The following is a 47,411-nucleotide window of genomic DNA, read 5'->3' on the forward strand; positions in this document are numbered from 1 at the left end:
CACGAACCCCGCCACTCGATCCCGAAGGTCAGAAGAGTAAGGACGCGCCATGCAAGCTGGCCTCCTGCCCAGCCCACATCTTGAATCATGATCCGCAGACAACCGGAATCCCGATTCAATCAGCAGCGGTCAGGCTCTAGACCACCGCCACCGGGGTCTTACCCAGCTGCGATGCGGCCTTGGCCAGCGCGGTGATGCGGGCCCAGTCGCCGGCCTGGACAGCGTCCCGGGGCGCCACCCAGCTGCCGCCGACGCAGATCACGTTGGGCTGGGCCAGATAGTCGGGGGCGTTCTGCAGGTCGACCCCGCCGGTCGGGCAGAAGGTCGCCTGCGGGAAGGGGCTGGCGAAGGCCTTGAGCGCGCCCACGCCGCCGACGATGTTGGCCGGGAAGAGCTTGAAATAGGTGAAACCGGCCCTCAGGCCCCACATCAGCTCGGTGGCCGTGGCGATGCCCGGCAGCAGCGGCAGGGGACCGTCGGAGCCCTCGCCCTCGATCAAGCCGGGGCTGACCCCGAACCGGGCGCCGTTGTCGGCGGCCGCCTGGCGGGCCGCGGCCGTGGTGACCGTGCCGACGCCGACCACCGCGCCCTCGACCTCGCCGGAGATGCGCCGCACGCAGTCCAGCGCCACGGGCGTGCGCAGGGTGACTTCCAGGGCGTAGAGGCCGCCGGCCACCAGGGCCTTGGCGAGGGGCACGGCGTGCGCCTCCTCCTCGATGATCAGGACCGGCACCACGGGCGCCAACTTCAGGATCTCGGCGAAGGTCAAAGGCGGCTTCCTTCCAGTTGTTCCAGCACGCGGGCGGCCCCGACCAGGGCGGCATAGGGATGCACGATCAGCGAGGTCGGGATGTCGCGGGTATAGTCCGAAAGCCGGCCCTTGTCCTCGAACCGGCGGCGGAAACCGCCCGAGGCCAGGCGGTCGGCCATGCGCGGCGCGATGCCGCCGGAGACATAGACCCCGCCACGCGCGCCGCAGGTGAGCGCCAGGTCGCCGGCCACCGAGCCCATGATCTCGCAGAAGCGGTCCAGGGTCTCCTCCGCCAGCAGGTCGCCGCCGGCCTGGCCGGAGGCCAGCACGGCCTTTTCGTCCGTGAGGTCGGCGGCCACGCCGCGCACGTCGGCCAGGCCCCGATAGAGCGAATAGAGCCCCGGCCCCGACAGGATGCGCTCGATGGACACCCGTCCGTGGGTGCGGCGCAGGCTGGCCCAGATGGCGGCCTCCACCCCGTCGGAGGGCGCGAAGGCGGCATGGCCGCCCTCGCTGGGGATGGCGATGTCGCCGCGCTCGGTGCGCACCACCATGGAGACCCCGAAGCCGGTGCCAGCCCCCAGCACCACCACGGGCGCGCCTTCGGCGCCTTTCAGGGCCGGCCCGATGACCCGCAGGTCGTCGGCGTCCATCACCGGGGCGGCCAGGGCCTGGGCGGCGAAGTCGTTGATCAGCCTGGCGGCGTGGAACTCGAAGGTGCCGATCAGCTCTCCCTCGGAGATCCGCCAATCGAGATTGGTGAACTCGATCTCGCCCTCGACCACGGGGCCGGCCACGGCCAGCACCGCCTTGTCGGGCCGCTGGCGCCCGGCGGTGGCGTCCAGGTACTCGCCGATCACCTCGGTGAGCGAGCCGTATTCCGAGGCGGGATAGGTCTTGGGACTGCGGATCTTGCCGGTGTTGTCGACCAGGGCGAGGCGGGCGTTGGTGCCGCCGACATCGCCGACCAGGCCGGTATAGACAGTCTTCACGCGGCGTCTCCGAACAGGGCGCAGGCGCCGGCCTCGGCGGGTCCCGCGGACCTGCGCATCCAGCCGAACAGTTCGCGGCCATAGCCGAACCCGGCGGGCGGGGTCGGGGCCGCGGTCCGGCCCGCAAGCTCGGCGGGGTCGACCAGGATGTCGAGGACGCCGGTGTGGCCGTTCAGGCGGATGATGTCGCCGTCGCGGACATTGGCCAGCGAACCGCCCATGGCGGCCTCCGGCGTCACGTGGATGGCGGCCGGCACCTTGCCTGAGGCGCCCGACATCCGCCCGTCGGTGACCAGGGCCACCTTGAAGCCCTTGTCCTGCAGCACGCCCAGGACCGGGGTCAGGCTGTGCAGCTCTGGCATGCCGTTGGCGCGCGGCCCCTGGAACCGAACCACGGCGATGAAGTCGCGGTTGAGCTCGCCGCGCTTGTGGGCCGCCAGCAGATCGTCCTGGTCGTCGAACACCAGGGCCGGCGCCTCGACCACCAGGTTCTCGGGCTTGACCGCCGAGGTCTTGATGACGGCTCGCCCAAGCTGGCCTTTCAGCAGCCGCAGGCCGCCCTCGGGCAGGAAGGGATCGGAGACCGGGCGCAGGATGTCGGGGTTCAGGCTCTGGGCGGTCCCGTCGCGCCAGACCAGTTCGCCATGCTCCAGGAACGGCTCCTGCTGGTAGCGGCGCAGGCCGGGGCCGGCGACCGTAACCACGTCCTCGTGGGCGAGGCCGGCGTCCAGCAGCTCGCGCACTACGAAAGCCATGCCGCCGGCGGCGTGGAAGGCGTTCACGTCCTCCGACCCGTTCGGATAGACCCGCGCCAGCAGGGGGGTCACGGCCGAGAGCTCGTCGAAGTCCGACCAGTCGATCAGCACGCCGGCGGCCCGGGCCATGGCCACCAGGTGCAGGGTGTGGTTGGTCGAACCGCCGGTGGCCAGCAGGCCCGCCAGGGCGTTGACGATGGCCTTGGCGTCCACCACGGCGGCCATCGGGGTGTAGTCGTTGGTCGCCTGGGTGATCTCGACGGCCCGCTTGGGGGCGTAGGCCACGAGGGCGTCGCGCAGCGGCGTGTTGGGGTGGATGAAGGCCGAGCCCGGCAGGTGCAGGCCCATCATCTCCATCATCATCTGGTTGGAGTTGGCGGTGCCGTAGAAGGTGCAGGTGCCCGGCCCGTGGTAGGACTTCATCTCGACTTCGAGCAGCTCATCGCGGGTGGCCTTGCCCTCGGCGAACAGGCCGCGCACCCGGGCCTTCTCGGCGTTGGAGAGGCCGCTGCTCATCGGGCCGGCGGGGACGAAGATCACCGGGAGATGGCCGAAGGCCAGGGCCCCGATGGTCAGGCCGGGCACGATCTTGTCGCAGATGCCCAGCAGCAGGGCCGCGTCGAAGGCGTCATGGGTGAGCGCCACGGCCGTCGACATGGCGATCACGTCGCGGGAAAACAGCGACAGCTCCATGCCCGGGCGGCCTTGGGTCACGCCATCACACATGGCCGGCACGCCGCCGGCGAACTGGGCGGTGGCGCCGACCTCCTCGGCCCCAGCCTTGATGAGTTCGGGATAGCGCTCCATCGGCTGGTGGGCCGAGAGCATATCGTTATAGGCCGAGACGATGGCGACGTTGGGGGCGTTGGGATTGCGCATCCGCTGCTTGTCCTCGTCGGGCGAGGCGGCGAAGGCGTGGGCCCAGTTGGCGCAGGAGAGCTTGGCGCGGCCGGGGCCCTGATGGCCGGCGGCCTCCATGCGGGCCAGATAGTCGGCGCGCGCGTCGCGGCTGCGTTCGACGATGCGCTCGGTGACGGCGGCGGTGACGGAATGTAGCGGGGCAGGCATGAAGCGGGCTCTCTAACTCACATGGTCCAGAGGATGCGCACCGGCGCTTTAGCCTGTTCCAGCAGGGCGTGCACGGGAAGACCGGCGGCGTCCTCGACGATCGCCCGCTTCGCCGCGCCGGAGATCAGGATCAGGGTGGCGCGCGCCCTCAGCAGGGCGGGCAGGGTCATGGTTATCCGCGCGACGGGCGGCGATCCGACCCCTTCCGGAACGCCCAGCAGCAGCCGGTCGCCGCCTGGGTCCATGCCGGCCTCGAGCACCGGACTGCCGGGGATCAGCGAGGCCACATGGCCGTCCTCGCCCATGCCCAGCAGCAGCATGTCGAATGAGCCCAGGGCCGCCACGTCGGCCTCGGCCAGGTCGGCCGCGGCCTGCGGACTGTCGGCGGGCCGCCAGAGGGGCACGAAGCGCGCCGCCGCCGCCGCCGCCGCGCCGGTCAGCAGGTGTTCGCGGACCAGGCGCTCATTGGAGTCCGCCGAGGTGGCGGGGGTGAACCGGTCGTCGGACAGGGTGACGGCGACCCGGCCCCAATCCAGCCGCGAACGGGCCAGCCGATCATAGATCGGCGCCGGCGATCGGCCGCCCGTGGCCACCAGGCTGGCGCCCCCGCGATGGTCGATGGCTGAGATCAGGGCGCCGTGAACGGCGGTCGTCGCGGCCTCGGCGAGAGCGGCGGGAGTCGGGAAGGTCTCGATCATGCTTCGCCCATAACGCCTGGAGGCGGCAAACGCCGCCGCAATTCGCCTGTCGGGCGAGAATTCGGCGCCGCAGCGCGGAACAATCGCCGCGGTTGGCGAGCTATGGCTACGGCCCGTCCCGCGTAACGGCGCCATTCGAGGGGGCTTGCCCGCATCGTCAGGAGTACCGCCATGAGGATCGCTCAGGTTCCCCCGCTCTATGAGGCCGTCCCCCCGCGTCTGTACGGCGGGACGGAGCGGGTCGTGGCGCACCTGACCGACGCCCTGGTGGAGCTGGGACACGACGTCACCCTGTTCGCCAGCGCCGAGGCCGAGACCAAGGCCCGGCTGGTCGCCGTCCGCGACCAGGCGATCCGCCTGGATCCCGCGGAGCTGAAGTCCGACCTGGCGGCCCACATCACGCAGCTCACTGAGGTCCGGCGCCGGGCCCATGAGTTCGACGTCATCCACTTCCACACCGACATGCTGCACTTCCCGTTCTTCGAGGCCATGCCGGACAAGACGCTGACCACGCTGCACGGGCGGCTGGACGTGAAGGACCTGCCCGACGTCTACCGGCGCTGGCGGCAGTTCCCGCTGGTGTCGATCTCGGACGACCAGAGGCGGCCCATCCCCTTCGCCAACTGGGCGGGCACGGTGCACCACGGCATGAGCGCCGAGCTCTACCAGCCGAGCTACGAGCCCGGGGCCTATCTGGCCTTCCTGGGACGCATCTCGCCAGAGAAGCGGCCGGATCGCGCCATCGCCATCGCCCAACGCCTGGGGATGCGCCTGAAGATCGCCGCCAAGGTGGACGCTGCCGACCTGCGCTACTTCCAGGACAAGATCGAACCGCTGATCCTGGCCGAGCCCCTCGTGGAGTACGTGGGCGAGATCGGCGACGCGGCGAAGTCGGCCTTCCTCGGCGGGGCCAGCGCCCTGCTGTTCCCCATCGACTGGCCCGAACCCTTCGGCCTGGTGATGATCGAGGCCATGGCCTGCGGAACGCCCGTGGTGGCCTACGCCAACGGCTCGGTCCCCGAGGTGGTCGAGGACGGGGTCACCGGCTACATCGTCCATGACGAGGATCAGGCCGTGGCCGCCGTGCGCCGCGCCGTGGGCTTGAACCGCCAGGAGGTCCGGCGCAGATTCGAGCTTCGGTTCTCGGCGACGGCCATGGCCCGGCGATATCTCGACCTCTATGCGGAGGCCCTGAGTCCGGGCCGACCGGGCGTCGCCCCGGAGCGAAATTCGATCCGACTGGATCGAATTTCGCTCCGTCTTTGAAATTGACCATTTTCTTCGACGAACCGGTGGCCACTTCGTCGGAAAATGGTCGGAACGCGAACGGCTGAGGACAGAGGCTTATGGACGACCTCGCGCCGGCCCCGGACGCGCCCGTCGAGCACGGCGAAACCGGCGAGCCCCGCGTTCCCCATCGGCTGTTCGCCCTGAAGGACAAGGACACCTTCGTGGTGTGCGACGCGTTCGGGGACATCCTGGGCGCCGCGGACGGCCTGTTCCACAACGACACCCGCATCCTGTCGCGGTTCCGGGTGTTGCTGGGCGGCCAGCCGCCGTCGCTGCTGTCGGCGGCGATCGCCCAGGACAACGTGTTCTTCACGTCGAACGGCGCCAACCAGGCCCTGCCCTATCCGGGCGGGCCTGTGGGTCCCCCCGGCGTCCTGCACATCGAGCGCAAGCGGTTCCTGTGGCAGGAGCGGCTCTATGAGCGCATCGCCTGCGTCAACTACAGCCGCGACGTGGTGCTGCTGCCCCTCTCGCTGGAGTTCGGCGCGGACTTCCACGACATGTTCGAAGTGCGCGGCATGAAGCGCGAGCGGCGCGGCTACCACCACCTTCCCGAGGTGGACGGCCGTTCGGTGCGCTACCGCTACGAGGGCCTGGACGGCGTCGAGCGCACCAGCGTCATCGCCTTTTCCGATCCGCCCGGCCGGATCGGGGCGCACCGGGCCGACTACATGTACTCGCTGCAGCCCGAGGGCCGGCTGGAGCTCTATCTCGAGATCGGTGCCGAGGGCGGCTACACCCCCAGCAAGGAGCGGTTCCGCGACGCCGCGGCCCGCGCCCGCTGGGACATGCGCGCGCGGCGCCGACACGGCGCGCGCCTGCGCACCTCCGGGCGGCTGTTCAACGAATGGCTTGAGAAATCCAAGGCCGACCTCGCCCTGCTCACCACCCAGATGGAGACCGGCCCCTATCCCTATGCCGGCATTCCCTGGTTCTCGACCGCCTTCGGGCGCGACGCGATCATCACCGCCTGGCAGATCCTGTGGTTCGAGCCTGGCCTGGCCAAGGGCGTGCTGACCTACCTGGCCGCCAACCAGGCCCAGGAGATCTCGGCCTTCCGCGACTCCGCCCCCGGCAAGATCATGCACGAGACCCGCAAGGGCGAGATGCCGGCCTTGGGCGAGGTGCCGTTCGGACGCTATTACGGCGGGGTCGACACCACGCCGCTGTTCATCGCCCTGGCCGGCGCCTATGCCGAGCGCACCGGCGACTTCGAGCTGATCGAGGCCCTGTGGCCGGCGCTCAAGGCCGCCACCGCCTGGATGGAGCACTATGGCGACACCAACGCCGACGGCCTGATCGACTACAAGCGCGGCCAGGACTCCGGCCTCTCCAACCAGGGCTGGAAGGATTCCGAGGACAGCGTCTTCCACAAGGACGGCCGGTTCCCCAACGGCCCCGTGGCGCTGGTGGAGGTGCAGGGCTACGCCTTCTGCGCCTATCGGGCCATGGCCGCCTTCGCACGGCGCCAGGGCGACGAGCCGCACGCCGAGCGCTGGGCGGGCCGGGCCGAGCAGATCCGGGAGTCGGTCGAGCGGATGTTCTGGATGGAGGACGAGGGCTATTACGGCATCGCCATCGACGGCGAGGGCGCGCTCTGCCGGGTGATGTCGTCCAACCCCGGGCACCTGCTGTTCTCGGGCCTGCCGTCGCCGGAGCGCGCGCACCGGGTCACCAAGCGAATCCTGTCGGCGGGCTTCGATTCCGGCTGGGGCGTGCGGACGCTCGCCACCGGCCAGGCGCGCTTCAATCCGATGAGTTACCACAACGGCTCGGTCTGGCCGCACGACACGGCGCTCTGCGCCATGGGGCTGTCGCGCTATGGCGAACGCGCCGGCGTGGTGTCGCTGACCTCGGGCCTGTTCGAGACAGCGGCCAGTTACGAGATGCGCCTGCCCGAGCTGTTCTGCGGCTTCCCGCGCATGGCCGGCGAGCCGCCGGTGGCCTATCCGGTCGCCTGCCTGCCCCAAGCCTGGGCGGCGGGGTCGGTGTTCATGATGGTGCAGGCCTGCCTGGGGATCAGTGTCGACGGCGACAAGGGCGAGGTGGAGGTGCGCGACCCCCACCTGCCGATCGGCATCGACCGGTTCTGGATCGAGGGCCTGCGGGTCGGCGACGCCAGGATCGACCTGGGCTTCGAGCGCGAGGGCGGGCGCGTCCGCGTCCACGCCCGCGGCGCCTCGGGCGTGCCCGTCAGGGTGCGCTAGCCGCCAGCCGGATGCGCCTCGAAAGCCAGAACCCTTTAGATCCTCACCCAGCGCGTCGCCCTCTTCGGCGACGTGACGGAGGGTCCCCAAACAAGAGTCAAAGTCCCCCTCACCCGGCCATTCGGCCGGGAGCTCCCCCAGAGGGGGAGCATCTGTTCGGCGGCTAGCGGCGCGGGGTATGGGCCAGCCGCAGGATATTGGCCGCGCCGGGCGAGCCCATGGGCAGGCCCGCCAGGATCAGCACCCGCTGGCCGGGGCCGGCCAGACCCATCTCCATGGCCCGTTCGACCGCCATCCGGGTGAGGTTCTCCGGATCGGTGATCTGCGGCGCCACGTGGGGTTCGACGCCCCAGGCCAGGGCGAGCTTGCGCGCCGCCCAGAGGTTGGGGGTGAGCGCCAGGATCGGCTGCAGCGGCCGTTCGCGGGCCAGCCGAAGGGCCGTCTGGCCCGTGGTCGTGAACGCCACCAGGCAGGCGGTGGAGGCGGCCTCGGCGGCGCGGCGGGCGGCGGCCACCAGGGCGTCGGCGTCGGCGTCCTCCACCGGATACTCCGCGCGCATCAGCTCGGGCCAGCGCGGGTCCTGCTCCACCCGGGTGATGATGCGGTCCATGATGGAGACCGCCTCCAGGGGATAGTCGCCGACGGCGCTCTCGGCCGAGAGCATGACCGCGTCGGCGCCCTCATAGACCGCGCCGGCCACGTCGGAGGCCTCGGCGCGGGTGGGGGTGGGCGAGTGGATCATCGATTCCAGCATCTGGGTGGCCACGATCACCGGAATGCCCCGGGTGCGCGCCGCCCGGATCAGGGCCTTCTGCACCACTGGCACGTCCTCGGGATTGAGCTCCACCCCCAGGTCGCCGCGGGCCACCATCACCGCCTGGCAGAGGTCGAGGATCTCGTCGAGGGCCTCGAGGGCGGCGGGCTTCTCGATCTTGGCCAGCACGCTGGCGCGGCCCTGGACGATCTGGCGCAGCTCGGCCATGTCCGAGGCCCGCTGCACGAAGGACAGCGCCACCCAGTCGACGCCCTGCGTGAGGGCGAAGGCCAGGTCCTCGCGGTCCTTTGGCGTGAGCGCCGGGATCGGGATGGCCAGGCCCGGCAGGTTCAGGCCCTTGTGGTCCGACAGGCTGTCGCCGGAGACCACCACGGTGTCGGCGAAATCGGGGCCGCAGCGGCGGACCTTCAGGCGCACCTTGCCATCGTCCAGCAGGATGTCGGCGTCGGGCCTCAAGGCGGCGAACACCTCGACCAGCGGCACGCCCACGCGGCTGGCGTCGCCGGGAACGTCGGAGAGGTCGAGGCGGAAATCCTGTCCGGGCTTCAGCCGCACGGTGCGGTCGGCGAACTCCCCCAGCCGGATCTTCGGGCCCTGCAGGTCGGCCAGCACCGCCAGCGGCCGGCCCACCTTGGCCTCGGCGGCGCGGACGTCGGCAATGGTCTTGGCGTGGTCCTCGTGGGCGCCGTGGCTGAAATTGACCCGGAAGACGTCAGCGCCGGCGCGGGCGAGTTCGGTGATCTTCACCACCCCACGGCTGGCGGGGCCGAGGGTCGCGACAATGCGGGCTCGGCGATCGCGGATCATCCTAGGCTCCTTGGGGACGGTAACCGGTGTCATAGCGCACAGGTAGCACGTGGCGATTCGGATCGCAGACTATCAAACCGCGCGCGCATGGTGTCTCCCTTGAACCGATCATGCCGCTCGCGGATTCCAGACGAATGACCCAGACCCTCGACCTGTTCCCTATCGGCAACTGCGCGGCAAGCGCCATGATCGACCGCGCCGGCCGGTTCGTCTGGGCCTGCGCGCCGCGGGTTGACGGCGATCCGGTTTTCTCGGCCCTGCTGGGCGGACGCGATCCGAACGAGGACGACACGGCCCAAGGCCTCTGGGTGGTGGAGCTGGAGAACCAGGCCAGCGTCAGCCAGACCTACCTGCGCAACACCCCGATCCTCTCCACGGAGATCACCGACACGTCGGGCGCGGTGGTCCAGGTGATCGACTTCTGCCCCCGCTACCGCCAGTTCGGCCGGGTCTACCGCCCGCTGGCCTTCATCCGCATCGTCCGCCCGCTGTCGGGGACGGCCAATATCCGCGTGCGCCTGCGGCCCACCGTGAACTGGGGCGAGCGGGCCGCGGCCAAGACCTCCGGCTCCAATCACATCCGCTATGTGGGCGGGGAGATGACCCTGCGGATGACCACCGACGCGCCGGTGGGCCATATCGAGCACGAACGGCTGTTCCGGCTGGAGGAGCCCATCGCCATGTTCCTCGGCCCCGACGAGGGGTTCGACTCCGACCTCGCCACCACCGCCGAGCGGATGCTGAAGGAGACCACCGACTACTGGCGCGGCTGGGTGCGCACGCTCTCGGTGCCGCTGGAGTGGCAGGAGGCGGTGATCCGCGCGGCGATCACGCTGAAGCTCTGCGCCCACGAGGAGACCGGCGCCATCGTCGCGGCCCTGACCACCTCGATCCCCGAGCACCCGCCCCACGACGGCCAGCAGGGCCGCAACTGGGACTACCGCTACTGCTGGCTGCGCGACGCCTATTACGTGGTCCAGGCGCTCAACCGGCTGGGCGCGGCCGACATGCTGGAGAACTATCTCGGCTATCTGCGCAACATCGTCGACCGTTCCAAGGGCGGCCATGTCCAGCCGCTCTACGGCGTGGGACTGGAGCCCTCGCTGACCGAACGCTTCGCCGAGCACCTGCCGGGCTATCGCGGCATGGGCCCGGTGCGGCTGGGCAACCAGGCCCACGAACACCTGCAGCATGACGTCTACGGACAGATCGTGCTGTCGACCGTCCAGGCCTTCTTCGACGAGCGGCTGTTCCGTCCGGCCACGGTCGACGACTTCCGCAGCCTGGAGCCGGTGGGCGACCGGGCCTTCGAACTGCACGACAAGCCCGACGCCAGCCTCTGGGAGTTCCGCGGCCGTGAGGCGGTCCACACCTATTCGGCGGTGATGTGCTGGGCCGCCTGCGACCGGCTGGGCAACGCCGCGGCCAAGCTCGGCCTGCTGGAACGCGCCGATTTCTGGAACGACCGGGCCCATAAGGTGCGCCTGACCATCGAGACCCACGCCTGGAACGCCGAGCTCGGCCGGTTCGCCGCGACCTTCGGCGGCGACGAGCTGGACGCCAGCCTGCTGCAACTGGTCGACGTGCGCTTCGTCAGCCCCGACGATCCGCGCATGGCCGCGACCATCGCGGCGGTGGAGACGGGCCTGCGGCGCGGATCCTTCATGCTGCGCTACGCCCGGCCCGACGACTTCGGCGAACCCAAGACGGCGTTCAACATCTGCACCTTCTGGCTGATCGAGGTGCTGCACCTGTCGGGCCGCACGGCCGAGGCGCGCGAGCTGTTCACCGAGATGTTGGACCGCCGCACCGCCGCGGGCCTGCTGTCGGAGGACATCGCCTTCGACGGCGGCGAGTTGTGGGGCAACTATCCCCAGACCTATTCGCTGGTGGGGCTGATCAACTGCGCGACCATGCTGTCCAAGCCCTGGGCCTCGGTGCGGTGAATCCTTTTCGCGCCCTGCGAGTTGTCTAGCAGACAACGCCATAAAGAGGCGCCTGATGCCCAGCCAAACGGAGTCCTCCCCGGCGCGTCGGTTCTCCGCCCACGGAGCCCATGAACACCGCAATCAGACCCATGACGTGTTCGGGGTCAGCTTCGAGGACGCGGCCTTCGACTTCATCGACCGCTGGCGCCCGGTTCCCGACGAGGACGGGGAAATCCAGGTCCAGCTCACCGACTGCGAGACCGGCGAACGGCAATGCTTCCGGGTCGACCTGGAGAGCGGCGAGAGCGGGTTCTGCGAAACCCGCTAATCGCCAGCTCTAGTCGTACCAAGCCCGCTCGGAGCGTTCGATCAGGGCGAAGGCGCCCGACGGGCCCCAGGACCCGGCCGCGTAGGGCTTGGGCGTCATGCCGGCCTCGCGCCAGGCCTCTGACACGCCGTCGATCCATTCCCAGGCCCGCTCCACCTCGTCGCGGCGGACGAACAGGGTGCGGTTGCCGGCGATGACGTCGAGGATCAGCCGCTCATAGGCGATGCGCCGCCGCGCATTGGGGCCGGAATAGGCCTTGGCCAGCGACAGCGACAGCGGCAGGGACTGCAGGCGCATGCCGCCCTCCGACAGGCCCGGCGCCTTGTTCATCATCAGCAGCTCGATGTCCTCGTCCGGCTGCAGGTCGATCACCAGGCGGTTGGCCTGCAGGTCGGCCTTGGCCGCGGCGTCGAAGATCGAGTGCGGCACCGGCTTGAACTGGATGGCGATCTGGGTGCGCCGTTCGGGCAGGCGCTTGCCGGTGCGCAGGAAGAACGGCACCCCGGCCCACCGCCAGTTGTCGATGTCGGCGCGCAGGGCGACGAAGGTGTCGGTTTCCGAGGCCTGGCCCCGTTCGGTCTCATAGGCCTCCGCGCGCTCGCCGCCGACCACGCCGGCCGTGTACTGGCCGCGCACGCTGACCGACTGGACGTCGGCGCGGGTCACCGGGCGCAGGGAGCGCAGCACCTTGACCTTCTCGTCGCGGACGCTGTCGGGCTCCATGTCCGACGGCGGCTCCATGGCCACCAGGCACAGGAGCTGCAGCATGTGGTTCTGCACCATGTCGCGCAGGGCGCCGTACTCGTCGTAATAGGGCCAGCGGTCGCCGACCCCCTCGGTCTCGCCCACCGTGATCTGCACGTGGTCGATGGTCAGGTTGTTCCACAACGGCTCGAACAGCACGTTGGCGAAGCGCAGGGCGATCAGGTTCTGCACCGTCTCCTTGCCCAGATAGTGGTCGATCCGGAAGATGCTCTCCTCGGCGAACACCTCCGCCACCGCGCCGTTGATGACCTTGGAGCTCGCCAGGTCGCGGCCGATAGGCTTTTCCAGCACGATCCGGGTCTGGGGCGTGGCCAGCCCCGCCGCGGCCAGGGCGGCGCAGACGCGGCCATAGATGCTGGGCGACAGGGCCAGGTAGAAGATCGGGGTCTTGGCCGCGCCGATGGCCGCCTTGAGCGCCGCGGCGCCATCCGGCGAGGTGGCGTCGCCGCCCACATAGTCCAGCCGCGCCTCGAAGCGCGCCCAGACCTTGTCGTCGAGCCCGGAGGGTCCGGCGCGGCCGCCGACCGCGTCCTTGATCTGCGCCTTGAAGGCCTGCGGCGTCATGTCGGACCGCGCCGTGGCGATAATCCGGAAACCCTCGGCGAGGAAACCGTCGGCGTCGAGGAAGTAGAGCGAGGGAAACAGCATCTTCTGGGCGAGATCGCCCGTGCCGCCGAACAGAACGATCACGTCGGCGAGAGGCTGCTCGGCCATCGAAGTCACCTTTTCGAGAGAATACGCTCGAAATGCGCATAGCCGCGTTCGGGGCTGCAACGTCAAGCCCCGCTGCGTAGTTCACCACCACAGCGGGAGAAAATGGATCGTTCCTGGCCGGCGGGCGTTTTCCTGCTGGTGGGGCGCGTCAAAGGACTTCATGAGCATCGCGGAACTGCATATCGGGCTCGAGGCCCCACCCGCGCGTCTGACGCTGGCGGGGACGGCCTTGTTTCTCGATCTCGACGGGACGCTCGCGCCGATCGCCGAGCGCCCACAGGACGTACGCCCCGATCCGCGCCGGACCAGCCTGATCGAACGCCTGCTGGCGGGCCTGGACGGCCGCCTGGCCGTGGTCAGCGGCCGCTCGCTGGAAGATATCGACCATATACTTGAGGGCACGGTGACGACGGTCGCGGCCATACACGGCCTGATCCGCCGCGACGCCGGCGGGGTGGTGGGTCAGGCCGCGCCGCATCCAGGCCTGGCGCAGGCCGCGGCGCGGCTGAAGGCCTTCGCCGCGCGCGAAGACGACCTGCTGATCGAGGACAAGGGCCTGAGCCTGGCCCTGCACTACCGCCAGGCGCGCCACCTCGCCCAGGACGCCCGCGACCTGGCCGCGGCGATCGCCACGGAGACCGGGCTTACCTTCCAGCCCGGCGACATGGTCGTCGAACTGCGCACGCCTGGCGCCAGCAAGGGCGACTCGATCCGCGCCTTCATGACCGAACAGCCCTTCGCCGGCGCCGTGCCGGTGTTCCTCGGCGACGACTTCACCGACGAGCACGGCTTCTTCGCCGTCAACACCCTGGGCGGCTATGGCGTGCTGGTGGGCCCGGATCGCCGCACCGTGGCGCGCTACCGCCTGGACGATGTCGAGGCGGCGCTGGCCTGGCTGGAGGCGGCGCGATGAGCCGCCTGATCGTGGTGTCCAATCGGGTCAACCCGCCCACCGGCAAGGGCGACGAGAGCGTCGGCGGCCTGGCCATGGCCCTGGCCGCGGCCCTGCGCGAGTATTCCGGCCTCTGGTTCGGCTGGAGCGGCAAGACCACGCCCGAGTTCACCGGCCAGCTCGCCATGCAGATCGCCGACGGCGTGACCGTGGCCACCGTCGACCTCGAGGAGGCCGACCTCAACGAGTACTACAACGGCTACGCCAACAAGACGCTCTGGCCGCTGTTCCACTATCGCCAGGACCTGACCGCCTACGACCGTTCGTTCGACGAGGGCTATCAGCGGGTGAACCGCCGGTTCGCCGAGACCCTGCGTCCGCTGATCGAGGACGACGACCTGATCTGGATCCACGACTATCACCTGATCCCGCTGGCTCGGGAGCTGCGGGCGCTAGGGGTGGACAACCGGATCGGCTTCTTCCTGCACATCCCCTGGCCGGCCCACCAGCTGGTGGCGACCCTGCCGCGCCACAAGCAACTGGTGGAGGCGCTGTTCGACTACGACCTGGTCGGCTTCCAGACCCCGGCCTATCGCCAGGCCTTCGAGGAATACGTGCTGAGCGAGGCCGACGGCGCCGTGGTCGACGAGGCGCGGCTGCGCGCCTTCGGCAAGACGGTCCAGGTCGGTGACTTCCCCATCGGCATCGACGCGGCGGCGTTCGGCGAGCTGGTGCTGAGCGAGCGGGCCGAGCGCACCTTCGGCATCATGGCGGCGCACACCGCCTTCCGGAAGATGATCGTCGGCGTCGACCGGCTGGACTATTCCAAGGGCCTGGAGGAGCGGTTCCTGGGCTTCGAACGCCTGCTGGCCGACAACCCGCACCTGCGCCGCGAGGTGCTGATGCTGCAGATCGCCCCGGTCAGCCGCGAGGCCGTGGATTCCTATCAGGAGATTCGGGCGCGGCTGGACGCGCTGTCGGGCCGGATCAACGGTGAATACGCCGACATCGACTGGAACCCGGTCCGCTACGTGAACCGCAACTACCGCCGCGACGAGCTGGCGGGGGTCTATCGCGCCGCCAAGGTGGGACTGGTCACGCCCATGCGCGACGGCATGAACCTGGTCGCCAAGGAGTTCGTCGCCGCCCAGGATCCGGAGGATCCGGGCGTGCTGGTGCTGTCGAAGTTCGCCGGCGCGGCCAACCAGATGGGCGAGGCCCTGATCGTCAATCCCAACAGCCCCGAGGAGATCGCCGAGGCCTTGAAACGCGCCCTGACCATGGACCTGAAGGAGCGAATCCGCCGCTGGAGCGCTCTCAACGACGGCGTCCAGCGCGACGACGTCACCGCCTGGCGGGACGTCTTCGTCGCGGCGCTCGCCGCCAGTCATGAACCGCGCAAGCCAGCCGAAGGCCCCTACTATGGCGAACAAGCTCGCCCGCTATCAGTCGATGAGAGACTTCTCCACGACCTCGGAGCCCAGCGGGAAGCAGACGGCTCCGCGTTCGGACCGCCTGAGATACGTGATCCAGAAGCACGCGGCGACCCGCCTGCACTACGACTTTCGACTGGAACTGGACGGGGTCTTCAAGTCCTGGGCCGTGACCAGGGGACCCTCGCTCGACCCACGCGACCGTAGGCTGGCGGTCGAGGTCGAGGACCATCCGCTCGACTACGGCGACTTCGAAGGCACGATCCCCAAGGGCCAGTACGGCGGCGGCGCGGTCATGCTGTGGGACCGCGGCTATTGGGCGCCCGAGCCGGGGACCGACGCCCACGAGGGCCTGAGGAAGGGCGACCTGAAGTTCGTGCTGGAGGGCGAGCGCCTGCACGGCGGGTTCGTCCTGGTGCGGATGAAGAGCGACCGCGACGGCGGCAAGCGCAACAACTGGCTGCTGATCAAGCACCGCGACGACTTCGCCCACGAGGGCGACGCCGACGCGTTGCTGAAGAACAACGCCAGCTCCGTGGCCTCGGGTCGCGAGATGGAGACCATCGCCGCCGGCAAGGGCAAGGCGCCCCAGCCGTTCATGAACCGGCGCAAGGCCAAGGCGGCGGCCGACGATGTCTGGCAAAGCAAGCCCAAGGCCGCCGCCCGGCCGCTGAAGGCGCGCGCCGCGCCCAAGCTGGAGGCCGCGGCGCTCCCCCGGTTCGTCGAGCCGCAGTTCTGCAAGTCGGTGGACCGCCCGTCCCCGGGGCCGGGCTGGGGTCACGAGGTGAAGTTCGACGGCTACCGCCTGCAGATCCGCGTGGAAGGCGGCAAGGCGGTGATCCGCACCCGCAAGGGCCTGGACTGGACGGCGAAGTTCAAGGCGATCGCCACGGCCGCGGCGGACCTGCCCGACTGCATCCTGGACGGCGAGGCCGTGGCGCTCGACCACGACGGCGCGCCCAGCTTCCACGGCCTGCAGGCGGCACTGTCGGACGGCGACACCGACGACCTGATCTACTTCGCCTTCGACCTGCTGTTCGCGGACGGGAAGGACCTGCGCCCGCTGACCCTGCGCGACCGCAAGGCGGCGCTGAAGAGCCTGCTGTCCGGCGGCGACCCGCGCCTTCGCTATGTCGATCACTTCGAGGCCTCGGGCGACGCAGTGCTGCAGTCGGCCTGCCGGATGGACCTGGAGGGGATCGTCTCCAAGCGGCTGGACGCCCCCTATCGGTCGGGCCGCGGCGAGACGTGGACCAAGGCCAAGTGCCGGGCGGGCCATGAGGTGGTGATCGGCGGCTGGACCGGAGAGAAGGGTCAGCTCCGCTCTTTGCTGGTGGGGGTCCACCGCGACGGCGAGCTCGTCCACGTGGGTCGCGTCGGCACGGGCTTTGGCCGCGACACCGTCGCCCGCGTCCTGCCGGAGCTGGAGAAGGTCGCCAGCGCGAAGAGCCCCTTCGCCGGGCCTAACGCCCCGCGCAAGGAAGCCAATGTCCATTGGGCCCGGCCCGAACTGGTCGCCGAGATCGAATTCGCAGGCTTCACCGGCGACGGCAATGTCCGCCAGGCGGCCTTCAAGGGCCTGCGCGCCGACAAGCCCGCGCAGGAGGTGGAGGCCGAGGTTCCCGTCCCTGTCGAAGAGGCCGAACTGGCGCAGCCGAAGCCCGGGAAGGCCGCACCCAAGTCCACGACCTCCGAGCCGGTGGTGCTGGGGGTGCGCATCTCCAGCCCCGACAAGCCGTTGTGGCCCAACTCCGCCGACGACCCCGCCCCGGTGACCAAGCTGGACCTGGCCCGCTACCTGGAAGCGGTCGGTCCCTGGATGCTGCCGCACATCGCCGGCCGCCCCTGCTCGGTGATCCGCACGCCCGACGGGATCGGCGGCGAGCAGTTCTTCCAGCGCCACGTGGGCAAGGGCGCCTCCAACCTGATCGAGCAGGTCAAGGTGATCGGCGACCACAAGGCCTACCAGCAGATCGACCGCCTCGAGGGCCTGATCGCCTTCGCCCAGTCCGGGGCGACGGAGTACCACCCCTGGAACTGCCGCCCCCACGAGCCGGAGGTTCCGGGGCGGCTGATCTTCGACCTGGACCCCGGCCCCGACGTCACCTTCGACGACGTGGTGGCGGCGGCCCGCGACGTGCGCGACCGCCTGGAGGAGCTGGGCCTGGTCGCCTTCTGCAAGACCACCGGCGGCAAGGGGCTGCACGTGGTCACGCCGTTGGCCAAGCCGAAGGGTGAACTGGACTGGCCGACCGCCAAGGCCTTCGCCCGGACCCTGTGCGAGCGCATGGCCGCCGACGAGCCCGACAAGTACGTGGTCAACATGTCCAAGAAGCTGCGCGGCGGCCGCATCTTCCTCGACTACCTGCGCAACGACCGGCTCTCCACCGCCGTGGCTCCACTCTCGCCCCGGGCGCGGGACGGCGCGACCGTGTCCTTCCCCCTGACCTGGAGCCAGGTGAAGGCCGGGCTGAACCCCAAACGCTACACGATGCGCACGGCGCCGGGCCTGCTGAAGAAGACCACCGCCTGGACCGATTACGCCGACAGCGAGCGGCCGCTGGCGACGGCGATCAAGCGTCTGGGCTGAAACCGTCGCGGCGGAAAGGAGCCGCAATGACGGGGGGCGTTCGCGTCAGGCCCGCTTCCGGGCCGCCGGCTTGCGGGCGGGAGCCTTCTTGGCGGGCGCGCGCGCCAACGTCTTGCGCCGCGGTCCGCCGCCCTCGCCCAGGCTGCGCCGCAGGGCCTCCATGAGGTCGATGACCTCGGCCTCCTTGGGCTCCTCGACCTTGGCGATCGCGCCGCCGTGCTTTTCCTTCTCCTGGATCAACTTGCGTAGAGCGTCCTCGTAGCGGTCGTTGAACTCGGCCGGGTCGAAGGGCCCCTCGAGCTGCTCGATGATCTTCTCGGCGATGGCCACCATCTTGGGGTCGGCCTTGGCCTTGGGGATATGGCCGAACACCTCCGACGGATCGCGCACCTCCTTGTTGGAGCGGATCGTGTAGGCGAGGATCCCGCGGTCGCGGGCCTCCAGGGCCAGCACCCGCTCGCGCTGGTGCATCACCACCCGGGCCAGGGCCACCTTGCCCGCCCCCTCCATGGCCTGGCGGATCACGCTGAAGGCCTCGACGGCCATGTCGCCGTCGGGCGCCAGGAAATAGGGGTCGTTCCAGTACAGCCGGTCGATATCGGCCTCGTCGACGAAACGCTCGATGTCGATGGTGCGGGTGGTCTCGAGCCGGACGTTCTTGATCTCCTCGTCGGTGACCACGACGTAGCGGCCCTTCTCGATCTCGTAGCCCTTGACGATATCGCTGCGCTCCACCGGCCCGGTCTCCGGATCGGTGGGGATCATGCGGATGCGGTTGTGCGTCTCCTTGTGCAGCATGTTGAAGGAGACGTCGTGGCTGCGCGAGGTGGCGGTGTGCAGGGCCACGGGGCAGCTCACCAGGGACAGGCGCAGATAGCCCTGCCAGGTCGGTCGGGTGGCCATGACGCGGACTCCGAAGCTTCAGAAGTCCGTGGAACGCCGCGCGGGCCGATTCAGTTCGCCGAGAGCGCCAGGGTCGGCAGGGCCACGGCCTCCTGAGCGTCCAGCCGGCTCTTGCGGAAGGCCGGACGGACCCCGTTCCCCGCGCCGAACTCCATGAGCTGGTCGCTCTTGGGGCTGTAGGCCGGCCAGGCCTGCGGTCCGCACTTGGGGACCCCAGCCTTGGCGAACGACACCCAGCAGGCGTGCATCAGGCTCGCCATGGCCTTGTCCTCGTCGCTGACCGCGCTCATCGGCGTGCGCCGGCCCCAGTATTCGAAGACGTACTGGATCTCCGCGGCGTGGAAGGCCCGCTTCACCGCCGGCCGGAACCGGCTGCCCACATAGGAGAAGTGGTAGAGCCAGGCGGGCTTACCGCCCGAGGCCCTGGCCGCCACCCAGCGGGCCGGCCCCACCATGATCCGGTCGGTGAAGACGGCGCGGGCCAGGGTTTCGTCGCCGGCCGCGGCCTCCTCGACATAAACCGTCCGCGCCGGCGCCGGGATCATGGCCGCCATCTCCGGCTTCCAGCCGCCCAGCAGCGAATCCTCGCCCGAATTGGCCCCGATGATCAGCGGGACGTCGGCCGCGCGGCCGGCGGCGAAGGCCTGGGTGGGGGTCTCGGTCATCAGCTTGCCGTCGACGAAGGGGCCGAAGTCGCCGCCGATCTTGGCGATCAGGGTGGCGGCCGGCAGCTTGCGCAGGTCGCCGACCGGGGCGTTGGCGCCGGCCAGGCGCAGGGTCTCGGCGGCCTTGGCGCCCTCGGCCTCCTGGGCCGCCAGGGTCGAGGGCGGAAACCAACCGCCGCCCGACTGGACGATGGCCTTCTTGAAGAGCGGCTTGGCCCGGGGCGTGGCGAGCAGGGCCAGCGTGCTCATGCCCCCGGCGCTCTCGCCGAAGACGGTGACGTTCTTGGGGTCGCCCCCGAAGGCGGCGATATTGCGCTGGACCCATTCCAGGGCGGCGATCTGGTCCATCAAGCCATAGTTGCCGGTGGCGTCGCCGCCGGCTTCGCGGGTCAGGGACGGATGGGCGAAGTAGCCCAGCGGGCCCAGGCGGTAGTTGATCGAGACCAGCACCACCCCGTCGCGCGCGAAGTTCGCGCCGTCATAGACCCAGCCGGCGCCGGTGCGGTGGCCGCCGCCATGGATCCAGACCATGACCGGCGCCTTCTTGGCCCCCTTTGGCGCGAAGACGTTGAGCTGCAAGCAGTCCTCGGTGACCGGCCCGTTGGCGCCCCCGGAATTGGGCGTGCCGTCGGCGTTCATCGGCTGCATGCAGGACGGGCCGTTGGCGGTGGCGTCGCGCTCCCCGGCCCAGGCGGCGGGCGGCTGCGGCGGCGCCCAGCGCAGCCGGCCGGTGGGCGGGGCGGCGAAGGGGATGTTGCGGAAGACGTCTGCGGTCTCGCCGGAGCTCCCGGCCAGGGCCCCGCTCTCGACCGTGGCCTTCACCTGGGCTTGAGCCGGCCCCGCCAGCATCAACGCGCCCAGAGCCATCGCATAGAACCGAAGCATGGCGTTTTCCCCCCGCCTGTTGGTTGTGCGGGAGGATTTGCTCACTTGGGCGCGCGGTCAAGCAAACTGACTCCACCGTAAGGTGCTTGACTCTTTTGAGTCCAAAACTAGAACAAAATAAGAACAAGGAGTCAGAAAGCCATGTCCGGTTTTCGCGAGGGGCGGTTGGCCGCCCTCAAGGCGAAGATCGCCGCCCTCGCGGCGGGCGGACGGGCGGACTCTGAGTCCCTGCCGTTCGGCGATCCTCGGCTGGACGGCTGCTTTCTGGGCGAGGGCCTGCCGCTCGGCCAATGGCACGAATTCACCGGGGCGGGGATGGAGATCGAGACCGGCGCCTCGCCGGCCGCCTTCGCCGCCCTGGTCGCCGCGCCCCTGGCCCGGCGGGGAGAGGCGGTCTGGGTCCTGCGCCGCGACGACCTGTTCGCCCCGGGCCTGTCGGGGCTGGGCTTCCCCGCCCAGCGGCTGATCCAGGTCTGCGCCCGCGACGAGGCCGAGGCCTTGGCGGTGACCGAGGACGCGCTCGCCACCGCCGGCGTCGCCGCGGTCTTCGCCGAGGTCGAGGCCGTGGACCTCACCGCCGGGCGGCGGCTGCAACTGGCCTGCGAGAAGCACGGCGCCACCGGGTTCGTGATCCGGCGGCGGCCCTATGGCGGAACGGCCCGGCCCAGCGCCAGCGGCACGGCGGCGGCCACCCGCTGGAAGATCGCGCCGGCGGCCAGCGAACCCGCGCCCGGCGCGTTCGGCCTGGGCCAGCCGCGCTGGCGGGTCGAGCTGGAACGGTGCCGGGGCGGACGGCCCGGCGCCTGGCTGATGGAGGCGCAAGCCGCGTTTACCTGGGAGGCCCAAGATGGCCCGCATCCTCTGCGCCTGGTCGCCGAACTGGGCGATCGCCAACTGGCGCCGGCGCAACCCCTCCGCGGAGCCGCCGCCTAGCCCCTTCGCCCTCATCGAGACGGTGAAGGCCGTGCGCCGGCTGTCGGCGGTGGACAAGGCCGCCCGTTCCGCGGGCCTGTTCCCGGGCCAGAAGGCCACGGACGCCGCGGCCCTGGTCCCCGGCCTCGTCACCGCCGAGGCCGAACCGCAGGCCGACGCCGGCGCCCTGACCGCCTTGGTCGACTGGTCGGTGCGGTTCTCCCACGCGGTGGCGGCCGACGGGCCGGACGGCCTGTTCCTGGATATCACCGGGGTCGATCACCTGTGGGGCGGCGAGGCCCAGCTCGCCTCCGACTTCCGCGCGCGGCTGGCCCGCAACGGCCTCTTCTTCCGTTGCGCCGTGGCCGACACCCCGGGCGCGGCCTGGGCCCTGGCCCATTACGGTCAGGGCGCGGAGATCATCGCGCCCCCGAACGGCCAGGCCGACCTGCTGGCCTACCTGCCGCCCGCGGCCCTGCGCCTGGAGCCCGAGGCCGCCGCCCAGATCGAGCGGCTGGGCCTGCGCTATCTGTTCCAGATCATCGGCCTGCCGCGCGCGCCCTTCGCTCGCCGGTTCGGCAAGCAGGCCCTGCTGCGGCTGGACCAGGCCATGGGCCGCGCCGAGGAGGCGCTCACCTTCCGTCGCCCGCCCAATCCCTGGTTCGCAAGGCTGGCCTTCTTCGAGCCGATCAGCGTGCTGGAGGACCTGCAGCGGGTGAGCCGCGACGTGGCGGACAAGCTGTGCGCCCGGCTGGAGCTGGAGGGCCGGGGGGCCAAGCGCTTCGAGCTCACCTTCCACCGGCTGGACGGCAAGGCCTATCCGCTCACCGTCGGCCTCTCCATGGCCGGGCGCGATCCGGCCCGCATCGCCAAGCTGTTCGCGCCCAAGCTGGAGACCGTCGATCCCGGCTTCGGGATCGAGGTGGTGACACTGACCGCCGAGGAGGTGGAGACCGTGGCCGGCCGCCAGGTGCGTCTCGACACGGCCCGCGAGGCCGCCCTGGAGGAGGGCCTGGCGCCGCTCGTCGACCGGCTCGCCAACCGCCTGGGCGAGGACCGGGTCTGGAAGAGCGCTCCGGTGGAGAGCCATATCCCCGAGCAGAGCGCCCGGCCCGCCTCCCCGCTCAAGCCCAGCCAGGGCTGGGACCCGGAGACCCCGCGCCCCCTGCGCCTGTTCCGCCGGCCCGAACCGCTGGACCTGGTGCTGGCGCTCACCCCCGACGACCCGCCCCGCCAGTTCCAGTGGCGCAAGCAGACCCACCGGGTGCGCCACGCCGAGGGGCCCGAACGCATCGGCGTCGAATGGTGGCGCGGCGAGATCGACGCGGTGCGGGTCGGCCAGGTGCGGGACTATTACCGGGTGGAGGACCAGGAGGGCGCGCGCTTCTGGGTCTATCGCGAGGGGCTCTACGAGGACGGTGTCGCCGCCCGGTGGTTCCTGCACGGACTGTTCGGATGAGTTGAGGAGACACCCATGAAACCCAAGATCAGCCTGATCACCCTAGCCGTCACCGACATGCCCCGTTCGATCGCCTTCTACCGAGATGGCCTGGGCTTCCCGATTCACAACTTCAAGGAAGGCGAGGACTTCGCCATGTTCCGGCTGGAGGGGACTTGGCTCGCCCTGTTCCCCTGGCGGGAGATGGCCAAGGAGGTGGACGTGCCCGCCGCGCCGCCCAGCTTCGGCGGCGTCATGCTGTCCCACAACGCCCCCAGCAAAGCAGCGGTTGACCAAGTCTACGCCCAGGCTCTGACGGCCGGCGTCGTCGCCACCGTGCCTCCGAAGGACGTCTTCTGGGGCGGCTATTCCGGCTATTTCGCCGATCCGGACGGCCACTATTGGGAAGTGGCCTGGAACCCTTTCACCGACCTTACCTGACCGCCATGACCCGCTACGCCGAGCTCCAGACCACCACCAACTTCTCGTTCCTGCGCGGGGCGTCGCATCCGGACGAGCTGGTTTTCACAGCCGCCGGCCTGGGCATGGACGCCATCGGGATCGTCGACCGCAACTCCCTGGCCGGGGTCGTCCGGGCCTGGTCGGAGATGAAGCGGTTGGGCCAGGGTGGGACCAAGATCCGCGCCCTCACCGGCTGCCGCCTGGACTTCGCCGACGGGACGCCGTCCCTGCTCTGCTATCCCTCCGACCGAGAGGCCTATGGCCGCCTGACCCGCCTGCTCACGGTCGGCCAGCGGCGGTCGGAGAAGGGCGAATGCGAGCTGCACTGGGAGGACTTCGCCCAGCACGCGGCGGGCCAGCTCGTCCTGGTGGTCCCGCCCGCCCGCCTGGACGAGGCCTTCGAGCGCGACCTGAAGCGGATCGCGGGCGAGCTGCGCGGCGATGTCTGGCTGGCCGCCTCGCGACCCTACGGCGCTCGCGACCTGCACCGGCTCTCACACCTGGCGGCCCTGGCCCAGGCCAGCGGCGCGCCGATGATCGCCACCAACGACGTGCTCTACCACGTCCCCGAACGCCGGCCCCTGCAGGACGTGGTCACCTGCATCCGCGAGACCTGCACCATCCATGACGCCGGCCTGCGGCTAGAGGCCAACGCCGAGCGGCACCTGAAATCGCCGGCCGAGATGGCCCGGCTGTTCGCGCGTTTTCCGGGCGCGGTGGAACACAGCCTGGAGGTCGCGGGACGGGTCGAGTTCGACCTCTCCCAGCTCAGCTACGAATATCCCGACGAGCCGGTGCCGCCGGGCAAGACCGCCATCCAGCACCTGCGCGACCTGACCTGGGAAGGCGCCAAGACCCGCTTCGACAAGGGGATGGGCGAGAAGGAGCGCGCGACGATCCAGCACGAGCTCGACCTCATCGAGAAGCTCGGTTTCGCCAACTACTTCCTCACCGTCCACGACATCGTCGCCTGGGCGCGGGGCGAGGGCATCCTCTGCCAGGGCCGGGGATCGGCGGCCAATTCCTGCGTCTGCTTCTGCCTGGCCGTGACGGCGGTCGATCCGACCAAGGACGACCAGGACCTGCTGTTCTCGCGCTTCATCTCCGAGAAGCGCGGCGAGCCGCCCGACATCGACGTCGACTTCGAGCACGCCCGCCGCGAAGAGGTGATGCAGTACGTCTATCGCCGCTACACGCGCGATCGCGCGGCCATCGTGGCCACGGTCATCCACTACCGGCCGCGCATGGCCATCCGCCAGGTGGGCAAGGCGCTGGGCCTGACCGACGACGTCACCGCCGCGCTCGCCGGCGCCATCTGGGGCAGCTGGGGCGAAGAGGTGCCGGACGGCCATGTCCGCCAGGCGGGGCTCGATCCGGAGAACCCGGAGGTCCGCCGGGCGGTGAGCCTGGCGACCCAGCTGCTGAAATTCCCCCGCCACCTGTCGCAGCACGTGGGGGGCTACGTCCTCACCAAGCGGCGGCTGGACGAGACCGTCCCCATCGGCAACGCCGCCATGCCGGACCGCACCTTCATCGAGTGGGACAAGGACGACATCGACGCGCTCGGCCTGATGAAGGTCGACATCCTGGCGCTGGGCATGCTGACGGCCCTGAAGAAGAGCTTCGAGATGATCCCCGCCGACGACGAGACCGTGGGACGAAAGATCACCGACATCTCCCACATCCCCCAGGAGGTCCCGGCGGTCTACGACATGCTGTGCAAGGCCGACTCCCTGGGCGTCTTCCAGGTGGAGAGCCGGGCCCAGATGTCGATGCTGCCCCGGCTCAAGCCCAGGAAGTTCTACGACCTGGTCGTCGAGGTGGCGATCGTCCGGCCCGGCCCCATCCAGGGCGACATGGTCCATCCCTATCTGAAGCGCCGCAACGATCCGACCCTGATCGACTATCCGCATCCCGCCCCGCCGCATCCCCAGGACGAGCTGAAATCCATCCTGGGCAAGACCTTCGGCGTGCCGCTGTTCCAGGAACAGGCCATGCGCATCGCCATCGAGGCGGCCAAGTTCTCGGACGACGACGCCGACGGCCTGCGCCGCGCCATGGCCACCTTCCGCCACCACGGCAATGTCGGGGAGTACGAGACCAAGTTCATCCACGGCATGGAGTCGCGCGGCTATGACCCGGAGTTCGTCCGGCGCTGCTTCGAGCAGATCAAGGGCTTCGGCTCCTATGGCTTCCCGGAGAGCCACGCGATCAGCTTCGCCCTGCTGGTCTACGCCTCGGCCTGGGTGAAATGGCGCTGGCCGGACGCCTTCTGCGCCTCCCTGCTCAACAGCCAGCCCATGGGCTTCTACCAGCCGGCCCAGCTGGTCCGCGACGCGCGCGAGCATGGGGTGGAGGTGCGCTCCCCCGACGTGCTGGAGAGCGACTGGGACTGCACCCTGGAACCGGCGGCCAAGCCCGGCCGGCTGCGCGCCGTGCGGCTGGGCCTGCGCCAGGTCAAGGGGTTGAACGAGGAGGAGGCCCGGAGCCTGATCGCGGCCCGCGACGCGGGGGTGCGGAGCATCGACGATTTCGCCGTGCGGGCCGGGCTCACGCGGCGGTCGCTGGAGCTGCTGGCCGAGGCCGACGCCTTCGCGGGCCTGGGCCTCTCGCGCCGCCAGGCCCTGTGGGCGGTGAAGGGCCTGGCCGACGAGACCGGCAGCCTGAAGACCGCGCCGCTGCTGGCGGCCATGGGGGTGAAGGAGCACCAGGTCGAACTGCCCCTGATGGCCCTGCCCCAGGAGGTGATGGAGGACTATCGGACCACCAGCCTGTCGCTGAAGGCCCATCCGGTCGGCTTCTTCCGCGAGACCCTGAAGAACTACGGCGCGATTCCCGCCAAGGACCTCGTCCGCACCCCCGACCGGCGGCTGGTCACGGTGGGCGGCCTGGTGCTGGTGCGCCAGCGGCCGGGCACCGCCAAGGGGGTCACCTTCCTCACCCTCGAGGACGAGACCGGGATCGCCAATATCGTGGTCTGGAAGGACGCCTTCGACGCCAACCGCCGGCTGGTGATGAGCGCGTCGTTCCTGATGATCCACGGCCAGGTGCAGTGCGCCGACAACGTGGTCCACATCGTCGCCCGCCGCTTCACCGACCTCTCGCACCGGCTGGCGGAGATGAAGGACGGGGAGGATCAGCCCCCCAGAATCCACAACAAGGTCTCCGGCGCCCTGGTTCGCAGCCGCGACTTCCACTGAGCCGTGCTTGACCGCGCCGCGGCCCCGGCGAATCCTCTGTCATCTCGGAGAAAGGGTAACGCCATGTCCGCCACCCAGCTTCTCGTCGGCACCCGCAAGGGCGCCTGGATCTATCGCAGCGACGGCGCCCGCAAGGCCTGGTCGGTGCAGGGGCCGATCTTCCTGGGCCACATCGTCAACCACCTGGTGCTCGACCCCCGCGACGGCAGGACCTTGCTGATGGCCGCCTCGACCGGCCACCTGGGCCCGACCATCTTCCGCTCGACCGACGACGGGACAACCTGGACCGAGGCCGCACGCCCGCCCGCCTTCCCGAAGGCCCTCGGCGAAGAGGGCCCGGCGCGGTCGGTGGGCCACAGCTTCTGGCTGGAGCCCGGCCACGCCAGCGAGCCCGGCGTCTGGTGGGCCGGAACCTCGCCGCCCGGCCTGTTCCGCAGCGCCGACGGCGGGGTCACCTGGGACGGCGTGGCCGGCTTCAACGACCATCCCATGTACTGGAAATGGTGCCCGGAGGGCGACAGCACGCCGGACGGGGCGCTGCTGAACCAGATCCAGATCGACCCGCGCGACCCGCGCCACATGTACATCGCCACCTCCACCGCCGGGGTGTTCGAGAGCCACGACCAGGGCGGCGACTGGGCGCCGCTGAACCAGGGAGTGGAGGCCAGCTTCCTGCCCGACCCCTATCCGGAATACGGTCAGGACGCCCACTACATCGCGCTCGCTCCCACAATGCCCGACCGTCTCTGGCAGCAGAACCACTGCGGCATCTACCGGCTGGACCGGCCCGCCGAACGCTGGGACCGGATCGGCGAGGCCATGCCCAAGGAGATCGGCGACATCGGCTTCACCATCGTTCCCCACCCTCGCGCGGCCGACACCGCCTGGGTCTTCCCAATGGACGGCACCAAGGTCTGGCCGCGCACCAGCCCGGGCGGCCAGCCGGCCGTCTACCGGACCCGCGACGCCGGCCAGAGCTGGGAACGCCAGGACAGGGGGTTCCCCGCCGAGCAGGGCTGGTTCACCGTCAAGCGCCAGGCCTTCTGCGCCGACGCCGCCGACGCGGTGGGCCTCTATCTGGGCACCACCGGCGGCGAGCTCTGGATGAGCGACGACGAGGGCGGGAGCTGGCGGGCCATCGCCGCCCACCTGCCGGAGATCTATTCGGTGTCGGCGGCGCCCTTGCGATGACCGCGGTCTTCATCCCCTCGCAGCTCACCTCCTACACCGACGGCGTCAGCCGGCTGACCGCGGCGGGGGACAGTATCGCCGAGGTTTTGGACGACCTCGACCGGCGCTTTCCGGGGCTGAAGTTCCGCGTGGTGGACGAACAGGACCGCATCCGCCGCCACATGCGGATCTTCAGGAACGGCGACCGCGCGCCCAACATCGCCCTGCCCGTGGCCCCGACCGACGAGGTGCTGATCTTCGGAGCCCTCTCGGGCGGCTAGGCGGGCAGGATCTCGTCCGGCTCGGGGGTGACGGGAAGGCGGACGGCCGTGATCGCCTCACGGCCCGCGATCCAAGCCTTGGCCAGCCCGCGGCCGCCGGGGATGAGTCGGGTGTATTTCTCGGGCATGGGGCGGTCTTTCGGCGATGGATGACCAGGCGTTGAGACGGGGGTAACCCTATCGCCTCTATAAGTTGAGCTTGAGCATATCGCACGGGTTGCGTTTAACTTTTGTGCGCGGTAGCGTCCCGCCGTTGCAGTTGTTTCCGACAACCTCACGGTCCGGGAGCAAGCTGCCGACCATCTCGCCACTCCCGTCGTGACCTCTTGGCCGGGCCCAGCTGCGCTCGCGAGACCCTCACATGAACGTCGCCGCCTGCGCTCCGGCCGGATCGCGGACTTGCGACTGTTCCCAGAAGGGAAGACGCCATGGCTACGCGTGGATCGAACGGTCACCCCAAGGAACGGGACGAGGACCGCCCCCTCAGCATCGCGGTGAAATTCCGCGCGATAGGAGACAAGCCGCCGAGCGCTCTGAGGGGCGTCGAGGGCCTGCTCGAACGCACGCGCCACGGCGCCGAGCCGCTGAAGATCAAGCCGCTGTTCGAGTCCAGTTCGCGCGGCCGGCTGGACGATCTGGTCGAGCGCGCGCGCCGCAACGACCCCACCTACGAGCCGACGGACTTCAACTTCTGGACGCAGATCACCTGCCCCGAGGACGTCGAGGCCGAGGGCCTGGCCCTGGCGATCCGCCAGTTGAAGGAGGTCGAGACGGCCTATGTGATCCGGCCGCTGCCGCCGCCGCTGGTCAACCCGCTGGACGATCCGCGCTCGACCAACCAGGGCTATCTGGACGCCGCGCCTAATGGCATCGACGCGCGCCATGCCTGGGCGTTCGCAGGCGGCGATGGGGCCGGCATCGGCTTCGTCGACCTGGAGCAGGGCTGGAACCTCAACCATGAGGACCTCGCCGCCGCTGGGGTCACCCTGATCTCGGGGACCAACACAGCCTACTATTCCCACGGCACCTCGGTGCTGGGCGAAGTGCTGATGGTCGACAACATGCTGGGCGGGGTCGGCATCGCGCCGGCGGCGACCGGCCGGGTGATCTCCCAGCATCGCCCGAGCGGCTACAACACCGCCGACGCCATCGTCGACGCGGTGGCCAACATGGCCTTCGGCGACGTCCTGCTGCTGGAGGCCCAGGAGACCGATCCGGTCGGCGGCCAGTACTATTGGCCGGTGGAGATCGCCGACGCCAATTACGACGCCATCCGCCTGGGCTCGGCCCTGGGGATCGTGATCGTCGAGGCTGGATGCAACGGCGGCTACGACCTGGACGCCTACACCAACCTGGCGGGAGACCGGATCTTCGACCGCACCTCGGCGGACTTCCGCGACTCCGGCGCGATCATGGTCGGCGCGGCCTCCTCGGCCAGCCCGCACGTGCGGCTGGGCTTCTCGAACTTCGGCGCCCGGGTCGACTGCTACGCCTGGGGCGAGAACATCGACACCACGGCCACCAACGGCGCCGGCACGGCCAACACCCTCTACACGACCGGCTTCAACGGCACCTCCGGCGCCTCGCCGATCGTCGTCGGGGCCGCCTTGATCGTCCAGGGCATGGCCGAGGCCTCGCTCGGCTACCGGTTCAGTCCGCGGGAGCTGCGCGAGATCCTGCGGATGGACGGCACGCCGTCGGCGACGCCGGCGACCGACCTGATCGGGGTGATGCCGAATCTGAACGCGATCATCACCAACGGTCACCTGAACCTCGCCCCGGACTCCTATCTGCGCGACTATGTGGGCGACACCGGGGACCCGACCTCGGGCATGGTCTCGTCGAGCCCCGACATCATCGTCCGCCACGCGCCGGTGGCCGATCCGCAGGCGGCCTTCGGCGAGGGCAGCGGGACCGAGAACGACGTCAACCTGTCCCAGGTGGTCGAGACCGGTCACGACCACACCCTCTATGTGCGCCTGCAGAACCGCGGCGGCTCGGCGGCGTCGCCCGTCGACGTCGATCTCTACTGGTCGCCGCCGGCCACGCTGGTGACGCCCAACCTGTGGAACTTCATCGGCTCGATCAGCCTGCCCAGCCTGGCCACCGGCAACGTCCTGACGGTGTCGGGCGCGGTCACCTGGCCCGAAGCCGCCATCCCCGGCCCGGGGCACTACTGCTTCGTCGCCGTGGCCGGCTCGCCGCTCGACCCGAAGCCCGATCCGGCGGCCTTCGGGACCTTCGACAACTTCGTCACCTATGTGGAGAACAACAACAACGTCGCCTGGCGGAACTTCAATGTCGTCGCCGGGCCGCCGTCGTCCGAGGGACCTCCAGGCTTCCACGCCCTGCCCTTCCTGGCCCCCGGCGCCTTCGACACCAGCCGCCGGTTCGCCCTGGAGACCATCGGACGGCTGCCCAAGGGCTCCCGGGCCATCCTGGAAGCGCCGGAATGGCTGGCCGAGGCCCTGCGTCCGCACCCGGTGCGCGTCCAGCATGACGAAAAGCGCCGGGTGGCGCGCATTCCGCTCAACCCGCACGGCGTGCAGCCGATCGGCCAGGCGATCCTGCACGCCAAGTCGATGGCCGAGTGCCGTCTGCTGGTCTCGATACCCGAGGAGGCCCGCGGGCACGGCTACGAGATCGCGGTCCGCCAGCTCTACAAGAACCGCGAGGTCGGCCGCGTGACCTGGCGCTTCCCCGGAAAGTCGGAGCGCTATGACGGGAAGGACCGCGGCAAGGCCTGACCGCAGCGACCAGTCCGGCGACGCCGTGCGAACGGCGTCGCCGGGATGAGTCTAGAACCGCAGGGTGCGGGCTTCCTTGACGTGGGGCAGAGCCCGGATCTTGGCGATCAGGCTGTCGGTGGGGTTCTGGTCGACGCCGACCAGGGCGATGGCGTCCTCGCCGGCCGACACCCGGCCCAGGTTGAAGGTGGCGATATTGACGCCGCTGTCGGCCAGCAGGGCCCCCAGCGCGCCGATGAAGCCCGGCTTATCGAGGTTGTTCACATAGAGCATGGTCGTGCCGAACGGCGCGTCCAGGTCCATGCCCTTGACCTCGATCACCCGCGGCGTCCCGGCCATGACCGATCCCGCGAAGGAGCGCTTGCCGAGCGAGGTGGTGACGGTGATCCGCACCAGGCTCTCATAGATCGGGCTGTCGTCCTGCTTGCTCTCCGAGACCGTGATGCCGCGATCCTTGGCCACGGCCGGGGCCGAGACCATGTTCACGTCTTCCAGCATCGGCCGCAGCACGCCGGCCAGGGCCGCTGCGGTGAGCGGCCGGGTGTTGAGGTTGGCGACCTCGCCCTCATAGGCGATGTCCACGGCCTTGACCTCGACATCGACCATCTGGCCGGCGAAGGCGCCCAGGCGTTCGGCCAGCGCGATGAAGGGCTTCAGCTTGGGGGCCTCGTCGGCGGTGACCGAGGGGCTGTTCAGCGCATTGGAGACCGCGCCGGTCAGCAGGTAGTCGCTCATCTGCTCGGCGACCTGCAGGGCCACGTTCTCCTGGGCCTCCATGGTCGAGGCGCCCAGGTGCGGGGTGGCGATGAAGTTCACCGCCCCGAACAGCACATTGTCCTTGGCCGGTTCCTCGACAAAGACGTCGAAGGCCGCGCCGCCGATGTGGCCGTCGTCCAGGCCCTTGCGCAGGGCCGCTTCGTCCACCAGGCCGCCGCGGGCGCAGTTGACGATCAGCACGCCCTTCTTGGCCTTGGCCAGGTTCTCGGCCGACAGGATGTTGCGGGTCTTGTCGGTGAGCGGGGTGTGCAGGGTGATGACGTCTGCGCGGGCCAGCAGCTCCTCCAGCTCGACCTTCTCCACGCCCATCTCCACGGCGCGCTCGGCCGAGAGGAACGGGTCATAGGCCACGACCTTCATCTTCAGGCCGTTGGCGCGGTCGGCGACGATGCCGCCGATATTGCCGGCGCCGATCAGGCCGAGGGTCTTGGCGTAGAGTTCCACGCCCATGAAGCGGTTCTTCTCCCACTTGCCGGCCTGAGTGGAGACGTCGGCGGCCGGGAGCTGCCGGGCCAGCGCGAACATCATGGCGATGGCGTGCTCGGCGGTGGTGATCGAGTTGCCGAAGGGGGTGTTCATCACCACGATCCCCTTCGACGTCGCCGCGGGGATGTCGACATTGTCCACGCCGATGCCGGCGCGACCGATGACCTTGAGGTTAGCGGCGGCGGCGATGACGTCCTTGTCGGCCTTGGTGGCCGAGCGGACGGCCAGGCCGTCATAGTCGCCGATGATCTTGAGCAGTTCCTCCTTGGAGAGGCCGGTCTTCACATCGGCGTCGACGCCGCGCTGTTTGAAGATCTCGATGGCGGCGGGGCTGAGTTTGTCGGCGATCAGTACGCGGGGCATGGGGCGGTGTCCTTGGCAGGATAAGGAGTAGGCGTCCCCGGCGCGGCCGGAATCCGGGCGCGAGGGGGACGCGGGATCAGCAGGTTCAGGCGGTCTGGAGCGCTTCGAGGGTCGAGGCGAAGGCCCAGTCGAGCCAGGGCGTCAGGGCCTCGAGGTCGGAGGTTTCCACCGTGGCGCCGCACCAGATCCGAAGACCGGCCGGGGCGTCTCGATAGCCGCCGATGTCCAGGGCCGCGCCTTCCTTCTCCAACGCGGCGGCCAGCTTCTTGGCGAAGTCGGCCTGGGCGTCGTCGGAGAGCGCGGTGATCCGGACGTCGACCACCTTGAGGCAGACCGAGGTGTTCGACCGGTTGGCGGGCTCGGCGGCGAGGAACTCCACCCAGTCGGTACGGGCCACCCAGTCGGCCAGGGCGCCGAGGTTGGCGTCGGCCCGGCGCTGCATCTCGGCGAGGCCCCCGATCGAAGCGCCCCACTTGAGCGCGTCGATGGCGTCTTCCACGCAGAGCATGGAGGGCGTGTTGATGGTGGCGCCCTCGAAGATGTCGCGCGACAGCTTGCCGGCCTTGGTCATGCGGAAGAGCTTGGGCATCGGCCAGGCCGGGGTGTGGCTCTCCAGGCGTTCGACCGCCCGGGGCGAGAGGATCAGCACGCCGTGCGCGCCTTCGCCGCCCAGGGCCTTCTGCCAGGAGAAGGTCACCACATCGAGCTTGGCCCAGTCGAGCTCCTGGGCGAAAGCGGCGCTGGTGGCGTCGCAGATCACGATACCTTCACGGTCGGCGGCGATGAAGTCGGCGTTGGGGACCCGGACCCCCGAGGTGGTGCCGTTCCAGGTGAAGACCAGGTCGGCGTCGGGGCGCACCTTGGTCAGGTCCGGCAGTTCGCCATAGGGGGCGTCCAAGACCTCGGCCGGCAGCTTGAGCTGCTTGGTCACGTCGGTGACCCAGTCCTTGCCGAAACTCTCGAAGGCCAGGAGCTGGACCGGGCGCGGGCCCAGCATCGACCACATCGCCATCTCGACGGCGCCGGTGTCGGAACCGGCCACGATGCCGATCAGGTAGTCCTCCGGAACCTCCAGCACCTGGCGGGTGCGGTCGATCGCCTCTTGCAGGCGCGCCTTGCCCGGCTTCGACCGGTGCGAGCGGCCGAGCACGGCGTTCTGGAGATTTTGAGGATTCCACCCGGGGCGCTTGGCGCAGGGCCCGGAAGAAAACTCGGGGCGAGCCGGGCGCATTGCCGGCTTAGCGAGGGTCGTCATAGCGATGTCTCCCATCCTTACAGATGAGCAGCGCCCCGTTGGGGGGGCGTGGCCCGGCGCGGAGAAACCCCGGTTTGACCTCCAGGGCAAGTGAAAGTTTTCGAAACTCGATGTGAGAGAAGCTGACAGCGCGAGCGCTTGGAGCGCGGCGCGACCCGTGATCTCAAGGATGGATGACGAGCCGCCCGCAACCGATCGACTGGCTGGTGATGGCCTTCCTCGTCATCGCCTGGGGCTCGGCCTTCGCCGCGCTGAAGATCGCCGTGGAGTACATCTCGCCGGTCTGGAACGCGGCCCTGCGGCTATGGATCGCGGTGGCGACCCTGGCGGTCGTGCTGGCGATCCAGCGCCAGAAGCTGCCGCCCCTGCGTGACCCGGCCTGGCGGTTCTACGCGGTCGTGGGCCTGGTCGGGATGGCCGCGCCCTTCATCCTGTTCGCCTATGCGGCCCAGAGCCTGCCCTCGGCGGTGAACGCCATGTGCAACGGCGCCTCGCCGATCTTCACGGCCGCCCTGGCCCATGTCTTCGTGGCCGGCGACCGGCTGACCCTGCAGCGCACGGCGGGGGTCGGGCTGGGCTTTGTCGGCCTGGCGGTGCTTCTGGCCCCCAAGCTGATGGGCGGCCTGACGATCGAGGCGGTGGCTATGATGGCGGCCCTGGGCGCCGCGGCGCTCTACGCCGTGGCCAATGTGGTGACCAAACACGCGCCCGCCGTGGCGGCGACCGCCGGCGCCTTGATGATGTCGCTGTGGGGCGCGGCCTACGCCACGGCCGCGGCGGTGTTCACCGCACCCCTGCCGGCCTGGCCGCCGCTGCCCGCCCTGATCGCAGTCATAGCCCAGGGCGTCTTCCCCGCGGGCCTGGCCACCATCGGCTGGGTGTTCCTGATCCAGCGGCGCGGGCCGCTGTTCGTCTCGCTGTCGATCTACCTGGCCCCGCTCTGGGCTACGGCGGTAGGGATGGCGTTCCTGGGCGAGCGGCCGAGCTGGATGGCGTTCGCGGCGCTCGGCCTGATCCTGGCGGGGGTGGCGCTTGCGACCCTGGAACGGCGGCGGGCCGAGATCTAGGCCGCGACGGCTCCGGCCTTGGCCTGCGCCACCACCCGGCGGCGCCAGGCGACGAGCGTGCCGACGGCCAGGCAGGTCAGGATCGCCAGGAAGACGCTGTTGTTGACCACGGCGTGCAGGTTGTCGTGCGGCTTCTTGGTGACGAAATAGAATGAGTGCAGGCTGAACTGTAGCGCCTGAAACAGCAGCACGCCGCCCAGCCAGAGGCTGGCGTAGCGCACGGCGATGGCCAGCAGGCCGAGCGCCGTCAGGAAATCGAAGACGAGCTGAAGGGTCGGACGAATGCCTTCGGGCAGGAAGGCCGTGGCTTCCCAGATCACCGCGAAGGTCAGGATCAGGGCGCCGCCGAAGCGTTCCGCGTCACCGCCCTTCCAGACGGCGAGGCCACAGGCCAAGCCTGTGAGCGTCCAGAATATGATCGTCAGAAACAGCATGTCGCGCCCCTAACTCTAATTAGGGGCGCGACACCAGTTAAACTATTGCAACCAAAGTCGGCCGTTAGCCGACGTCGCGCATGACGGCGGGCTCGGACTTGGCGCCCAGGAAGGTCTTCTGCTCCCAGCCGTTCATCTTGATCCGGACGCCGAGGCGCAGCTTGGCTTCGGCCAGCTCGTGGTGGACCGCGACCATGCCCGAACGGGCTTCGCTGAGCGACTTGATCGCTTCCATCAACTTCACCTGCACGTCGTCGGCGAAGACGAGCGAGGCGTTGACGTCCTTACGGGCCTTCAGAATTTCGGCCATCAGTTCGGTGGCTTCGACCATGGCTTGGTCAACAGCCGCTTCCGTCGAGAACAGTTTGGTCGCGACACGCTGTGCGACAAACGCCTTTTCCATGGGAAACCCCTCCGAGGAAATTAACTTACCGGAAACTAAGGTAAACCAGGGGTTAAGAGCCGTCTAATAGATTCACGATCGGTTAACTATGATTCACCGCGACAAGTGCGCGCACCGGTTGTGACTGTGTCGGAAAGGCAACAGAATCGGCCCGATTCCCGCGAGAGGCGAGGCCGGAGCGGGGCCGTGGAAGCAAACCGTTAGGGGAAATCGACTAGGTAAAGCGCTCAGATTGAACGAGCGCCATGACCGACCAGCCTCGCAAGACCGGTACGGCCCACCACGCGACCTTCCATGCGCGGGTGGCGGGCGTGGCCCTGATCACCACCGTGGTGGTGCTGGTCGCCGCCTGCCTGACCTTCATGCTGCAGCAGTGGGCGGTGGCCCGCGAGCAGACCCATCAGAGCCACGTCGCCCTGTCGGAGATCACCGCGAGCGCCGCGGCGCCGGCTCTGGCGGCAAGGAATTCGGCCGCCGCTCGCTCGTCCGTCGCCGCCCTGGCGCGGGCCGATCGCGTGATCTCCGCACAGCTGCTGGACGCTCAGGGCCGGGCGATGAGCACCTATGCCCGGGCCGGCGGCGCCAACGCCCTGGAGACCGAGACCATCCGCACACCGGTCAAGTCGGGCGGCGTCCAGGTGGGCGAACTGGTGATGACGGCGGAGACGCCACGGCTCACCGACCTGCTCCCGCAGTTCATCGCGCTCACCGGTGCGCTGTTCTTCGGTGGCGTGGGTGTGGCCCTGTTCCTGGCGCGCGGACTCGCCTCTCGGGTGATTGCGCCGGTGCAGAAACTGTCCGAAGCCATGCACGAGGTCGCTGGAAGCGGCAGCTTCGCGCCCGTCGAGGTTGCGGCCGACGACGCGCTGTTCCGTAGCCTGACCGACAGCTTCAACCACCTTTTGGCGAAGTTGGACGAACGCGAGCAGGCCCTGCAGCGCACCCTGCGCGAGCTGGTCGAGGCCCGCGACGCCGCCAACGCCGCCAATGTCCTGAAATCGCAGTTCCTGGCCAATATGAGCCACGAGATCCGCACGCCGCTCAACGGCGTGCTGGCTATGGCCGAGGTCATGTCCATGGGCGACCTGACCCAGGTGCAGCGCGAGCGCCTGGACGTGATCCGCCAGTCGGGCGGGCTCCTGCTGGCCGTGCTGAACGACGTGCTGGACCTGTCCAAGATCGAGGCCGGCAAGCTGACCTTGCTGGTCGACGACTTCGATCTGGAAAGCGCCATCGCGCCCACTCGCGAAGGCTTCGCGGTGGTGGCCGAGCGCAAGGGCCTGTCCTTCAAGGTCGACGTCGCCGAAGAGGCGCGCGGCGCGTGGCGCGGCGACGCCGACCGCATCCGCCAGGTGGTGGGCAACCTGCTCTCCAACGCCGTCAAGTTCACCCTGCAGGGCGAGGTCAGCGCGACCTTCGACATCGCGCCCGACAGCGGCGACCTGCGCCTGACCGTCCGCGACTCAGGCGTCGGCATCGCCGGTGAGAAGCAGGCGGCCCTGTTCGAGAAGTTCACCCAGGCCGATAACTCCGCCACCCGCCGGTTCGGCGGCACCGGTCTGGGCCTCGCAATCTGCCGCGAGCTGACCCAGATGATGGGCGGGGTGATCTCGGTCGAGAGCCGCGAGGGCCACGGCTCGGTCTTCACCGTGGAATTGCCGCTGCAGCGGGGCGAAGCGCCCGTCCAGCCCGTCGCCGTGGTTCAAGCCGCCGCCGAGGACACCGACGAAGGCGCCCTGCGCCTGCTGGCCGCCGAGGATAATCCGACCAACCAGCAGGTCTTGGCCGCGGTCATGGGCTCGCTCGGCATCGAGATCGACATCGTCGCCGACGGCAAGCTGGCCTTCGAGGCCTGGCGCGACGGCGCCTACGACCTGATCCTCATGGACATCCAGATGCCGGTCATGGACGGCATCGACAGCGCCCGCGCGATCCGCGCGGCCGAAGTCGAGCACGGCCGCCCGCGCACGCCGATCGTGGCGCTCACGGCCAACGCGCTCTCCCACCAGGTCGAGGAGTATCTGGCCGCCGGCATGGACGGCCACGTGGCCAAGCCGATCGAGATCGCCAAGCTCTACGACGCCATCAGCCGCGCGCTCAGCGAAGCGGCCGCCGGCACCTCCCAGGCGGCGACGGCCGCGGCCTGACGGCGCTTAGCTGAACATCTGACAACAGCCGCCTCAGGAGCCTTTCAGGTTTGAAATGGTTCTCTTGGTCTCAACGTCGCCTTCCCCCGGCGTCGTCGACGTCCAAGGAGGACGCTATGAAAAAGATACTGCTTTCAATGGCCGCGGTCGCCGCCTTGACCGCCGCCGCCCCCGCCGCCGCCCAGAACTATGGCGGCTACGACCGTGGCGATCGCTACGAGGATCGCGGCGACCGCTATGACCGTGATGACCGCTATGACCGCTATGACCGCTATGACCGCGGCAATGTCGCCGGGCCCCGCGTCGAACGCCTGATGGCGCACATCGCCCGCGCCGAGCGCAACGGCCAGGTGAGCCGCGGCACCGCCCAGTGGTTGCGCCAGCAGGTGGTCGCCACTCAGCGGCTCGCCATGCGCTACAGCCGCGACGGCTTCAGCGGTTGGGAGCGTCGCGACATCGACGAACGCTATAACCGCCTCGCCCGCCGCTTGGGCCAGGACGACCCGCGCTACGGCTACGGCTACGGCGACGACTATCGCCGCTAGCACTCAGGACGAGCGTCGGACGCCCCCGCTTCGGCGGGGGCGTTTTTCGTTTGCGCCGCTGGGCCCCGAGCCGATGAACCCCGCACAACGACAGCCTCAGGTCCGGGTCAGGCGGCCTGTGACCCTATGGCTCCAGCATCGTCGTCACGACGATGCGCAGCCCATTCCAGGGTCGCGCCAACTGAACCAATCGCCAGGCTGGTCGTTGTGACCGCCATACCGGGTGGAGCTCAGAGGAACGACCTGTTCGAGGAGTTGATTATGAACAAGACCCTGACCCTAATCGCCGCCACCGCCGCCTCGGTGCTCGCCCTGTCGGCGGGGACGGCTTCGGCCCAAGCCTGGACCTCGATCAACGAACGCCAGGCCAGTCTTGACGCCCGCATCGACGCCGGCGTGCGCTCCGGCGACCTGACCCGCATCGAGGCGCGCGAACTGCGCGAAGCCTTCAGCGGCGTCGCCCAGATGGAAGCCCGCTACCGCGTCGATGGCCTGTCGGCCTGGGAGCGCACCGACCTGGAACGCCGCTTCGACGCCCTGTCGAGCCGCATCCGCTACGACCGCAACGACAGCCAGACCCGCGGCGACCGCGACGAAGGCCCCGACCGTTGGGACAACAACAACTGGCGCGACAACCAGGGCCGCTGGATGAACATCAACCAGCGCCAGATGCAGCTCGACCGCCGCATCGACCAGGGTGTCCGCAACGGCTCGATCACTCGCCGCGAGGCCATGCGGCTGCGGGCCGAGTTCCAGTCCATCGCCCGTCTGGAGAACCGCTATCGCGCCAACGGCCTCTCGACCTGGGAGCGGGCCGACCTGGATCGACGCTTCGACACGCTGAAGCTGCGCATCCGCATGGAGCGCACTGACGGCGACCGCTACGGCCAAGGCTACGGCGAGCGCCGCTAAGGCTTGGAGCCGTTTCCGTCGGCGACGCCGGGACGGGGAGAGCGGAATGGGGACAGCCTCGCGGCTGTCCCCTTTTTCACGTGTAGTCGGCGAACGTCGGTTTACGGGCGGTTAGCAGCTAGCGCGCACACTCCCCGAATCAACCTCCGAAGGCCCGTCATGGCGCCCGCCCACACCTCTCCCGACCTGATGGACGTCCTGGCCGCGCGGCGGTCCCAGGCGCGCTTCCGCATCGGGGTCGCCGTGGCCATGCTGGCCGGGTTCGGGTCGACCGTAGGCTGGCCGTTCGCCTTCGGCTGGTTCGCCGTCTACATAGCGCTGCAGGTCTTCGAACACCTCCTGCTCAGCAGCGGCCGCCATCTGCCGACCCGCGCCGGCCTGGCGCTCCTGTCGGCCAACGCCGTGGTGTTCGGCGCGTACGGCGCCATGGGCCCGGTCATGGATGGGTCCTGGGGTCTGGTCTGCGGGATCGTGCTGATGTGCGGCGGCCTGTTGAACACCGCTCTCACCAGCCAGAAATCACTCCAGGCCTTCGCCGCCAGCGCCTGGCCCTTCGCCGTCTATCTCGCCGCCATGCCGTTCGCCGCGATCACGGTGGGCGCGCAGGTCCACCACGCCGTGGCCCTGGCCATCTCCGCGACCCTGATCGTCAGCTGCACAGTGATGATATGGCGCTCGGCCGCCCGGGCCCTGATCGCCGAGGGCGAGGCGCGCGCCCGGGCCGAGGCCGCCGACGCCGCCAAGTCCGCCTTCGTCGCCATGGTCAGCCACGAGCTGCGCACCCCCATCAGCGCCATCCTGGCCGGCGCCGCCGAGGCCGGCCGGGCCGAGGCCGCCGCCGCGCGGGGCTCCAGCCTGGAGTTGATCGGTTCCTCGGCGCGGATGATGCGCGCCCTGCTGGACGACCTGCTCGACCTTTCCAAGATCGAGGCCGGCAAGATGGGGGTCGAGGTCACGCCCTTCGCCCTGCGCCGGCTGATGCTGGAGACCGTCCGCTTCTGGGCGCCGGAGGCCCGCCGGCGTAACCTGCGCTTTCGCCTCGAGGGCGCGCGCGCGATCCCGGCCTGGGTGGAGGGCGACCCCACCCGCATCCGGCAGGTGCTCAATAACCTGTTCTCGAACGCGCTCAAGTTCACGGAAGCCGGCTCCGTCACCCTCAAGTTCACCGCCGACCGGGACGGCGCCTCGACCCTCTCGGTGATCGACACCGGGCCCGGCATGAGCGCCGAGCAGATCTCCCGCCTGTTCACGCCCTATGGCCAGGCCAGCGACAGCATCGCGCGCACCCATGGCGGTACGGGCCTGGGCCTCAATATCAGCCGCGAACTGGCCCGCCTGATGGGCGGCGACCTGGGGGTCGACAGCACCCTTGGCCAGGGCGCGGCCTTCCATCTCGGCCTGCGCCTTCCACCTGTCGCCGCGCGGGTCGACACCGTCGTGGCCGGCGAGGAACGTCGCGACCTGCGCCTGCTCATCGTCGACGACCACGAGGTCAACCGCCGCGCCTTCACCCTGATCCTGCAGGCCGCCTGCGACGAGATCGCCGTGGCCCATGACGGGGTCGAGGCCCTGGAACAGCTGGCGGCCCGCCCCTTCGACCTGGTGCTGATGGATCTCAACATGCCGCGCATGGGCGGGATGGAGGCCGTGCGGCGCCTGCGCGCCGAGCCCGGGCCCAACCGCACGACGCCGGTCATCGCGCTCACGGCCTCAGTCGCGCCCAAGGAGATGGCCGCCTGCAAGGCCGCGGGCATGAGCGGCTTCGTCATGAAGCCGGTGGAGGCTAAGGAGCTGTTCGCAGCCATGGATTCGGTGCTGACCGACCAGGCCCCGCCCACCGCCCTGACCGCCTGAGGACCCACATGCCCCACGAGACCCGCACGCCCGACGGCTTCGTCGTGAGCGACGAGGCGGCGCGCTTCGACCGCGACGTCGCCCATGGCTGGATCGCCCGCGAGAGCTACTGGGCGCCCGGCATCCCGCGGCCCCTGTTCGACAAGGCCCTGGACCACAGCCTGGTGGTCGGGGCCTACGCCCCGGACGGCGCCATGGGCGGCATGGCCCGGGTGGTCACCGACCGGGCGACCTTCGGCTGGATCTGCGACGTCTTCGTGGGCGAGGCCTATCGCGGCAAGAGCCTAGGCAAGGCCATGATCGCCTATCTGAGGGACCATCCGGACATGCAGGGCTTCCGCCGCCTGCACCTGGCCACCCGGGACGCCCACGGGCTCTATGCCCAGTACGGCTTCGTCCCGCTCACCGGCCCTGACCGCTGGATGGAGATCCGGGGGAACGGCTACCTCTAGGCCTCGATCGTCAGCTCGGGCCAGCGCCGCTGCGCCGCTTCCGCGGTGCGCAGGAAGCCGTTGGTCTGGCACGTGGGATTGGGCCGCAGGCGCAGGGCGAAGATGTCCTCCAGCCCGAACGGGGCGACGATGGTCATCCGCCCGTCCCGCTCCAGCCGGGCGCCCACCGCGAAGGTCGCGCTGGTGAAACGGCCCAGGGCCTCGGCGCTGGAGCCGAGCGCCGCGTAGGGCTCGCCGAACTTGCCCTCGAACCACAGGTGGACGCGAGCCTGGTTGCGCACCTCGACCATCTCGCGCAGCGGCGGCTCGAAGGCCGCGGCCACGCGCTTGATCACCACGTCCTCGGCCTCGTAACTGGTGTCGGGGTCGAAATAGCCGAGATCGTAGTCCTTGATCCCATAGTCGGGATCGCGGCCGGTCAGGTGGTTCAAGGCGCGTTGATAGATCGCGCCGGAGAACAGCAAGGCGTCCGGCAGGTCCAGCTCCCGGGCGGTCTCCATCACCCGCATCAGGCTGGGCGCGGCGCGCAGGATGGCGTCCAGCCGCGCGGTCAGGTCCTGGCTCATCGTTTCTCCCGTAGCGGCCAGCCGTGGTCCAGCGGACCGTGGCCCGCCCCGAAGCCCGGCGCGCGGCGTATGGCCTCGTTCACATAGGCCCAGGCCCGCGCCACCGCCTCGGTGAGGCCCATGCCCTGGGCCAGGCCCACGGCGCAGGCCGAGGCCAGGGTGCAGCCCGTGCCGTGGGTGTGGCGGGTGTCGATCCGCTCGCCCTCGAAGCTGGTCTCGCCGTCCGCCGTCATCAGCACGTCGACCACGCGCGCGCCGTCCACGTGGCCGCCCTTCATCAGCACCGCCCGCGCGCCCAGCTTCAGCAGCGCCTCGCCGGCGCGGCGCAGGTCGTCGGTGGTGGCGACCGGCAGGCCGGTCAGGGCTTCCGCCTCGGGCGCATTGGGGGTCAGCAGCCCGGCGCGCGGGATCAGCAGGGTCCGGACCGCCGCGACCGCCTCGGCGGCCAGCAGGCTCGCCCCGCCCTTGGCGACCATCACCGGGTCGATCACCGCCGGGACGTCGTGGGCGCTGTCGAGCAGGGCCGCCACGGCCTCCACCATGGCGACGTCACCCAGCATGCCGGTCTTGATGGCGTCGGCGCCGATATCGTCCAGCACCGCCCGGGCCTGGGCCGCCACGATCGCGACCGGGATGGGGTGGACCCCGGTGACGCCCAGGGTGTTCTGCACCGTCACCGCGGTGATCGCCGTGGCCGCATAGCCGCCCAGGGCCGTGACGGCCTTGATGTCGGCCTGGATCCCCGCCCCGCCCCCGGAGTCGGAGCCGGCGATGATCAACACGCGGCCTTTGTTCTGTGACATGCCGTTGGAGGTAGCGTGACCGACCGCGAAATGCATCGGGATTTGCGCCGTCATCCACATCCAACATCATATGCCTTGACAGTTATATTTCTAGATCGGAATATGACCGCATGACCCCGTTCGAAGCCCTGGCCGAACCCAATCGACGCCGCCTGCTTGACCTGCTGCGGGCCGGCGAGCGTCGGGCGGGCGAGCTGGTGGCCGCCATGGACCTCTGCCAGCCGGGGGTCTCCAAGCACCTGAAAGCCCTGCGCGAGGCCGGGCTGGTCAGCGTCCGGGCCGAAGGCCAGCAGCGGGTCTACCGGCTGGAGGCGCGCAAGCTCGTCGAGCTTGACGTCTGGCTGAAACCCTACCGTCACTTCTGGGCTGACAAGCTCGACGCCCTTGAGGCGCACCTGGAGCGCGAACAATGAACGAGGCTCGCCTGGGAACCGTGTCGCGCAGTGGCGACACCTTCGAGCTCGTGTTCGAGCGGCAGATCGCCAAGTCCGTCGACAAGGTCTGGGCGGCGATCACCACTCCCGAGCGGATCGCCGACTGGTTCGCCCTCGTGGAGCTCGACCTGCGGCTTGGCGGCCACTACCGGCTGCGGTTCTCGCCGGAGGAGACGCCGGTCGAAGGGGTGATCGTCGAGTACGAGCCCCTGCGCCGGCTGGCCCATACCTGGCCCGATCCCGACCATGCGGACGCCATAATCCGCTACGAGCTGGAGCCGGACGGCGACGGATGCCGGCTGCGGTTTACCCAAAGCGGGCTGCCGGCCAAGTATGTGGAGAGCATCGCCGGCTGGCATGTGTTCCTGGATGCGATTCCCGGCGCGATCGAGGGGGTGCGCTTCGTTTGGACCATGGAGCAGGAGAAGGTGGTTCTGCAGCTCTACAAGGACCGGCTGGCGGCGGTGGGGGTGAGCATATGACCTTGACCGACGACGCCCTGGGGATCGTGACCGCGACCGGGGACACCTACGAGGTCAGCTTCGAACGCCGGATCGCCAGGCCGATCGAGAAGGTCTGGGCGGCGATCACCGTGCCCGAGCGCATCGCCGACTGGCTGGCCGAGGCGGACGTGGACCTGAGGGTGGGGGGCCGATATCGGCTGCGCTTTCCGGGCGGGTACGGGACGGATGGAACCATCACCGTCCTGCAGCCGCCTCGGCTGCTGGAATACACCTGGCCCGACCCCGAGCATCCGCACTCGGTCGTGCGGATCGCCCTGGAGCCCGATGGCGACGGCTGCCGCCTCACCCTCACCCAGACCGCCCTGTCGCGAAAAGTCGCCAGCGGCGTCGTCGGCGGCTGGCATACCCACCTGGAGGGCCTGGCCGGCGCGGCGGACGGCCAGCGCACCGCCTGGACCCAGGGCCGGGAGAACCAGGTCCTCGAACGCTACAAGGACCGGCTTCCGCTCTGAGCGCGCCCTGCTAACCTCAGCCGATGACAGACAGGATCGCACTCGTCACCGGCGCGGGCTCGGGTATCGGACGCGCCGCGGCGCTGGCCTTGCTGGACGCCGGCTGGAAGGTGGTGCTGGCGGGGCGCCGGGCCGAACAGCTCCAGGCCACCGCCGCCCACGCACCGGACCGCGCCCTGCCGGTTCCCACCGACATATCCGACGAGGGCCAGGTCGACGCCCTGTTCGAGGCAGTGCGGGGCGCGTATGGCCGCCTCGACCTGTTGTTCAACAACGCCGGCGCCTCCGCCGGCGGACGGCTGGAAGACCTCAGCCTGGAGGCCTGGAAGCGGGTGGTGGACGTCAACCTCACCGGCGCCTTCCTCTGCACCCGGGCCGCGTTCCGGATCATGAAGGCCCAGGCCCCGCGCGGCGGCCGGATCATCAACAACGGCTCGATTTCCGCCCATGTCCCGCGGCCCTATTCGGTGGCCTATACCGCCACCAAGCACGCCATCACCGGCCTGACCCGCTCGACCTCCCTGGACGGGCGAGCCTACGACATCGCCTGCGGCCAGATCGACATCGGCAACGCCGCCACCGAGATGACCGGCGCCATGGCCAAGGGCGTGCCCCAGGCCGACGGGACCTTCGCTCCCGAGCCGCTGATGGACGTCAAGGCCGTGGCCGACGCCGTGGTCTACATGGCGGGCCTGCCGCCGGGCGCCAACGTCCAGTTCATGACCGTGATGGCGACCAAGATGCCCTTCATCGGGCGCGGCTGATCGCGTCCCAGACCTTCAGCGCCTGCACCGTCTCCGCCACGTCGTGGACCCGGAGCGCGGCCACCCCGGCCTGGACGCCGGCCAGGGCCGCGGCGAGCGAGCCCGGCAGCCGCGCATCGGCCGGCTCGGCGACCGGGTCCAGCGCGGCGATGAACCGCTTGCGGCTGACCCCCAGCAGGACCGGGAAGCCCAGGGCGACAATCGCGTCCATGTGCGCCAGCAGGGTCAGGTTGTGCGCCAGGGTCTTGCCGAAGCCGACGCCGGGATCGAGCCAGATCTTCTCGCGCGCCACCCCCGCCGCCATGGCCGCCTCGGCGCGGGCGCTCAGGAACTCGGCCACCTCCCCGACCACGTCGCCGTAGCGCGGATCGGCCTGCATGGTGCGCGGCTCGCCCTGCATGTGCATCAGCACCACCCCGCAGCCGAGCTCGGCTGCGACCGCTGGGGCGTCGTCCGAGAAGCCCAGGGCCGTGACGTCGTTCCAGATTTCGGCGCCGGCGGCGACGGCGGCGCGGGCCACGGCGGGCTTCATGGTGTCGACCGAGATGGCGACGGCGCTCTGGGCCCGGATCTCGGCGATCAGCGGGACCAGCCGGGCGATCTCGTCTTCGGCCGGGACCGGCGCGGCGCCCGGCCGCGTCGACTCCGCGCCCAGGTCGAGGATGTCGGCGCCTTGCGCGATCAGCCGCCGCGCCTGGACCAGCGCCGCGTCGGGCGCCAGGAACCGGCCCCCGTCGGAGAAGCTGTCGGGGGTGAGGTTGACCACCCCCATGACCTTCGCCATCGCGCTCGCCTCAAATGAAAACGCCCTCCCGATACAGGATCGAGAGGGCGTGGAGAATGGTGGAAGCCGGAAGCTAGGCCGGTTCGGGGCGCGGCGAGATCGGCACCGAGACCGAGGGGCCCGAGGGCCGCTTGAGATCGGCGTCCTCGCGGCTGGGGGCGACGCCCTTCAGCACGTTGATGATCTCGTCGCCGGTGAGGGTCTCGTATTCCAGCAGGGCCTTGGCCAGGGTGTGCAGCTCCTCGAGCTTCTCGGTGAGGATGCGGCGGGCCTCGTCGAAGCCGCCCTGGACCAGGCGCTTGACCTCTTCGTCGATCAGCCGGGCGGTCTCTTCCGAGACGTTCTGGGTGCGCGACACCGAGTGGCCGAGGAACACCTCGTCCTGGTTCTCGCCGTAGGACACCACGCCCAGCTTGTCGGAGAAGCCCCACTTGGTGACCTTGGCCCGGGCCAGGCGCGAGGCCTGGTCGATGTCGGACGAGGCGCCTGAGGTGATCTTGTCCTTGCCGAAGATCAGCTCCTCGGCCATCCGGCCGCCCATCAGGACGGTCAGGCGCGAGGTCATCTGTTCGTAGGACATGGAGAGCTGGTCGCGCTCCGGAAGCTGCACGACCATGCCCAGCGCCCGGCCGCGCGGGATGATCGTGGCCTTGTGCACCGGATCGCTGGCCGGGACGTTGAGGGCCAGCAGGGCGTGGCCGCCTTCGTGATAGGCGGTCAGGCGCTTTTCGTCGTCCGTCATGGCCATGGACTTGCGCTCGGCGCCCATCATGACGCGGTCCTTGGCGTCCTCGAAGTCGCGCTGGGTGACCATGCGGCGGTTCTTGCGGGCGGCCATCAGGGCGGCTTCGTTGACCAGGTTGGCCAGGTCCGCGCCGGAGAAGCCCGGGGTGCCGCGGGCGATGGTCCTGACCTCCACGTCGGCGGCCAGGGGCACGTTCTTCATGTGGACGCGCAGGATGCGCTCACGGCCGCCGATGTCGGGGTTGGACACCACCACCTGGCGGTCGAAGCGGCCCGGACGCAGCAGGGCCGGGTCCAGCACGTCGGGACGGTTTGTTGAGGCGATGACGATGATGGCTTCCGACGGGTCGAAGCCGTCCATCTCGACCAGGAGCTGGTTGAGGGTCTGCTCGCGCTCGTCGTTGCCACCGCCCACACCCGTGCCGCGCACGCGCCCCACCGCGTCGATCTCGTCGATAAATACAATCGCGGGCGCGGCTTTTTTGGCCGTCTGGAAAAGATCGCGCACGCGCGAATTGTGGAACAAAATTGGCTTTTCTCCACCAAAAAACGCTTCGTTTTCGCACCCGCATAAATCATATACATATCCATCGTATGCTCGCTTGGTGACTGAAGTTATTACAGGTCGCTTGAACTGATTTTTGGTACCGGTGTACTTTCTAAATGGATTAGCCGATTTACCGATGATCAAGTTCCACGCAATGCTTTCAGAAACGAGCTTTCCACCGGGGCGAATAACTCGCGCTGGAGCAAGTGTCTTACGCACCCCTGCTTGTATCCCATGAAGGGCGCAAAGCCATGCAAGTTCTCGAATCATTTTGTAGGACACCGACGTGATAGAAAGTTTTCCTTCCGAAGTGTGGTAACCGTCTCCGCGAGAATACCCCTCGAAGAAGCCGAGAAACTCCTCCTTTGAGGCAGTCCATAGGTGCGCTGGAATATGTTTGTTTTTACTTCCCGTACCACACTGCCCCTCAAAAAAACGAGCT

At 69.6% G+C, this 47,411-nt stretch carries 39 protein-coding genes and 2 pseudogenes; 24 read left to right on the top strand and 17 right to left on the bottom strand.

Annotated elements, in window-relative coordinates; genetic code table 11:
• Positions 1–136: 136 nt before the first annotated feature.
• Genes eda through pgl form a run of 4 tightly spaced genes read right to left on the bottom strand, consistent with a single transcriptional unit; the run spans position 137 to position 4,264 of the window.
• A complete protein-coding gene (gene eda, locus Q8Q77_RS06735) occupies positions 137–769 on the bottom strand; it encodes a bifunctional 4-hydroxy-2-oxoglutarate aldolase/2-dehydro-3-deoxy-phosphogluconate aldolase (protein ID WP_305582442.1) in 633 nt (210 codons plus the stop codon).
• Entirely contained in the window at positions 766–1,743 is a 978-nt protein-coding gene (gene glk / locus Q8Q77_RS06740; RefSeq protein ID WP_305582444.1) for a glucokinase, read from the bottom strand. Before glk ends, eda begins: the two co-directional genes overlap by 4 nt.
• Positions 1,740–3,566 (bottom strand): phosphogluconate dehydratase, encoded by a 1,827-nt coding sequence (gene edd, locus Q8Q77_RS06745; protein ID WP_305582446.1) that lies wholly within the window; start codon positions 3,564–3,566, stop codon positions 1,740–1,742. The genes glk and edd overlap by 4 nt, the downstream gene beginning before the upstream one ends.
• A gap of 17 nt (positions 3,567–3,583) precedes the next feature.
• On the bottom strand, positions 3,584–4,264 hold the full coding sequence (pgl, locus tag Q8Q77_RS06750; RefSeq protein ID WP_305582448.1) for a 6-phosphogluconolactonase: 681 nt from the start codon (positions 4,262–4,264) through the stop codon (positions 3,584–3,586).
• Between the two features lie 171 nt (positions 4,265–4,435).
• On the opposite strand from pgl, the gene Q8Q77_RS06755 reads away from it, so the two are divergent.
• Both Q8Q77_RS06755 and Q8Q77_RS06760 read left to right on the top strand, forming a co-directional pair.
• The gene (locus Q8Q77_RS06755) at positions 4,436–5,530 is read left to right on the top strand and encodes a glycosyltransferase family 4 protein (protein ID WP_305582450.1); all 1,095 of its coding nucleotides are present in this window, start codon (positions 4,436–4,438) and stop codon (positions 5,528–5,530) included.
• A gap of 80 nt (positions 5,531–5,610) precedes the next feature.
• Positions 5,611–7,761, top strand: a complete 2,151-nt coding sequence (locus Q8Q77_RS06760) for an amylo-alpha-1,6-glucosidase (RefSeq protein WP_305582452.1) — start codon at positions 5,611–5,613, stop codon at positions 7,759–7,761.
• 163 nt (positions 7,762–7,924) lie between these two features.
• Here the strand turns inward: Q8Q77_RS06760 and pyk are convergent, their stop codons facing one another.
• Entirely contained in the window at positions 7,925–9,343 is a 1,419-nt protein-coding gene (pyk, locus tag Q8Q77_RS06765) for a pyruvate kinase (protein ID WP_305582454.1), read from the bottom strand.
• Between the two features lie 134 nt (positions 9,344–9,477).
• Here pyk and Q8Q77_RS06770 point away from each other — a divergent pair, with 134 nt between their 5' ends.
• A complete protein-coding gene (locus Q8Q77_RS06770; RefSeq protein ID WP_305582455.1) occupies positions 9,478–11,289 on the top strand; it encodes a glycoside hydrolase family 15 protein in 1,812 nt (603 codons plus the stop codon).
• Positions 11,290–11,344: 55 nt separating this feature from the next.
• Entirely contained in the window at positions 11,345–11,599 is a 255-nt protein-coding gene (locus Q8Q77_RS06775; RefSeq protein ID WP_305582457.1) for a DUF5961 family protein, read from the top strand.
• 9 nt (positions 11,600–11,608) lie between these two features.
• Here the strand turns inward: Q8Q77_RS06775 and zwf are convergent, their stop codons facing one another.
• Positions 11,609–13,078, bottom strand: coding sequence for a glucose-6-phosphate dehydrogenase (gene zwf, locus Q8Q77_RS06780; protein WP_305582459.1), 1,470 nt, complete (start codon positions 13,076–13,078; stop codon positions 11,609–11,611).
• 160 nt (positions 13,079–13,238) lie between these two features.
• Between zwf and otsB the strand changes: the two genes are divergently transcribed.
• The 3 genes and pseudogenes from otsB (at position 13,239) to ligD (ending at position 17,993) form a co-directional block, all read left to right on the top strand.
• Positions 13,239–13,991: a trehalose-phosphatase gene (gene otsB / locus Q8Q77_RS06785; protein WP_305582461.1), complete on the top strand. Its 753-nt coding sequence runs from the start codon at positions 13,239–13,241 to the stop codon at positions 13,989–13,991.
• A pseudogene (locus Q8Q77_RS06790) lies at positions 13,988–15,367 on the top strand (trehalose-6-phosphate synthase); the annotation flags it as partial. The gene otsB and the pseudogene Q8Q77_RS06790, both read left to right, overlap by 4 nt.
• A gap of 55 nt (positions 15,368–15,422) precedes the next feature.
• The gene (ligD, locus tag Q8Q77_RS06795) at positions 15,423–17,993 is read left to right on the top strand and encodes a DNA ligase D (protein WP_305582510.1); all 2,571 of its coding nucleotides are present in this window, start codon (positions 15,423–15,425) and stop codon (positions 17,991–17,993) included.
• A gap of 45 nt (positions 17,994–18,038) precedes the next feature.
• Here the strand turns inward: ligD and Q8Q77_RS06800 are convergent, their stop codons facing one another.
• Positions 18,039–18,896, bottom strand: a complete 858-nt coding sequence (locus Q8Q77_RS06800; RefSeq protein WP_305582463.1) for a Ku protein — start codon at positions 18,894–18,896, stop codon at positions 18,039–18,041.
• A 50-nt stretch (positions 18,897–18,946) separates the two neighbouring features.
• On the bottom strand, positions 18,947–20,446 hold the full coding sequence (locus Q8Q77_RS06805; protein ID WP_305582465.1) for a carboxylesterase/lipase family protein: 1,500 nt from the start codon (positions 20,444–20,446) through the stop codon (positions 18,947–18,949).
• 141 nt (positions 20,447–20,587) lie between these two features.
• On the opposite strand from Q8Q77_RS06805, the gene Q8Q77_RS06810 reads away from it, so the two are divergent.
• The 6 genes from Q8Q77_RS06810 to Q8Q77_RS06835 all read left to right on the top strand — a co-directional run bounded on the left by Q8Q77_RS06810 (position 20,588) and on the right by Q8Q77_RS06835 (position 27,909).
• Positions 20,588–21,379 (top strand): ImuA family protein, encoded by a 792-nt coding sequence (locus Q8Q77_RS06810; protein ID WP_305582467.1) that lies wholly within the window; start codon positions 20,588–20,590, stop codon positions 21,377–21,379.
• On the top strand, positions 21,294–22,817 hold the full coding sequence (locus Q8Q77_RS06815; protein WP_305582469.1) for a DNA polymerase Y family protein: 1,524 nt from the start codon (positions 21,294–21,296) through the stop codon (positions 22,815–22,817). The genes Q8Q77_RS06810 and Q8Q77_RS06815 overlap by 86 nt, the downstream gene beginning before the upstream one ends.
• Positions 22,818–22,832: 15 nt before the next feature.
• Entirely contained in the window at positions 22,833–23,237 is a 405-nt protein-coding gene (locus tag Q8Q77_RS06820; RefSeq protein ID WP_305582470.1) for a VOC family protein, read from the top strand.
• A 5-nt stretch (positions 23,238–23,242) separates the two neighbouring features.
• Positions 23,243–26,458, top strand: coding sequence for an error-prone DNA polymerase (locus tag Q8Q77_RS06825; protein ID WP_305582472.1), 3,216 nt, complete (start codon positions 23,243–23,245; stop codon positions 26,456–26,458).
• A gap of 63 nt (positions 26,459–26,521) precedes the next feature.
• Positions 26,522–27,649, top strand: a complete 1,128-nt coding sequence (locus tag Q8Q77_RS06830) for a sialidase family protein (protein ID WP_305582474.1) — start codon at positions 26,522–26,524, stop codon at positions 27,647–27,649.
• The gene (locus Q8Q77_RS06835; RefSeq protein WP_305582476.1) at positions 27,646–27,909 is read left to right on the top strand and encodes a MoaD/ThiS family protein; all 264 of its coding nucleotides are present in this window, start codon (positions 27,646–27,648) and stop codon (positions 27,907–27,909) included. The genes Q8Q77_RS06830 and Q8Q77_RS06835 overlap by 4 nt, the downstream gene beginning before the upstream one ends.
• Here the strand turns inward: Q8Q77_RS06835 and Q8Q77_RS06840 are convergent.
• Complete coding sequence (locus Q8Q77_RS06840) at positions 27,906–28,037, bottom strand: hypothetical protein (protein WP_305582478.1); 132 nt, start codon at positions 28,035–28,037, stop codon at positions 27,906–27,908. The genes Q8Q77_RS06835 and Q8Q77_RS06840 overlap by 4 nt on opposite strands.
• Before the next feature lie 300 nt (positions 28,038–28,337).
• Between Q8Q77_RS06840 and Q8Q77_RS06845 the strand changes: the two genes are divergently transcribed.
• Complete coding sequence (locus Q8Q77_RS06845) at positions 28,338–30,656, top strand: S8 family peptidase (protein ID WP_305582480.1); 2,319 nt, start codon at positions 28,338–28,340, stop codon at positions 30,654–30,656.
• Between the two features lie 51 nt (positions 30,657–30,707).
• Here Q8Q77_RS06845 and serA read toward each other — a convergent pair whose 3' ends face one another.
• Both serA and Q8Q77_RS06855 read right to left on the bottom strand, forming a co-directional pair.
• A complete protein-coding gene (gene serA / locus Q8Q77_RS06850; protein ID WP_305582482.1) occupies positions 30,708–32,282 on the bottom strand; it encodes a phosphoglycerate dehydrogenase in 1,575 nt (524 codons plus the stop codon).
• 85 nt (positions 32,283–32,367) lie between these two features.
• Complete coding sequence (locus Q8Q77_RS06855) at positions 32,368–33,537, bottom strand: phosphoserine transaminase (protein ID WP_305582484.1); 1,170 nt, start codon at positions 33,535–33,537, stop codon at positions 32,368–32,370.
• Between the two features lie 173 nt (positions 33,538–33,710).
• Between Q8Q77_RS06855 and Q8Q77_RS06860 the strand changes: the two genes are divergently transcribed.
• On the top strand, positions 33,711–34,604 hold the full coding sequence (locus tag Q8Q77_RS06860) for a DMT family transporter (RefSeq protein WP_305582486.1): 894 nt from the start codon (positions 33,711–33,713) through the stop codon (positions 34,602–34,604).
• Here Q8Q77_RS06860 and Q8Q77_RS06865 read toward each other — a convergent pair.
• Positions 34,601–35,038: a hypothetical protein gene (locus Q8Q77_RS06865; RefSeq protein WP_305582488.1), complete on the bottom strand. Its 438-nt coding sequence runs from the start codon at positions 35,036–35,038 to the stop codon at positions 34,601–34,603. The two genes, Q8Q77_RS06860 and Q8Q77_RS06865, sit on opposite strands and share 4 nt — an antisense overlap.
• A gap of 64 nt (positions 35,039–35,102) precedes the next feature.
• Entirely contained in the window at positions 35,103–35,369 is a 267-nt protein-coding gene (locus Q8Q77_RS06870; protein ID WP_371130423.1) for a hypothetical protein, read from the bottom strand.
• Between the two features lie 317 nt (positions 35,370–35,686).
• Between Q8Q77_RS06870 and Q8Q77_RS06875 the strand changes: the two genes are divergently transcribed.
• The 5 genes from Q8Q77_RS06875 to Q8Q77_RS06900 all read left to right on the top strand — a co-directional run bounded on the left by Q8Q77_RS06875 (position 35,687) and on the right by Q8Q77_RS06900 (position 41,351).
• Positions 35,687–37,588, top strand: coding sequence for an ATP-binding protein (locus tag Q8Q77_RS06875; RefSeq protein ID WP_305582491.1), 1,902 nt, complete (start codon positions 35,687–35,689; stop codon positions 37,586–37,588).
• A gap of 116 nt (positions 37,589–37,704) precedes the next feature.
• On the top strand, positions 37,705–38,133 hold the full coding sequence (locus Q8Q77_RS06880) for a hypothetical protein (protein ID WP_305582493.1): 429 nt from the start codon (positions 37,705–37,707) through the stop codon (positions 38,131–38,133).
• Positions 38,134–38,394: 261 nt separating this feature from the next.
• Positions 38,395–39,045 (top strand): hypothetical protein, encoded by a 651-nt coding sequence (locus Q8Q77_RS20700; protein WP_371130424.1) that lies wholly within the window; start codon positions 38,395–38,397, stop codon positions 39,043–39,045.
• Positions 39,046–39,204: 159 nt separating this feature from the next.
• The gene (locus Q8Q77_RS06895) at positions 39,205–40,899 is read left to right on the top strand and encodes an ATP-binding protein (protein ID WP_305582495.1); all 1,695 of its coding nucleotides are present in this window, start codon (positions 39,205–39,207) and stop codon (positions 40,897–40,899) included.
• An 8-nt stretch (positions 40,900–40,907) separates the two neighbouring features.
• Positions 40,908–41,351, top strand: coding sequence for a GNAT family N-acetyltransferase (locus Q8Q77_RS06900; RefSeq protein WP_305582497.1), 444 nt, complete (start codon positions 40,908–40,910; stop codon positions 41,349–41,351).
• On the opposite strand, the gene Q8Q77_RS06905 is transcribed toward Q8Q77_RS06900, so the two are convergent.
• Together Q8Q77_RS06905 and thiD are read right to left on the bottom strand one after the other, a co-directional pair.
• A complete protein-coding gene (locus tag Q8Q77_RS06905) occupies positions 41,348–41,917 on the bottom strand; it encodes a nucleotidyltransferase family protein (RefSeq protein ID WP_305582498.1) in 570 nt (189 codons plus the stop codon). The genes Q8Q77_RS06900 and Q8Q77_RS06905 overlap by 4 nt on opposite strands.
• Positions 41,914–42,720, bottom strand: a complete 807-nt coding sequence (gene thiD / locus Q8Q77_RS06910) for a bifunctional hydroxymethylpyrimidine kinase/phosphomethylpyrimidine kinase (protein WP_305582512.1) — start codon at positions 42,718–42,720, stop codon at positions 41,914–41,916. The genes Q8Q77_RS06905 and thiD overlap by 4 nt, the downstream gene beginning before the upstream one ends.
• Before the next feature lie 110 nt (positions 42,721–42,830).
• On the opposite strand from thiD, the gene Q8Q77_RS06915 reads away from it, so the two are divergent.
• The 4 genes from Q8Q77_RS06915 to Q8Q77_RS06930 are packed head-to-tail and all read left to right on the top strand — an operon-like array spanning position 42,831 to position 44,894.
• The gene (locus tag Q8Q77_RS06915) at positions 42,831–43,133 is read left to right on the top strand and encodes a helix-turn-helix transcriptional regulator (RefSeq protein WP_305582500.1); all 303 of its coding nucleotides are present in this window, start codon (positions 42,831–42,833) and stop codon (positions 43,131–43,133) included.
• Positions 43,130–43,636: an SRPBCC family protein gene (locus Q8Q77_RS06920; RefSeq protein WP_305582502.1), complete on the top strand. Its 507-nt coding sequence runs from the start codon at positions 43,130–43,132 to the stop codon at positions 43,634–43,636. The genes Q8Q77_RS06915 and Q8Q77_RS06920 overlap by 4 nt, the downstream gene beginning before the upstream one ends.
• Positions 43,633–44,130 carry an SRPBCC family protein gene (locus Q8Q77_RS06925; RefSeq protein WP_305582504.1) on the top strand — a complete coding sequence of 166 codons (498 nt, stop codon included), beginning with the start codon at positions 43,633–43,635 and terminating at the stop codon, positions 44,128–44,130. The genes Q8Q77_RS06920 and Q8Q77_RS06925 overlap by 4 nt, the downstream gene beginning before the upstream one ends.
• Before the next feature lie 23 nt (positions 44,131–44,153).
• A complete protein-coding gene (locus Q8Q77_RS06930; RefSeq protein WP_305582506.1) occupies positions 44,154–44,894 on the top strand; it encodes an SDR family oxidoreductase in 741 nt (246 codons plus the stop codon).
• Here Q8Q77_RS06930 and folP read toward each other — a convergent pair.
• Positions 44,878–45,678, bottom strand: coding sequence for a dihydropteroate synthase (gene folP, locus Q8Q77_RS06935; protein ID WP_305582508.1), 801 nt, complete (start codon positions 45,676–45,678; stop codon positions 44,878–44,880). The genes Q8Q77_RS06930 and folP overlap by 17 nt on opposite strands.
• A 73-nt stretch (positions 45,679–45,751) precedes the next feature.
• Positions 45,752–46,936 (bottom strand): annotated as a pseudogene (locus Q8Q77_RS06940) (ATP-dependent metallopeptidase FtsH/Yme1/Tma family protein); the annotation flags it as partial.
• Between the last annotated feature and the right edge of the window lie 475 nt (positions 46,937–47,411).

It is taken from the genome of Phenylobacterium sp. (genome assembly GCF_030698145.1).
Lineage (GTDB): Bacteria > Pseudomonadota > Alphaproteobacteria > Caulobacterales > Caulobacteraceae > Phenylobacterium.

Excerpts from the sequence above, each read along its gene's own strand:
- edd (WP_305582446.1), bottom strand. The coding sequence starts at position 3,566 with ATGCCTGCCCCGCTACATTCCGTCACCGCCGCCGTCACCGAGCGCATC.
- pgl (WP_305582448.1), bottom strand. The coding sequence starts at position 4,264 with ATGATCGAGACCTTCCCGACTCCCGCCGCTCTCGCCGAGGCCGCGACG.
- Q8Q77_RS06755 (WP_305582450.1), top strand. The coding sequence starts at position 4,436 with ATGAGGATCGCTCAGGTTCCCCCGCTCTATGAGGCCGTCCCCCCGCGT.
- Q8Q77_RS06760 (WP_305582452.1), top strand. The coding sequence starts at position 5,611 with ATGGACGACCTCGCGCCGGCCCCGGACGCGCCCGTCGAGCACGGCGAA.
- pyk (WP_305582454.1), bottom strand. The coding sequence starts at position 9,343 with ATGATCCGCGATCGCCGAGCCCGCATTGTCGCGACCCTCGGCCCCGCC.
- Q8Q77_RS06770 (WP_305582455.1), top strand. The coding sequence starts at position 9,478 with ATGACCCAGACCCTCGACCTGTTCCCTATCGGCAACTGCGCGGCAAGC.
- Q8Q77_RS06775 (WP_305582457.1), top strand. The coding sequence starts at position 11,345 with ATGCCCAGCCAAACGGAGTCCTCCCCGGCGCGTCGGTTCTCCGCCCAC.
- zwf (WP_305582459.1), bottom strand. The coding sequence starts at position 13,078 with ATGGCCGAGCAGCCTCTCGCCGACGTGATCGTTCTGTTCGGCGGCACG.
- otsB (WP_305582461.1), top strand. The coding sequence starts at position 13,239 with ATGAGCATCGCGGAACTGCATATCGGGCTCGAGGCCCCACCCGCGCGT.
- ligD (WP_305582510.1), top strand. The coding sequence starts at position 15,423 with ATGAGAGACTTCTCCACGACCTCGGAGCCCAGCGGGAAGCAGACGGCT.
- Q8Q77_RS06800 (WP_305582463.1), bottom strand. The coding sequence starts at position 18,896 with ATGGCCACCCGACCGACCTGGCAGGGCTATCTGCGCCTGTCCCTGGTG.
- Q8Q77_RS06805 (WP_305582465.1), bottom strand. The coding sequence starts at position 20,446 with ATGCTTCGGTTCTATGCGATGGCTCTGGGCGCGTTGATGCTGGCGGGG.
- Q8Q77_RS06810 (WP_305582467.1), top strand. The coding sequence starts at position 20,588 with ATGTCCGGTTTTCGCGAGGGGCGGTTGGCCGCCCTCAAGGCGAAGATC.
- Q8Q77_RS06815 (WP_305582469.1), top strand. The coding sequence starts at position 21,294 with ATGGCCCGCATCCTCTGCGCCTGGTCGCCGAACTGGGCGATCGCCAAC.
- Q8Q77_RS06820 (WP_305582470.1), top strand. The coding sequence starts at position 22,833 with ATGAAACCCAAGATCAGCCTGATCACCCTAGCCGTCACCGACATGCCC.
- Q8Q77_RS06825 (WP_305582472.1), top strand. The coding sequence starts at position 23,243 with ATGACCCGCTACGCCGAGCTCCAGACCACCACCAACTTCTCGTTCCTG.
- Q8Q77_RS06830 (WP_305582474.1), top strand. The coding sequence starts at position 26,522 with ATGTCCGCCACCCAGCTTCTCGTCGGCACCCGCAAGGGCGCCTGGATC.
- Q8Q77_RS06835 (WP_305582476.1), top strand. The coding sequence starts at position 27,646 with ATGACCGCGGTCTTCATCCCCTCGCAGCTCACCTCCTACACCGACGGC.
- Q8Q77_RS06840 (WP_305582478.1), bottom strand. The coding sequence starts at position 28,037 with ATGCCCGAGAAATACACCCGACTCATCCCCGGCGGCCGCGGGCTGGCC.
- Q8Q77_RS06845 (WP_305582480.1), top strand. The coding sequence starts at position 28,338 with ATGGCTACGCGTGGATCGAACGGTCACCCCAAGGAACGGGACGAGGAC.
- serA (WP_305582482.1), bottom strand. The coding sequence starts at position 32,282 with ATGCCCCGCGTACTGATCGCCGACAAACTCAGCCCCGCCGCCATCGAG.
- Q8Q77_RS06855 (WP_305582484.1), bottom strand. The coding sequence starts at position 33,537 with ATGACGACCCTCGCTAAGCCGGCAATGCGCCCGGCTCGCCCCGAGTTT.
- Q8Q77_RS06860 (WP_305582486.1), top strand. The coding sequence starts at position 33,711 with ATGACGAGCCGCCCGCAACCGATCGACTGGCTGGTGATGGCCTTCCTC.
- Q8Q77_RS06865 (WP_305582488.1), bottom strand. The coding sequence starts at position 35,038 with ATGCTGTTTCTGACGATCATATTCTGGACGCTCACAGGCTTGGCCTGT.
- Q8Q77_RS06870 (WP_371130423.1), bottom strand. The coding sequence starts at position 35,369 with ATGGTCGAAGCCACCGAACTGATGGCCGAAATTCTGAAGGCCCGTAAG.
- Q8Q77_RS06875 (WP_305582491.1), top strand. The coding sequence starts at position 35,687 with ATGACCGACCAGCCTCGCAAGACCGGTACGGCCCACCACGCGACCTTC.
- Q8Q77_RS06880 (WP_305582493.1), top strand. The coding sequence starts at position 37,705 with ATGAAAAAGATACTGCTTTCAATGGCCGCGGTCGCCGCCTTGACCGCC.
- Q8Q77_RS20700 (WP_371130424.1), top strand. The coding sequence starts at position 38,395 with ATGAACAAGACCCTGACCCTAATCGCCGCCACCGCCGCCTCGGTGCTC.
- Q8Q77_RS06895 (WP_305582495.1), top strand. The coding sequence starts at position 39,205 with ATGGCGCCCGCCCACACCTCTCCCGACCTGATGGACGTCCTGGCCGCG.
- Q8Q77_RS06900 (WP_305582497.1), top strand. The coding sequence starts at position 40,908 with ATGCCCCACGAGACCCGCACGCCCGACGGCTTCGTCGTGAGCGACGAG.
- Q8Q77_RS06905 (WP_305582498.1), bottom strand. The coding sequence starts at position 41,917 with ATGAGCCAGGACCTGACCGCGCGGCTGGACGCCATCCTGCGCGCCGCG.
- thiD (WP_305582512.1), bottom strand. The coding sequence starts at position 42,720 with ATGTCACAGAACAAAGGCCGCGTGTTGATCATCGCCGGCTCCGACTCC.
- Q8Q77_RS06915 (WP_305582500.1), top strand. The coding sequence starts at position 42,831 with ATGACCCCGTTCGAAGCCCTGGCCGAACCCAATCGACGCCGCCTGCTT.
- Q8Q77_RS06920 (WP_305582502.1), top strand. The coding sequence starts at position 43,130 with ATGAACGAGGCTCGCCTGGGAACCGTGTCGCGCAGTGGCGACACCTTC.
- Q8Q77_RS06925 (WP_305582504.1), top strand. The coding sequence starts at position 43,633 with ATGACCTTGACCGACGACGCCCTGGGGATCGTGACCGCGACCGGGGAC.
- Q8Q77_RS06930 (WP_305582506.1), top strand. The coding sequence starts at position 44,154 with ATGACAGACAGGATCGCACTCGTCACCGGCGCGGGCTCGGGTATCGGA.
- folP (WP_305582508.1), bottom strand. The coding sequence starts at position 45,678 with ATGGCGAAGGTCATGGGGGTGGTCAACCTCACCCCCGACAGCTTCTCC.